General features: G+C 63.0%; 62 protein-coding genes (2 of these 62 only partly in view). 29 read left to right on the top strand and 33 right to left on the bottom strand.

Going from position 1 to position 54,176, the window contains the following annotated elements:
• The 3 genes in view from ACWA1U_RS05575 to ACWA1U_RS05585 are tightly spaced (at most 36 nt apart) and all read left to right on the top strand, a layout consistent with a single transcriptional unit that may run on beyond the window.
• Nucleotides 1-361, top strand: the end of a protein-coding gene (locus tag ACWA1U_RS05575) for an ROK family transcriptional regulator (RefSeq protein WP_463724349.1). Its footprint begins 851 nt before the window's first position; 361 of the gene's 1,212 nt are visible here — the last part of the coding sequence; its start codon lies off the left edge, out of view; it ends in the stop codon at nt 359-361.
• 36 nt (nt 362-397) lie between these two features.
• The gene (pyrE, locus tag ACWA1U_RS05580) at nt 398-961 is read left to right on the top strand and encodes an orotate phosphoribosyltransferase (RefSeq protein ID WP_463724350.1); all 564 of its coding nucleotides are present in this window, start codon (nt 398-400) and stop codon (nt 959-961) included.
• Nucleotides 962-970: 9 nt separating this feature from the next.
• Nucleotides 971-1,966: a thioesterase domain-containing protein gene (locus ACWA1U_RS05585; RefSeq protein WP_463724351.1), complete on the top strand. Its 996-nt coding sequence runs from the start codon at nt 971-973 to the stop codon at nt 1,964-1,966.
• A gap of 7 nt (nt 1,967-1,973) precedes the next feature.
• Here ACWA1U_RS05585 and ACWA1U_RS05590 read toward each other — a convergent pair whose 3' ends face one another.
• On the bottom strand, nt 1,974-2,690 hold the full coding sequence (locus ACWA1U_RS05590) for a tyrosine-protein phosphatase (RefSeq protein WP_463724352.1): 717 nt from the start codon (nt 2,688-2,690) through the stop codon (nt 1,974-1,976).
• Nucleotides 2,690-3,469 (bottom strand): HAD-IIA family hydrolase, encoded by a 780-nt coding sequence (locus ACWA1U_RS05595; RefSeq protein ID WP_463724353.1) that lies wholly within the window; start codon nt 3,467-3,469, stop codon nt 2,690-2,692. The genes ACWA1U_RS05590 and ACWA1U_RS05595 overlap by 1 nt, the downstream gene beginning before the upstream one ends.
• Before the next feature lie 85 nt (nt 3,470-3,554).
• Between ACWA1U_RS05595 and ACWA1U_RS05600 the strand changes: the two genes are divergently transcribed.
• A complete protein-coding gene (locus ACWA1U_RS05600) occupies nt 3,555-4,205 on the top strand; it encodes a TrmH family RNA methyltransferase (protein ID WP_463724354.1) in 651 nt (216 codons plus the stop codon).
• Here the strand turns inward: ACWA1U_RS05600 and ACWA1U_RS05605 are convergent.
• Entirely contained in the window at nt 4,198-4,713 is a 516-nt protein-coding gene (locus ACWA1U_RS05605) for a MarR family winged helix-turn-helix transcriptional regulator (RefSeq protein ID WP_463724355.1), read from the bottom strand. The genes ACWA1U_RS05600 and ACWA1U_RS05605 overlap by 8 nt on opposite strands.
• Nucleotides 4,714-4,857: 144 nt before the next feature.
• Between ACWA1U_RS05605 and ACWA1U_RS05610 the strand changes: the two genes are divergently transcribed.
• The 3 genes from ACWA1U_RS05610 to ACWA1U_RS05620 all read left to right on the top strand — a co-directional run bounded on the left by ACWA1U_RS05610 (nt 4,858) and on the right by ACWA1U_RS05620 (nt 6,671).
• A complete protein-coding gene (locus ACWA1U_RS05610; RefSeq protein WP_463724356.1) occupies nt 4,858-5,088 on the top strand; it encodes a hypothetical protein in 231 nt (76 codons plus the stop codon).
• A 141-nt stretch (nt 5,089-5,229) separates the two neighbouring features.
• On the top strand, nt 5,230-6,249 hold the full coding sequence (gene fbaA / locus ACWA1U_RS05615; protein WP_463724357.1) for a class II fructose-bisphosphate aldolase: 1,020 nt from the start codon (nt 5,230-5,232) through the stop codon (nt 6,247-6,249).
• Nucleotides 6,249-6,671 (top strand): DUF3151 domain-containing protein, encoded by a 423-nt coding sequence (locus tag ACWA1U_RS05620; RefSeq protein WP_463724358.1) that lies wholly within the window; start codon nt 6,249-6,251, stop codon nt 6,669-6,671. Before fbaA ends, ACWA1U_RS05620 begins: the two co-directional genes overlap by 1 nt.
• A 64-nt stretch (nt 6,672-6,735) precedes the next feature.
• Here the strand turns inward: ACWA1U_RS05620 and ACWA1U_RS05625 are convergent, their stop codons facing one another.
• The 3 genes from ACWA1U_RS05625 to ACWA1U_RS05635 form a co-directional block, all read right to left on the bottom strand.
• Nucleotides 6,736-7,365: a hypothetical protein gene (locus tag ACWA1U_RS05625; protein WP_463724359.1), complete on the bottom strand. Its 630-nt coding sequence runs from the start codon at nt 7,363-7,365 to the stop codon at nt 6,736-6,738.
• Nucleotides 7,366-7,401: 36 nt separating this feature from the next.
• Nucleotides 7,402-7,617, bottom strand: a complete 216-nt coding sequence (locus ACWA1U_RS05630) for a hypothetical protein (protein WP_463724360.1) — start codon at nt 7,615-7,617, stop codon at nt 7,402-7,404.
• Between the two features lie 143 nt (nt 7,618-7,760).
• Complete coding sequence (locus tag ACWA1U_RS05635; RefSeq protein WP_463724361.1) at nt 7,761-8,612, bottom strand: DUF72 domain-containing protein; 852 nt, start codon at nt 8,610-8,612, stop codon at nt 7,761-7,763.
• 225 nt (nt 8,613-8,837) lie between these two features.
• Between ACWA1U_RS05635 and ACWA1U_RS05640 the strand changes: the two genes are divergently transcribed.
• Nucleotides 8,838-10,127: an adenylosuccinate synthase gene (locus ACWA1U_RS05640; RefSeq protein WP_463724362.1), complete on the top strand. Its 1,290-nt coding sequence runs from the start codon at nt 8,838-8,840 to the stop codon at nt 10,125-10,127.
• A gap of 75 nt (nt 10,128-10,202) precedes the next feature.
• Here ACWA1U_RS05640 and ACWA1U_RS05645 read toward each other — a convergent pair whose 3' ends face one another.
• Complete coding sequence (locus ACWA1U_RS05645) at nt 10,203-10,940, bottom strand: SurA N-terminal domain-containing protein (protein ID WP_463724363.1); 738 nt, start codon at nt 10,938-10,940, stop codon at nt 10,203-10,205.
• A gap of 101 nt (nt 10,941-11,041) precedes the next feature.
• Between ACWA1U_RS05645 and ACWA1U_RS05650 the strand changes: the two genes are divergently transcribed.
• On the top strand, nt 11,042-12,157 hold the full coding sequence (locus ACWA1U_RS05650; protein WP_463724364.1) for an alanine racemase: 1,116 nt from the start codon (nt 11,042-11,044) through the stop codon (nt 12,155-12,157).
• 9 nt (nt 12,158-12,166) lie between these two features.
• On the opposite strand, the gene ACWA1U_RS05655 is transcribed toward ACWA1U_RS05650, so the two are convergent.
• The gene (locus tag ACWA1U_RS05655; RefSeq protein WP_463724365.1) at nt 12,167-12,661 is read right to left on the bottom strand and encodes a DUF427 domain-containing protein; all 495 of its coding nucleotides are present in this window, start codon (nt 12,659-12,661) and stop codon (nt 12,167-12,169) included.
• 73 nt (nt 12,662-12,734) lie between these two features.
• On the opposite strand from ACWA1U_RS05655, the gene ACWA1U_RS05660 reads away from it, so the two are divergent.
• Nucleotides 12,735-13,541, top strand: coding sequence for a carbon-nitrogen hydrolase family protein (locus tag ACWA1U_RS05660; protein WP_463724366.1), 807 nt, complete (start codon nt 12,735-12,737; stop codon nt 13,539-13,541).
• Between the two features lie 3 nt (nt 13,542-13,544).
• Here the strand turns inward: ACWA1U_RS05660 and ACWA1U_RS05665 are convergent, their stop codons facing one another.
• The 6 genes from ACWA1U_RS05665 to ACWA1U_RS05690 all read right to left on the bottom strand — a co-directional run bounded on the left by ACWA1U_RS05665 (nt 13,545) and on the right by ACWA1U_RS05690 (nt 18,152).
• A complete protein-coding gene (locus ACWA1U_RS05665) occupies nt 13,545-13,991 on the bottom strand; it encodes a MarR family winged helix-turn-helix transcriptional regulator (protein WP_463724367.1) in 447 nt (148 codons plus the stop codon).
• A gap of 115 nt (nt 13,992-14,106) precedes the next feature.
• On the bottom strand, nt 14,107-14,970 hold the full coding sequence (locus ACWA1U_RS05670; protein ID WP_463724368.1) for a prenyltransferase: 864 nt from the start codon (nt 14,968-14,970) through the stop codon (nt 14,107-14,109).
• Nucleotides 14,967-15,302, bottom strand: coding sequence for a lycopene cyclase domain-containing protein (locus ACWA1U_RS05675; RefSeq protein WP_463724369.1), 336 nt, complete (start codon nt 15,300-15,302; stop codon nt 14,967-14,969). Before ACWA1U_RS05675 ends, ACWA1U_RS05670 begins: the two co-directional genes overlap by 4 nt.
• Nucleotides 15,299-15,646, bottom strand: coding sequence for a lycopene cyclase domain-containing protein (locus tag ACWA1U_RS05680; RefSeq protein WP_463724370.1), 348 nt, complete (start codon nt 15,644-15,646; stop codon nt 15,299-15,301). The genes ACWA1U_RS05675 and ACWA1U_RS05680 overlap by 4 nt, the downstream gene beginning before the upstream one ends.
• Nucleotides 15,646-17,247 (bottom strand): phytoene desaturase family protein, encoded by a 1,602-nt coding sequence (crtI, locus tag ACWA1U_RS05685; protein ID WP_463724371.1) that lies wholly within the window; start codon nt 17,245-17,247, stop codon nt 15,646-15,648. The genes ACWA1U_RS05680 and crtI overlap by 1 nt, the downstream gene beginning before the upstream one ends.
• Nucleotides 17,244-18,152, bottom strand: coding sequence for a phytoene/squalene synthase family protein (locus ACWA1U_RS05690; protein WP_463724372.1), 909 nt, complete (start codon nt 18,150-18,152; stop codon nt 17,244-17,246). The genes crtI and ACWA1U_RS05690 overlap by 4 nt, the downstream gene beginning before the upstream one ends.
• 143 nt (nt 18,153-18,295) lie before the next feature.
• Here ACWA1U_RS05690 and idi point away from each other — a divergent pair, with 143 nt between their 5' ends.
• Complete coding sequence (gene idi / locus ACWA1U_RS05695; RefSeq protein ID WP_463724373.1) at nt 18,296-18,856, top strand: isopentenyl-diphosphate Delta-isomerase; 561 nt, start codon at nt 18,296-18,298, stop codon at nt 18,854-18,856.
• 21 nt (nt 18,857-18,877) lie between these two features.
• Here idi and ACWA1U_RS05700 read toward each other — a convergent pair whose 3' ends face one another.
• Complete coding sequence (locus ACWA1U_RS05700) at nt 18,878-19,615, bottom strand: glycosyltransferase family 2 protein (RefSeq protein WP_463724374.1); 738 nt, start codon at nt 19,613-19,615, stop codon at nt 18,878-18,880.
• Nucleotides 19,616-19,726: 111 nt separating this feature from the next.
• Between ACWA1U_RS05700 and ACWA1U_RS05705 the strand changes: the two genes are divergently transcribed.
• The 8 genes from ACWA1U_RS05705 to ACWA1U_RS05740 all read left to right on the top strand — a co-directional run bounded on the left by ACWA1U_RS05705 (nt 19,727) and on the right by ACWA1U_RS05740 (nt 26,627).
• The gene (locus ACWA1U_RS05705) at nt 19,727-20,650 is read left to right on the top strand and encodes an SIS domain-containing protein (RefSeq protein WP_463724375.1); all 924 of its coding nucleotides are present in this window, start codon (nt 19,727-19,729) and stop codon (nt 20,648-20,650) included.
• Nucleotides 20,651-20,658: 8 nt separating this feature from the next.
• Nucleotides 20,659-21,624, top strand: a complete 966-nt coding sequence (locus ACWA1U_RS05710; RefSeq protein ID WP_463724376.1) for an ROK family protein — start codon at nt 20,659-20,661, stop codon at nt 21,622-21,624.
• A complete protein-coding gene (locus ACWA1U_RS05715; protein ID WP_463724377.1) occupies nt 21,621-22,601 on the top strand; it encodes a 1-phosphofructokinase family hexose kinase in 981 nt (326 codons plus the stop codon). Before ACWA1U_RS05710 ends, ACWA1U_RS05715 begins: the two co-directional genes overlap by 4 nt.
• 36 nt (nt 22,602-22,637) lie before the next feature.
• On the top strand, nt 22,638-23,483 hold the full coding sequence (locus ACWA1U_RS05720; RefSeq protein WP_463724378.1) for a class II fructose-bisphosphate aldolase: 846 nt from the start codon (nt 22,638-22,640) through the stop codon (nt 23,481-23,483).
• 37 nt (nt 23,484-23,520) lie between these two features.
• Nucleotides 23,521-24,318, top strand: a complete 798-nt coding sequence (locus tag ACWA1U_RS05725) for a DeoR/GlpR family DNA-binding transcription regulator (protein ID WP_463724379.1) — start codon at nt 23,521-23,523, stop codon at nt 24,316-24,318.
• 145 nt (nt 24,319-24,463) lie between these two features.
• The gene (locus ACWA1U_RS05730; RefSeq protein WP_463724380.1) at nt 24,464-25,597 is read left to right on the top strand and encodes an L-talarate/galactarate dehydratase; all 1,134 of its coding nucleotides are present in this window, start codon (nt 24,464-24,466) and stop codon (nt 25,595-25,597) included.
• A 42-nt stretch (nt 25,598-25,639) separates the two neighbouring features.
• A complete protein-coding gene (locus ACWA1U_RS05735) occupies nt 25,640-26,341 on the top strand; it encodes a FadR/GntR family transcriptional regulator (protein WP_463724381.1) in 702 nt (233 codons plus the stop codon).
• Between the two features lie 10 nt (nt 26,342-26,351).
• Nucleotides 26,352-26,627, top strand: coding sequence for a glutaredoxin family protein (locus ACWA1U_RS05740; RefSeq protein WP_463724382.1), 276 nt, complete (start codon nt 26,352-26,354; stop codon nt 26,625-26,627).
• Here the strand turns inward: ACWA1U_RS05740 and ACWA1U_RS05745 are convergent, their stop codons facing one another.
• The 4 genes from ACWA1U_RS05745 to ACWA1U_RS05760 are packed head-to-tail and all read right to left on the bottom strand — an operon-like array spanning nt 26,628 to nt 30,183.
• Nucleotides 26,628-27,029: a universal stress protein gene (locus ACWA1U_RS05745; RefSeq protein WP_463724383.1), complete on the bottom strand. Its 402-nt coding sequence runs from the start codon at nt 27,027-27,029 to the stop codon at nt 26,628-26,630.
• A 9-nt stretch (nt 27,030-27,038) separates the two neighbouring features.
• Nucleotides 27,039-28,556, bottom strand: coding sequence for a tripartite tricarboxylate transporter permease (locus tag ACWA1U_RS05750; RefSeq protein WP_463724384.1), 1,518 nt, complete (start codon nt 28,554-28,556; stop codon nt 27,039-27,041).
• 16 nt (nt 28,557-28,572) lie between these two features.
• On the bottom strand, nt 28,573-29,145 hold the full coding sequence (locus ACWA1U_RS05755) for a tripartite tricarboxylate transporter TctB family protein (protein WP_463724385.1): 573 nt from the start codon (nt 29,143-29,145) through the stop codon (nt 28,573-28,575).
• 36 nt (nt 29,146-29,181) lie between these two features.
• On the bottom strand, nt 29,182-30,183 hold the full coding sequence (locus ACWA1U_RS05760) for a tripartite tricarboxylate transporter substrate binding protein (RefSeq protein ID WP_463724386.1): 1,002 nt from the start codon (nt 30,181-30,183) through the stop codon (nt 29,182-29,184).
• A 173-nt stretch (nt 30,184-30,356) separates the two neighbouring features.
• Here ACWA1U_RS05760 and ACWA1U_RS05765 point away from each other — a divergent pair, with 173 nt between their 5' ends.
• From ACWA1U_RS05765 to ACWA1U_RS05785, 5 genes are all read left to right on the top strand, one after another.
• Nucleotides 30,357-31,241 (top strand): LysR family transcriptional regulator, encoded by an 885-nt coding sequence (locus ACWA1U_RS05765; protein ID WP_463724387.1) that lies wholly within the window; start codon nt 30,357-30,359, stop codon nt 31,239-31,241.
• 123 nt (nt 31,242-31,364) lie between these two features.
• A complete protein-coding gene (gene kdgD, locus ACWA1U_RS05770; protein WP_463724388.1) occupies nt 31,365-32,309 on the top strand; it encodes a 5-dehydro-4-deoxyglucarate dehydratase in 945 nt (314 codons plus the stop codon).
• A gap of 34 nt (nt 32,310-32,343) precedes the next feature.
• The gene (locus tag ACWA1U_RS05775) at nt 32,344-33,963 is read left to right on the top strand and encodes an aldehyde dehydrogenase (NADP(+)) (protein WP_463724389.1); all 1,620 of its coding nucleotides are present in this window, start codon (nt 32,344-32,346) and stop codon (nt 33,961-33,963) included.
• On the top strand, nt 33,960-35,288 hold the full coding sequence (locus ACWA1U_RS05780; RefSeq protein WP_463724390.1) for an enolase C-terminal domain-like protein: 1,329 nt from the start codon (nt 33,960-33,962) through the stop codon (nt 35,286-35,288). The genes ACWA1U_RS05775 and ACWA1U_RS05780 overlap by 4 nt, the downstream gene beginning before the upstream one ends.
• A 31-nt stretch (nt 35,289-35,319) precedes the next feature.
• Nucleotides 35,320-36,270, top strand: a complete 951-nt coding sequence (locus tag ACWA1U_RS05785) for an AEC family transporter (RefSeq protein ID WP_463724391.1) — start codon at nt 35,320-35,322, stop codon at nt 36,268-36,270.
• A gap of 5 nt (nt 36,271-36,275) precedes the next feature.
• Here ACWA1U_RS05785 and ACWA1U_RS05790 read toward each other — a convergent pair whose 3' ends face one another.
• Both ACWA1U_RS05790 and ACWA1U_RS05795 read right to left on the bottom strand, forming a co-directional pair.
• Nucleotides 36,276-37,340: a GNAT family N-acetyltransferase gene (locus ACWA1U_RS05790; protein WP_463724392.1), complete on the bottom strand. Its 1,065-nt coding sequence runs from the start codon at nt 37,338-37,340 to the stop codon at nt 36,276-36,278.
• Between the two features lie 26 nt (nt 37,341-37,366).
• A complete protein-coding gene (locus ACWA1U_RS05795) occupies nt 37,367-38,029 on the bottom strand; it encodes an alpha/beta fold hydrolase (RefSeq protein WP_463724393.1) in 663 nt (220 codons plus the stop codon).
• 884 nt (nt 38,030-38,913) lie between these two features.
• On the opposite strand from ACWA1U_RS05795, the gene ACWA1U_RS05800 reads away from it, so the two are divergent.
• Entirely contained in the window at nt 38,914-39,984 is a 1,071-nt protein-coding gene (locus ACWA1U_RS05800; protein ID WP_463724954.1) for an IS30 family transposase, read from the top strand.
• A gap of 1,165 nt (nt 39,985-41,149) precedes the next feature.
• Here ACWA1U_RS05800 and ACWA1U_RS05805 read toward each other — a convergent pair.
• From ACWA1U_RS05805 to ACWA1U_RS05830, 6 genes are all read right to left on the bottom strand, one after another.
• On the bottom strand, nt 41,150-41,869 hold the full coding sequence (locus tag ACWA1U_RS05805) for a hypothetical protein (RefSeq protein WP_463724394.1): 720 nt from the start codon (nt 41,867-41,869) through the stop codon (nt 41,150-41,152).
• A gap of 172 nt (nt 41,870-42,041) precedes the next feature.
• Nucleotides 42,042-42,197 carry a hypothetical protein gene (locus ACWA1U_RS05810; RefSeq protein WP_463724395.1) on the bottom strand — a complete coding sequence of 52 codons (156 nt, stop codon included), beginning with the start codon at nt 42,195-42,197 and terminating at the stop codon, nt 42,042-42,044.
• A 92-nt stretch (nt 42,198-42,289) separates the two neighbouring features.
• Nucleotides 42,290-43,279, bottom strand: coding sequence for an ImmA/IrrE family metallo-endopeptidase (locus tag ACWA1U_RS05815; RefSeq protein ID WP_463724396.1), 990 nt, complete (start codon nt 43,277-43,279; stop codon nt 42,290-42,292).
• Between the two features lie 32 nt (nt 43,280-43,311).
• Nucleotides 43,312-43,974: a hypothetical protein gene (locus ACWA1U_RS05820; protein WP_463724397.1), complete on the bottom strand. Its 663-nt coding sequence runs from the start codon at nt 43,972-43,974 to the stop codon at nt 43,312-43,314.
• The gene (locus ACWA1U_RS05825) at nt 43,971-44,501 is read right to left on the bottom strand and encodes an RNA polymerase sigma factor (protein ID WP_463724398.1); all 531 of its coding nucleotides are present in this window, start codon (nt 44,499-44,501) and stop codon (nt 43,971-43,973) included. Before ACWA1U_RS05825 ends, ACWA1U_RS05820 begins: the two co-directional genes overlap by 4 nt.
• A gap of 627 nt (nt 44,502-45,128) precedes the next feature.
• Nucleotides 45,129-45,407: a hypothetical protein gene (locus tag ACWA1U_RS05830; protein WP_463724399.1), complete on the bottom strand. Its 279-nt coding sequence runs from the start codon at nt 45,405-45,407 to the stop codon at nt 45,129-45,131.
• A gap of 262 nt (nt 45,408-45,669) precedes the next feature.
• Here ACWA1U_RS05830 and ACWA1U_RS05835 point away from each other — a divergent pair, with 262 nt between their 5' ends.
• Complete coding sequence (locus tag ACWA1U_RS05835; protein ID WP_463724400.1) at nt 45,670-46,131, top strand: hypothetical protein; 462 nt, start codon at nt 45,670-45,672, stop codon at nt 46,129-46,131.
• Between the two features lie 126 nt (nt 46,132-46,257).
• Here the strand turns inward: ACWA1U_RS05835 and ACWA1U_RS05840 are convergent, their stop codons facing one another.
• From ACWA1U_RS05840 to ACWA1U_RS05855, 4 genes are all read right to left on the bottom strand, one after another.
• Nucleotides 46,258-46,470 carry a hypothetical protein gene (locus ACWA1U_RS05840; protein WP_463724401.1) on the bottom strand — a complete coding sequence of 71 codons (213 nt, stop codon included), beginning with the start codon at nt 46,468-46,470 and terminating at the stop codon, nt 46,258-46,260.
• Nucleotides 46,471-47,447: 977 nt separating this feature from the next.
• Complete coding sequence (locus tag ACWA1U_RS05845; protein ID WP_463724402.1) at nt 47,448-47,882, bottom strand: hypothetical protein; 435 nt, start codon at nt 47,880-47,882, stop codon at nt 47,448-47,450.
• A gap of 932 nt (nt 47,883-48,814) precedes the next feature.
• Nucleotides 48,815-49,018, bottom strand: a complete 204-nt coding sequence (locus ACWA1U_RS05850) for a hypothetical protein (protein ID WP_463724403.1) — start codon at nt 49,016-49,018, stop codon at nt 48,815-48,817.
• 29 nt (nt 49,019-49,047) lie between these two features.
• On the bottom strand, nt 49,048-49,653 hold the full coding sequence (locus ACWA1U_RS05855; protein ID WP_463724955.1) for an SGNH/GDSL hydrolase family protein: 606 nt from the start codon (nt 49,651-49,653) through the stop codon (nt 49,048-49,050).
• Nucleotides 49,654-49,742: 89 nt separating this feature from the next.
• Between ACWA1U_RS05855 and ACWA1U_RS05860 the strand changes: the two genes are divergently transcribed.
• Nucleotides 49,743-50,339 (top strand): hypothetical protein, encoded by a 597-nt coding sequence (locus ACWA1U_RS05860; RefSeq protein WP_463724404.1) that lies wholly within the window; start codon nt 49,743-49,745, stop codon nt 50,337-50,339.
• Nucleotides 50,340-50,413: 74 nt separating this feature from the next.
• Entirely contained in the window at nt 50,414-51,463 is a 1,050-nt protein-coding gene (locus tag ACWA1U_RS05865) for a LacI family DNA-binding transcriptional regulator (protein ID WP_463724405.1), read from the top strand.
• A 170-nt stretch (nt 51,464-51,633) separates the two neighbouring features.
• Here the strand turns inward: ACWA1U_RS05865 and ACWA1U_RS05870 are convergent, their stop codons facing one another.
• Both ACWA1U_RS05870 and ACWA1U_RS05875 read right to left on the bottom strand, forming a co-directional pair.
• Nucleotides 51,634-52,059 (bottom strand): MarR family winged helix-turn-helix transcriptional regulator, encoded by a 426-nt coding sequence (locus ACWA1U_RS05870; protein WP_463724406.1) that lies wholly within the window; start codon nt 52,057-52,059, stop codon nt 51,634-51,636.
• Between the two features lie 233 nt (nt 52,060-52,292).
• Complete coding sequence (locus tag ACWA1U_RS05875; RefSeq protein ID WP_463724407.1) at nt 52,293-53,918, bottom strand: xylulokinase; 1,626 nt, start codon at nt 53,916-53,918, stop codon at nt 52,293-52,295.
• Nucleotides 53,919-54,101: 183 nt separating this feature from the next.
• Between ACWA1U_RS05875 and ACWA1U_RS05880 the strand changes: the two genes are divergently transcribed.
• Nucleotides 54,102-54,176 carry the 5' portion of a GNAT family N-acetyltransferase gene (locus tag ACWA1U_RS05880; RefSeq protein WP_463724408.1) on the top strand. The gene runs 408 nt beyond the window's last position, so 75 of the gene's 483 nt are visible here — the first part of the coding sequence; its start codon is at nt 54,102-54,104; its stop codon lies beyond the right edge, outside the window.

Genomic DNA, 54,176 nt, shown 5'->3' on the forward strand with positions numbered 1-54,176 from the left:
CACCGGCGGCTCGCTCGTAACCAGCCGGGACGTCATCGACCTGGTGCGCTCCGGTGATCCCACCGCTATTGGAGTGATACGGCAGGCGGGAAGGGACATCGGCGATGTCCTGGCGACCTGCGTCAACCTCATCAACCCGTCTGTCGTGGTGATCGGCGGCTCCCTTGCCCAGGCGGGTGAACACCTGCTTGCCGGTATCCGTGAGGTGGTTTACCGCCGGTCGCTGCCGCTGGCAACCGAGCACCTGAGGATCGTGCCGTCCGTTGCCGGTGGGAATGCCGGCGTGATGGGCGCTGCGTCAATGGCCATCTCCCACGTCCTGTCGCCGGAAGCAATCGAGGCTGCGAGCGCCGCCGGCTAGTAAGCCTTCCGAGCGCCGCCCACTAAACTGGTTCGCATGACCGACATTGCCGCTGCCCGCTCCCGTCTCCGAGAACTCATCCAGGAACTGGCGGTGGTCCGGGGAAGGGTGACCCTCTCCAGCGGCAAGGAAGCGGATTACTACATCGATCTCCGCCGTATCACCCTGCACCACGAAGCTTCAGCGCTGGTGGGCCAGGTGATGCTTGCAATGCTCGACGACGCCGGCATAACCTTCCAGAGCGCGGGCGGCCTGACAATGGGAGCGGACCCGGTGGGCACCGCCGTCATGCACGCTGCGGCACGGGACAACAGGAACATTGACGCGTTCGTTGTCCGCAAAGCGCAGAAAACCTACGGCATGGGCCGCCAGGTGGAGGGCCCTGAGGTGACCGGACGCGACGTCGTCGTACTGGAAGACACTTCCACGACCGGCGGCTCGGCGCTGACGGCCGTAGAGGGCGTGCGCAACGCCGGCGGAAACGTCGTGGCCGTGGCTGTCATCGTGGACCGGGACACCGGATCGAAGGAACGTATTGAGGCTGAAGCTGGAGTGCCGTACCTGTTTGCCTTCAGCAAGGACGAGCTCGGCCTGGATTAACGACCAACGATGACCGATGAACCCGAGCGGTTACTCGAGTACGCGCATGCGCTCAAGGGCATGTCGCGCCGTCGGTTCATCACCGGATCCGCGTTCAGCCTCGCGCTTGCGACTGACCTTTTCGTCACCCGGCAGATTCAGGAAGCCCGCGAGGAGCACCAGATCATCCCGGTCGCGGATGAGTTCGCTGACCGGGCTTTCCCCAACGCCCGCTGGATCCTCTTCCCTGGCTACAAGACCAGCTGGGAAGAAGGCGTGTGGATCATGAACTCGCTTCGGCCGGTGCTGGGCCGGCGCGGGCGCCTCGCGGTCATGGGTTACTCGAACCGCGGCCTGGATGTCGCGACCATCGTTGCCCAGTTGCGCCGCTACGTGCGCACCCAGCAGATCGACACCTTGTATTTCTACGGGCACAGCTTCGGCGGAATGGTGGCCGTGGAAGTGGCTTCCCGCCTGCGCGAGGTGGACGTCGACGTCCGGTTCATCCTTCTGGATTCAAGCCCCCACGACCGCTTCGACGTCGTGGACCAGGCAATGTTCGACGGCGTCGTCTACCTTTACGAGGCCGGTTACCGGGTGCCGTCCGTGCTGCGGGGAACGTACGAGCTCGCGGAGCGGGTCGTGAACAAGGACGAGCGAACCTGGTCCCAGATCCTTGACCAGACACTCTCGCAACTGTCGCCGCTCGCACCGTCCAGCGTACTCATCCAGTCGCAGGCGTCCTACATCTTCCACTTCAACGTAGCCCGGTTCAACCTCGGCGACACCGAAATGGCGTTCATCGGGAACCCCAATGACGGCACCGTGAATTACGCCCTTGCCCGTCCCGGTTGGGCTTCTGCGTTTCCTGACAATGTGGTGTCCGCCGATCTGGTCACCGAGGGGGCCTTGCCTGCGCACGCCAGTCCGCAGTGGAACCCGTTGATCTACCAGGATGTTGTCCGGACTGTGCAGGAGGAATTCCTTCCCAGACCGATCGGCGGAGCGATCAAGAGCATGATGTGAAGCCGGGCTAGCCCTGCAGCACCGCCCGTAGATCCGAGAGATCAGCCTCGCTCATGCCAGCGCCGAGCAGGAAATCCTCGATCGAACCGAAGTCGCGTCGCATGCCCGCGAGGAAGGTGGCCATCGCAGCGGCGGGTGCGGTCATGATGACCGGCACGTCAGTCGGGAGATCATGCCGGGGCAGCACGCCCGCCCACAGCTCCGCGAGCGCCGGAAGAATCTGCGGCAGGGCACCGGTGGTGTGGGCGTAGTCTTCGATGATCAGTTCGTCTTCCACTCCCGCCACCAGGAGTACGACGGCGGTGATCACCCCCGTGCGGTCCTTACCTGCGGCGCAGTGCACCAGGGTTGTGCGGCCCTGGGCGATCGGCTGAAGGGCCGCGACAATTACGTCCGGTCGGGCGGAGAGCCAGCCGAGGTAGTAGTTGCCGAGGTCCTCGGGTGTCTGTAAGGCGAGGGTAACTGCCGCATCGGCGTCGTCAAGCGGCGCCACGACGACGTCGATCCCGGCGTCGTGGGCAACCTGCCACGGGACCATCCCGGCCTCGCGCTCGCTGCGAAGGTCAACGATGGTCTCGATGCCCTGCCGGTTCAGGAAGTCCATGGTGGCTTCGGCATCCCAGCCGAATGGTTGGCTGGAACGGTAGACCTTGCCGCGCAAGGGGGCGTTGGGGCTGCCTGCGGTGAGGTCGGCGATGTCCCGGAGATTGAGGATGCCGCTCATCAGACCTGCTCGATCAGATCCTGGACGGAGTCCAGGATCTGCGCGGGACGGAACGGGTAGGCATTGATGTCCTCCCGCTGCGTGATGCCGGTGAGCACAAGGACGGTGTGCAGGCCGGCTTCCATGCCGGCGATGATGTCGGTGTCCATGCGGTCGCCCACCATGGCGGTGGTTTCCGAGTGGGCATCGATCTGGTTCATCGCGGAACGGAACATCATGGGGTTCGGTTTGCCAACCACGTAGGGCGCTCGGTTCGTTGCGGCGGTGATGAGCGCAGCAATGGATCCCGTCGCCGGGAGCGGGCCTTCCTTGGACGGCCCGGTGGTGTCCGGGTTGGTGGAGATGAACCGCGCGCCGTCGAGGATGAGGCGGATTGCCTTGGTGATGGCCTCGAAGGAGTAGGTGCGGGTCTCGCCGAGCACAACGTAGTCGGGGTTCTGGTCGGTGAGGACAAACCCGGCCTCGTGGAGCGCCGTCGTAAGTCCTGCTTCTCCGATGACGTACGCGCGACCGCCAGGCATCTGGTCCCTCAGGAACTGCGCTGTGGCCAGGGCGGACGTCCACAGGTTCTCCTCCGGAACTTCCAGCCCGGATGACTTCAGGCGCGCAGCGAGGTCCCGCGGCGTGTAGATCGAATTGTTGGTAAGCACCAGGAACCGGCGGGAGGTGGCAACCCAGCGCTCAATCAGTTCCTTGGCCCCGGGGATGGCCTGGTTCTCATGCACCAGCACGCCGTCCATGTCAGTCAACCAGCACTCAATATGTTCGTTCTCGCGCATACGCTTCTTTCCGGCAGTGACGGTGTTTATTCACGGGTGTGAAGAGAGACGTCGAAGCCCAAGTCTTTCACCTTAGGCTTGGGGGGTGGAAAATACGGAGGAAACCCCGTTCGAGCGCAGCCAGGCGACGGTAGGCGTTGGGCCCTGGGAGGGTGCTTGGCCTGCTGGCGATCGCTGGGATCCGGACCTGCTCGCCAACGGTGACACCCGAAACGTCGTAGATCATTACCGGTACTGGAACCACGAAGCCATTGTGGCTGATCTTGACACCAAGCGCCACGAGTTCCATGTGGCGATCGAGAACTGGCAGCATGACCTCAACATCGGCTCGGTAGTCCGCACAGCCAATGCTTTCCTCGCACGCGAGGTCCACATCATAGGACGACGGCGGTGGAACAGGCGCGGCGCAATGGTCACTGACCGCTACCAGCACGTTCGCCACCACCCCACCGTTGAGGAATTCGTGGCGTGGGCGCATGCGGAGGGTCTCGCCGTCGTCGGAATCGACAACTTCCCGGACTCGGTCCCGCTGGAGACCTACGACCTGCCGCGCAAATGCGTGCTCGTGTTCGGACAGGAGGGCCCGGGCCTGACGCCGGAAGTTCACGAAGCAGCGGAAGCTACGCTGTCGATTGCGCAGTTTGGGTCCACACGATCAATGAACGCGTCAGCGGCAGCGGCGATCGCAATGCATGGGTGGGTTCGCCGCCATGTGTTTGACCAGGTGGTCAGCTGACGCTCGTGGGCACCCGGGTGTCGATCGTGTCGACTGCCTGACGCATCCTCGAAAGGAATCCGACGACGACGGCGGCATCCTCTTCGGAGAGGGAGTCCGCCACTTCCTTCATGCGCTTGTGCATATCGCCGAGGGTGGCTCGCACCTCGGAGTCCGAGTTGGGGGTTGCCTCGAGGACAAGCGCCCGCCGGTCGCGCGGATGCGGTTTGCGGATGACGTGGCCGGATTTCGTGAGGCGATCGATCAGGGTGGTGGTTGAGGCTGAGGAGATGCCAAGTCGAAGGGAGAGTTCCTTGGGGCTGACGTCGCGTCCCGCCTTCTGCGCCTCCAACAAATAGCGCAGTGCGAGGAGGTCAGTTTCACCCATTCCCATTGATGACCGAGTTCGACGGCGCATTGCGGCTTCTGCGGCGCGGTAATCCCGTAGGGCGTTGAGCACGCTGGTAGCCCCGGTCTGGTCTGCGTACCAGTACCCGGACACTGCGTGTTCACCAGTTCGGAGGCTCATGAGTTTAGATTCTAACATTTTGCTAGAAATGCTTGCATGATCTGTTTCGTGTAGGTAGCTTTCCTTTTGATATGCATGTTTGACTATTAGACAGTCTAGTGATTTTACCCGTGGTTGTTCGCATCTACTTAGTGAGGCACAGGGATGACTTTGACAGCATACGAACCGGTTCTGCAGGAAACCCGTCGCACGGAGCTGACGATGGTTTGGGCGGCTTCATCCGAGATCGAGAACCTGCAGTGGCAACTTGATCGGGCACAGATGGAACTGAAGGGCGCCATCCGCGCAGCGTTTCACAACGGCGCCGAGGTCGGTGAAATCGCTCCTGCGGCCGATCTGGACGCCGACGAAGTGCAGGCCCTGCTCCAGTCCTGACATTGCAAGGGTACGAATTCCTTCATGGTTTCCCCGTGTTTTACCGGCGTCGCTAGGATGGACGTGAGCGGGGCCAGCGGAGTGCCAGCTTTTCGCCGCCAGGGCCCCTCGTTACGGATGCATTCAACATGAGGAGTCGCCATGCCCATCGCCACACCGGAGATTTACAGTGAAATGATTGACCGCGCGAAGGCAGGCGGCTTCGCCTACCCCGCGGTCAACGTCACTTCCTCGCAGACCCTGAACGCGGCCATGCGCGGCTTCGCCGAAGCAGGTTCCGACGGCATCATCCAGGTGTCCACCGGCGGCGGCGCGTACTGGTCCGGCGCCTCGGTGAAGGACATGGTGGCCGGCTCCCTCGGCTTCGCCGCCTTCGCCCGTGAGGTCGCGAAGAACTACGACGTCAACATCGCCCTCCACACTGACCATTGCCCCAAGGACAAGCTGGACGGTTTCGTCCTCCCCCTCCTGGCAGCGTCCGAGGAAGCCGTGAAGCGTGGAGAAGATCCGCTGTTCCAGTCGCACATGTGGGATGGCTCGGCTGAGACACTCGAAGAGAACCTCCGGATCGCCAGGGAACTCCTGCCCCGGGCGGCTGCCGCGAAGATCATCCTCGAAGTTGAGATCGGTACCGTCGGCGGCGAGGAAGACGGCGTGGAGAACGCCATCAACGACAAGCTGTACACCACTGTCGAAGATGCCATGGCCACCATCGACGCACTCGGTGCCGGTGAGAACGGCCGCTACCTGACCGCTCTGACCTTCGGTAACGTCCACGGCGTCTACAAGCCTGGCGGCGTGAAGCTCCGTCCGGAGATCCTCAAGGACATCCAGCAGCAGGTCGGCGCGAAGATCGGCAAGGACAACCCGTTCGACCTCGTGTTCCACGGCGGATCGGGCTCCTCCGAGCAGGAAATTTCCGACGCCGTCTCCTACGGTGTCATCAAGATGAACATCGATACCGATACCCAGTACGCGTTCACCCGCCCAGTGGTTGACCACATGCTCAAGAACTACGACGGCGTACTGAAGATCGACGGTGAGGTTGGCAACAAGAAGACCTATGATCCGCGCGTCTGGGGCGCATCGGCTGAGGCCGGCCTCGCAGCTCGCCTCGTCGAGGCAGCGCAGTCACTCGGTTCAGCCGGCAAGAAGCTCTGATGTCGGACGAATTCCGCAAGAACCTCCTGGGCCCGGAGCCAACACTCCTTCCCGAGGAGCCTGAAGTTGTTTCGCGTCTGGCCGCTGGGGACGAGGCGGTTGACCTGGCAGCCAAGCACCCGACGTCGTCGTTGGTTTGGGCTGTCCTCGCTGATGAAGCGTACGCCGAGGGCCGCACCATCGAGTCCTACGCCTACGCACGCACCGGCTACCACCGCGGGTTGGATTCGCTCCGCCGCAACGGGTGGCGCGGAGCTGGGCCGGTGCCGTACTCACATGAACCGAACCGCGGTTTCCTGCGGGCGCTGAACGCGCTGGGCCGTGCAGCGGCGTCGATCGGTGAGATCGAAGAGGCTGAGCGGATCGCGAAGCTCCTCCGCGAGTCCGATCCCGAAGCCAGCGAGAAGTTGAGCGGCTCCTAGAGGGGCTGACGAAGAAGGCCACCCTCCCTTCGGAGCGGGTGGCCTTCTTCGTGTTGAACACGTCCTAAGAGGTCGGCACAACTTCTGCAACGGGAACGACGACGGTAGTCACGTCCACAATCTGCGGCTTCTTCGGCGTGGAGCTGAACCCGAACCGCACGCGCGGACGTACAGACGTCAGCTCACCGAGGGAGTCGCCTGCCCATGATGCAATGGCCGACGTGATGGACCGGGCACCTGTCGCGCCGTAGAACTGTTGGCGTCCGTCCTTCGTTGTCCCGACGGTGCGCACACCGGGCATGAGGATTTTCGCGAACGGGTTGATCAGCGCGAGCCAGCGCGGGTGGGTTGCGACGGCCGTCGGGATGAGTCTGAGCAAACGCCCGACGCCGGTGCTCTCGCCCACCTCCGCGCTCACGCTGAGCGGGCCTGCCTCAAGAGTCAGTGACTGCTCATCCATTCCGACCGTCAGCGGCACCACCCGCACTACGTCGAACGTATACGCCCCTGAAACGTAGTCGGCGATGGCCTGCGAGGGCGCCAGCAGGGTGCGCGTGCCTTCGGCGCTCTGCACCATCACGTCCGTGAAGGCGCCGAACGGCGACGACGACCACATGCCGATCACTATGCGGACCCCGGAAGTGGTTCCCAGGCCTGCGATGTGTCCAACAAACCGTTCAGTTTCGGCGCTCATGGGTTCCATTATGTACGGCTTGCCGCGGCTCGCGGGTCAGCTGCCGTCCTGGTCGTCTTCTTCGTTGACGGGCCCGTCGTCGGCGGCTGTGTCTGTTGCCGCGCCGGACGGCGTTGCCCCGCCCTCACCGCTCCAGTCACTCGAATCGCTGGCGTCGTTGGCGGGGTCGGACTGTACATCGGGATCGGTGGCGGGCTTGCCCGGCCGGTCTTCGTTGACTTCCTGTGGTTCGTCCGAAGTGCTCTGGCTCATGGTGTCCTCCTTGGTTGATGATCGGCGTACCTCGTTCGTACGCCGGTTCGGGTGCGCGCGTCAAGGAGGGGTCTTGGGAAACCGCCCGTTGAGTGCGCAGATAACCACCGAATACCGCGGGAATTCGGTGGTTATCTGCACACTCAACGGGGGTTCAGGCGCTCCGCCAGAGCGATTGCGTTGAACGGGGCGTGCACCTTGACGTCATTGTCGAAGTAGACGTACACGTCGCGGCCCCGTCCGTCCGGGCACGTCTTACCGGAGAGCCAGCCCTGCGCCAGTGAAGCCCACTGATCCAGCTCCGGATCGGAGTAGCCGCTCGTGTAGAGCTCGGTGCTGCCGTGCAACCGGACATAAACGACGCCGCCCGTCACCTCCCGGAACTGCGGCCACTTTTCCGCGGAGTCCGCAACGACCAGACCGACGTCGTGGCGCCTCAGGAGCTCAATGCTTTGCTGATCGCCGAAACTCTCATGCCGCGGTTCGAGCACATGGTGGATGGGTCGGTCCTCCTCGGTGGTGAGCCAGTTGCGGTCTGTGAGGCGTTCGTCGTGATGCTTCGCGAGGGAGGCTGCCGTCGTCGTCGTCGTTGGTAGTAGCGAGAGGAAACTCTGGAGCAGGTCAGCGTCGAACTTTCGGGTGGCCGGGAGCTGCCAGAGGATCGGGCCCAGCTTCGGGCCGAGCGCAAGAACGCCCGAAGCAAAGAAGTTGGCCAGCGCGGTTTCGGCATTGCGCAGGCCAAGCATGTGGGTAATGAAGCGCGGGCCCTTGACGGAGAACCGGAACCCGTCCGGTGTGGTGTCCCGCCACTGAACGAAGCTGTCCGGTCGCTGCAGCGAGTAGAAGGTGCCATTGATTTCGATCGTGCTGAGCTGGCGGGACGCGTATTCGAGCTCGAGCCGCTGCGGCAGGCCAACGGGGTAGAAGTGTTTCCGCCAGAGCGCATACCGCCAGCCCGAGATGCCGATGCGTGCTCTCGTCGCGGGAGGACTCATGAACTGACGGTACTACTAGCCGACAGGTCCACGCGCTAAAGGAACGACGGCGGATGTCACGTTCACGGGGCCGTCACGAGATGTCCGCTAAACTCGGGTGGTAAGAGCCCCGGACTTCTTACTGTTTTTACTTGGTTGAAGCCTTGGGGCGTTCTCATGCACGGCGGCACCTTGTGCGTCACCTAGGCGCTCTGGGATGCGGTCACCCAAATGGGGGAGGATCCCATGCCAGCAATTGTGATTGTCGGAGCCCAGTGGGGCGATGAAGGTAAAGGCAAGGCCACTGACCTGCTCGGCGGGCGAGTGGACTACGTTGTGAAGCCGAACGGCGGCAACAACGCGGGGCACACCGTCGTCGTCAATGGTGAGAAGTACGAGCTCAAGCTCCTTCCCGCCGGCATCCTCAGCCCAAACGCCGTTCCAATCATCGGCAACGGCTGTGTCATCAACCTCGAGGCCCTGTTTGAGGAGATCGACGGTCTCGAAGCCCGCGGCGCAGACACCTCCAAGCTTCGCGTCTCCGCGAACGCGCACCTCGTAGCGCCCTACCACCAGGTCCTTGACAAGGTGACCGAACGCTTCCTCGGCAAGCGCGCCATCGGAACCACCGGACGCGGGATCGGGCCCGCCTACATGGACAAGGTGGCCCGGCTCGGCATCCGCGTACAGGATGTCTTTGACGAATCCATCCTCCGCCAGAAGGTCGAGGGGTCCCTCAAGCAGAAGAACGAACTGCTGGTCAAGGTCTACAACCGCCGGGACGTGCAGGTCGAGGAAATCATTGAGTACTTCCTCTCCTTCGCCGACCGACTGCGCCCGCTGGTCATCGACAGCACCTACGTGCTCAACGAAGCACTCGACGCCGGCAAGGTTGTCCTCATGGAGGGCGGGCAGGCCACGTTCCTCGACGTCGACCATGGCACCTACCCCTTCGTGACGTCGTCGAACCCTACCGCCGGCGGCGCGTCAGTAGGCTCGGGCATTGGCCCCACACGGATCAGCCGGGCGGTGGGCATCATCAAGGCCTACACCACGCGTGTTGGCGCTGGTCCCTTCCCCACCGAGCTCTTCGACGAGATGGGCCTGTACCTGCAGAAGACGGGCGGCGAGTACGGCGTGAACACCGGCCGTCCGCGGCGCTGCGGCTGGTACGACGCCGTGCTGGCGCGCCACGCTGCCCGCGTGAACGGTTTCACGGACTACTTCGTGACCAAGCTAGATGTCCTCACCGGCATCGAGCGGATCCCCGTGTGTGTTGCGTATGACGTCGACGGCGTCCGCCACGACGAAATGCCCATGACACAGACCGAGTTCCACCACGCGAAACCCATCTTCGAGTACTTCGAGGGCTGGACCGAGGACATCACCGGGGCCCGGGCAATCGGCGACCTCCCCGAGAACGCGCAGAACTACGTCCGGGCGCTTGAGAAACTGTCCGGCACCCGCTTCTCGGCGATCGGCGTTGGCCCTGACCGCGACCAGACGATCGTGATCAACGACCTCATCGCGGGCTGACCCAGCCGTATCCACTCAGCAGAAATGGCTGGTTTTCCGCGGAAAACCAGCCATTTCCACTGAGTCGATCAGGGTCTAGAGGTTCGTCTCGACGTCGCCGCTCTCACGCAGTTTCGTGAAGAGGGCAACAGCCACCTCATTCTTCTTCGTCTCGATGGCCTGCTGCTCGATCTGGGCGCGCACCTCTTCAAACGGAGGCACCTCCGCACCCTCTCCGGCGGCAGCCTTACCCTCTTCGTAGATCTTCTTCAGCTCCTCCTCGGTAGGCTTCGCATCAGCGCCCTCCTCGGCCAGCAGTGCATCAAGCTGGACCTGCTGCTTGATCTGCTTCTCGGCCTCCTCCTGCGGGATGCCGCGTTCCTCCAGCGAAGCGAACAGCTCCTCAGCCGTCTCCACCTGATTGTTCGTGATGAGCTCTTCGGTAGCGGCAGCGACGGCTTCCTCACTGGCGGTGATCTTCCGCTTCTCTGCTTCCTGGAGAAGGAGCTTGGTTCCGATCATGTTGTCCAGCGTTTCCGTCTTCAGCTGTTCCTGGTCCACTTCCTGACCTGACATCTGTGACTGCATGGACATGGTTTCGAAAGCACGCTCGTAAGCGGCGGTGAACTCGTCCTTCGGAATCTCCAGACCGTTCACGACGGCGACGACGTCGGGGATGCCTTCGAGATCGGGTGTCGGCGCTTCGGCCGGGGCGCTTGAGGCGCTCTCGCTTGCAGACGGCTCGGCTTCGGTTTCGGCTTCACCGCCGGCACAACCCGTTGCGAACGCGAGCGACCCGGCCATAAACAGGCTCAGCAGCCACTTCTTCTTCATGATTACTCCTACTGATTGATGATCGCCTGCGACCATATCAGCCCAGGATGAAGGTCCGCTCCGCGTCCGCTGTACGGTCGCTGGACGGTAGTATTCCGCAGATGGCGACTCTCAGCGGTGACCTTCAACTGCAAAGCCTTCCACAACTCCTGCTCGATGTAGAGGCCGTTGAAGGCAACATTGCGCTGAAAGAAGCGTGGGCAAGCGATCATTCCATGGTCCTTGCCCCCCACATCAAGACGACCATGACGCGCGAAATAGTGCAGCGCCAGCTACCCGGAGCGTGGGGAGCGACGGTCGCGACGACGGCGCAGGCAGCTCTCGCAGTTCAGTGGGGTGCGCGCCGCGTGTTGATTGCCAACGAAGTCGTCTTCCCTCCACAGGTCAGGCAGCTTCGGAGCCTCCTCGAAACGCACGCCCCCGGTGTCGAGCTCTACTGCCTCGTGGACTCCGCAGCCGGAATCGCGGCGCTGGCCGAGGGGTTTGCCGGATCCACGGGCCGGTTGAACGTGCTGATCGACGTTGGCGTGCCCGGCGGGCGGACGGGCATCCGCGGCGCTGGAGAAGCACCAAGTCTGGCGGAAAGCATCAGGCAGCACCGGGAACTTCGCCTGGCGGGAATCAGCGCCTATGAAGGTATCGCCCCGAACACGCGGACAGCCGGGAACCTTGAGCAAGTGGACGCGCACTGCAGGACCGCCCGGGACATCTTCGAGCAGCTTCCGGGCGGGTTCGACATCGGGCAACCCATCTTCACTGTTGGCGGTTCAGCCTTCCAGGACCGTGCCGCCCTGTACCTTCCTGACGGAGCGCTCAACGTGCTCAGGTCAGGCTGCTACGTGGTCCACGATCACGGTACGTACGCGGACGTCTCGCCCCTACCCGGCCTGCGCCCGGCGGCGGTGGTGCGCGCCGCCGTCGTCTCCGTTCCGGAGCCGGGCCGGGCCATCCTCGGCGCGGGCAAGCGCGAGCTGGCGTACGACGCCGGTCTGCCCACCCTGGTTGCCCACCACCGCGGCAGCGCCGTCCAGCCCGGGCCTGACGGCGTCATCTCGCGATTATTCGATCACCACGCGATCGTGGACGGTGCGGACACCCTGGAAGTCGGGGACTCGGTTGATCTCGGGATTTCCCACCCATGTTCGGTGTTCGATCGGTGGCGAACCGTGCTCGCCGTGCACGGCAACACCACGGAGCTGTGGCACCCCCAGTTCTAGCCCGCGGCCTTACCAGCCCCAGGTGCCGGCCGCGCCCTTGAACGGACCCACCACACGGGACGTGATCCAGCCGCCGTAGAAGTCGCCGGGTTGGGCGGTTACTTCCTCGCCGTCGACCAGGCACCGGTCCATCCTGCCCGGATACACGGCGACTGCGCCCGCCAGGGTTTCGAACCCGGCAGTCGGGCTCGGGTAGGTCCAGGCGGCCCGTTCCGCACGCGTGTTGCCTGCAACGACGTCGAAATAGTGCGCCTCACCCTTGAACTCGCACCAGCTGACACCCGGAACAGGGCGCAGTACGCCTACGGCGAAATCCTTCTGCGGAACATAGAACACCGGCGGGTGACTCGTCTCCAGCACGCGGAATGCCTGCTGCGATTCGGCGATCAGCTGGCCCGCGAATTCAATGGTGACCGTCCCCGGGTAAACCTCAAGGCGGGGTGGCCGGGGATAGTCCCACACGGACTCCTGGCCTGGTCCCGGCTGCACTCTGTCGATGCCCATACCGCCACGCTACTCTTCGGTAGGCTTGTCTTCAGCCCGGTCCTTCCCGAACTCCCACACGCAAAGGCTCACGATGAAGATCAGCGTCGGACAATTCACCCCCGTCGGCGACGTATCCGCGAACCTCGAAATCATGCGCGGCCTCGCCCGGGAAGCAAGCGCGGACGGCTCGAAACTCATCGTTTTCCCGGAAGAGTCGATGTTCTCCATCGGTCAGGTGGAGGGCGGGCTGGTGGCCGCCGTGGAGGCGGGCTGGACCAGCTTCGTCCAGCAGCTCTCGTTCCTGGCAGCGGAACTGGGGATCGCCGTCGTCGCCGGTGGCTACGAATCAAGCGGCGAGGAACGCCCGTACAACACGCTCGTGATGATCGACGGGACCGGGCGGATTGTCGACACCTACCGCAAGCTGCACCTCTATGACGCTTTCAGCTACCAGGAGTCCAAGCGCATCAAACCGGGCGACGGCGGCGTGAAAGTGGTGCAGGTCGGGGAACTCACTGTGGGCCTCATGACCTGCTACGACCTTCGCTTCCCCGAACTCGCGCGCGCGCTCGCCGACCGCGGGGCGGACGTCGTGCTGGTTCCTGCCGCCTGGTTCAAGGGCGAGCATAAAATCGATCACTGGGAGACGTTGCTGAAGGCCCGCGCCATCGAGAACACCGTCTGGATTGCTGCGGCCGGAACCTCCAGCGGACACACTATCGGCCACTCAGCGATCCTGGATCCTATGGGCGTCCCGCAGGTCTTCCTCAACGACGAGGAGCGGGGCGTGGTGACGGCCGAGGTTACCCGCCGGCGCATCGAGGACGTACGTCAATTCCTCCCGGTACTCCAGAACCGCCGGTTTGCGCGCAACGAGGAAATTGTCGAATCACACTGACCGCTAGCGGCTGATCTTCTCCCGCTGCGCATTCCCCGCGAAGGCATCCGGGCGGATCGAGAGAATGATGTGCTCAAGCCCTGTCCGCATGCCCTGATCCGCCAGCCCAGCCGCGCGATCAATGCGGGCTGACCCTGCATCAATGGTTTCGACGGTCGAACGGCCCAGTTCGGTCACCTCAACCAGCAGTATCCGGCGGTCCTTCTCGGCGCGCACGCGGCGGACGAGCCCCAGGGTCTCAATCCGGTCGAGCGTCCGCCCGGCAGTTTGGGGCTGGATGTGCAGGCGCTGGGCAAGGTCGACCTGGCTCAGCGCACCGTCATTGATGAGCACGCGAACCATGATGAACCCTGCGTGGCTGAGGCCGCTGGCGCGCAGGCGCTCGTTGTCCGCCTTCTCACGCAGGCGCGCGGCAGTGTTCAGCAGGCGGGCGGTTGACCAGTCATCCATGTTCATTGAAGCCTCTACGTCTGGTGTTGAGTGACAAGACTATCGACTGCTACCGCGCTGCAACCGTCGTCTTTGGCGTGGTTTCACTCAAGAAAACCTCAATTGATTGAACCGGTTAGCGGATTGCCGCGTGCCAGATCAAAAGCATGGTCACGAAAAACCCCGTTGCGTAGTTCAACCAAAGGAAGCGTTTCCAGCCGCGGTTGGCGGTTTCGGCGTCGTCCTCCTCCAGGGATGCGAACTGCACGATGTTCGCCACGTAAGGCAGCGCCAGGAACGAGGCCAGCGGGCCCGGCCACGGCGTAAACAGCATGAGCGCACCACCCAAAAGGTAAGCGCCAATGGCAAAGCGGACTGTTGCGCGGGCCCCGATCACCGTAGCAATTGAAGCGATACCGCCGGCGCGGTCCGCTGTGACGTCCTGGACGGCGCCGAATGCCTGGCTCGCGATACCCCAGAGGAAGAAGGCGGCCAACAGCGCCCATAACGACGGCGTGAACTCGGCTCCGGCGAGCACCAGGGCGTACAGCGCAGGGCTGACGAAGTGCGTGCTTGAAGTGATGGAATCCAGGAACGGCCGCTCCTTGAAGCGCAGACCGGGCGCACTGTAGGCGATCACCGCAAATATGCTCACCGCGAGCACCAGCCAGGACAGCGGCCCGCCCAGCAGCACCAGGGCCACGAGGAAGGGCACGTTGGCGGCGATCGCGGCCCGGAGGGTGATTGCGTGCAGGGTTCGGTCCAGTACCGCGCCTTCGACGCCGCCCTTGCGGGGGTTCCGGAGGTCCGACTCGTAGTCGAACACGTCATTGATCCCGTACATCGCCAGGTTGTAGGGGATGAGGAAGTACAGCGTCCCCATTACCCAGGCCAGGTCGACGGTGCCCGCGGTCAGCAGGTAGGCAGCAGCGAACGGGAACGCCGTGTTGACCCAGGACAACGGACGCGAGGACACCAGGAGCGCTTGCAGGGTTTTCATGGGCGGCGTTCCTTCCGGCGGCCCCGGTCGCGGGCACCCAGCAGGATCCACAGGGCAGGCAGCAGCAGCACTGCGGCCACTGGGTAGGCGAAGTCCTCCAGCGGCGCCAGGCCGATGAAGACGCCCGAAATCAGTTCCGGCGCGTACGTGAAGAGGCCAGCGGCGATCATCACGCTGTCGAACACCGCTGTCAGGACGAGCACGACGACGGCGGCACAGGTGCCCGCAGCCAGCGTCACCCTTCGTGCAGCCCCCCGCAGCCGGACGAACGCCCAGATTCCGACGGCCAGCGCGGGAAGGAGGAAGAAGCTGTTCAGCGTCCAGTAGGTCACGCCTGTTCCTCCGCATTCGTGCCTGTGGTGTGCCGTGCCGCAAACACCCGCCGGAACATGAGGAAGAGATTCATCACCAGGTAGCTCAGGAAGGTGAGGAAAACCAGCTCCTCAACCGGCAGCTCCGGGGCCAGGTGCACGCCGAGCATCAGGTCCGTCTGCCCCCGGTAGAAAATGCCGAGGCCTATCCCGGCGAGGTCCCAGGCGAGGAAGAACAACACCCCGGCCGCCAGCACCAGCGCTGCACGGCCGGCGTCGTGCCAGAAGAAGAGCCTGAGCCGCGCATCGAGAAGGACCATGCAGCCCAGCGAAACGAGAAGGAACAGCAGGTAGGCCGCTGACACTACGCCAGCTCCTGCACCGCGGCCGGGCGCAGCGGCGCGGGCAGCGGGCCGGTGCTCGTGTCTGCCCGCAAGCGCTTGATGACCAGTTCCGCGCTGATCAGGCACATGGGGATACCGATCCCCGGAATGGTCGATCCGCCCGCATAGTAGAGGCCCTGAACCTTCCGGCTGGCATTGCCTGCACGGAAAAAGGCGCTTTGCCTGAGGATGTGGGCTGGCCCGAGCGAGGTGCCCCGCCACGAGTTGTAGTCGTTCTCGAAGTCGGCTGGTCCGTAGCTTCGGCGTACCACGATGCGCTCAGCCAGGTCCGGGATCCCGGCCCACTCGCTGATCTGCTCGATGATGAGGTCGGCTACCCGCTCCATCCGGTCCCCACCGCTCCCGCCTAGGCTCGGATCAGCGGGGATCGGCACCAGCACGAAGACGTTCTCGTGACCCTCCGGCGCCACGCCAGGGTCAGTGGCGCTCGGTTTGCACACGTACAGGGACGCGGGGGAGGGGATGAACGCGGTCCGGCCGAAAATGGCCCGGAAATTCTCCTCCCAGTCCTTGGTGAAAAGCAGTGTGTGGTGGCGCAGCTCGGGAAGTTCACCCTTGACACCCAGGTAGAGCAGCAGCGCGCTCGGCCCTGCGGTGGCGCGGCGCCAGTAGCCTTCAGGGTAGGTCTGCAGGTTCCGCGGGAGCAGTTGCGTTTCGGTGTGATGCAGGTCCGCAGCGGAGACCACGACGTCGGCAGCCACCGTCACTTCGGTGCCGTGGGCTTGCCGGTAGCGGACTCCGCGGACGGCCGCCCGTTTCCGCCCGGAGGATGCGGGTGCGGTCTCGATCGAGAGCACCTCGCAGCCGGTTGAGATGGTCACGCCCGCCTTCCGTGCGAGTTCCTCGACCGCCGCGATCAACCGCGAGAATCCACCCATCGGGTAGAGAACACCGTCGTCGAGGTCGAGGTGGCTCATCAGGTGGTACATGCTGGGCGCTGCGAAGGGACTGGTGCCGAGGAAAACCGCAGGGTATTCGAGGACCTGCTGCAACCGGGGGTCGCTGACGTACCGGCGGGCGTAGGAGTGGAGCGGCTCCAGCAGGAGCCGCGCGAGGCGGGGTGCCCGGCGGAGGACGTCCGGAGTGAGGAGGGGGAGGAAGGACTCGAAGGTCGGGTAGAGGAACCGGCACATTGCCATCTCGTAGGTGTCTGCGGCGGAGTCGAGATACTCCTCCAACCGCGCTCCGGCGCCCGGTTCCAGGCGCTCGAACAGCTCGACCACCCGCGCCCGTTCGGCCGGGACGTCCACGGGTTCCTCGAAGCCCTCCGACAGGATCCGGTAGCCGGGATCCAGCTTCACCAGGTCCAGGTGCTCAGCCGCCGAGGTTCCAAGCAGCGCGAAGAAGTGGTCGATCACCTCGGGCATCAGGTACCAGGAAGGCCCGGCGTCGAAATGGAAACCGCCCTCACCGAAGGAGCCGGCCCGCCCGCCCACGGTGTCCTGCTTCTCCAGCAGCGTGACGCTGTGGCCTTCCACTGCAAGCAGTGCGGAGGTCGCCAGTCCGCTGATCCCGCCACCGACGACGACGACGTCCCGGCCTGCCGCCGTCGGGCGCCTCATGCTGCGCGCGCCTTTGCTCGCGTGTCTTCCGACATCCCGCGCCTACCGGCCAGGACGGCCACCGCAATTCGCAGCTTCACGGCATTCGGGACGCTGATTCGCGCGCGCATCAGGTCTGCCGCGGGGGTTTCGCGGATGCGCCGGGAGAGTTCGGCGAAGAGCTCCTGCGCGAGCGCCACCGCCCGGCGGCTGGAGGGCGGCAGCCCGCGCAGAACCCTGCGGGATTCGTTGAGGTCGTGGTCGATGTCGTCGAGGAGGCGTTGCTTGTGCGCCTCGTTGAAGTTGAGGGGAGAGACATCGGGGAAGTAGCTGCGGCCCAGCTTGGTGAAGTCCTCGGCGATGTCACGCAGGAAGTTGATCTTCTGGAACGCGGCGCCGAGGTGGCGTGCTCCTGCGGCCAGCTTCTGTTCCTCCTCCGGGCTGGTGCCTTTGCCATGCAGGAAGCACTTGAGGCACATCAACCCCACAACCTCAGCGGATCCGTAAACGTACTCGGTGAAGGATTCGGGAGTGTGCTCAGTGCTGTCGAGGTCTGCGCGCATGGATGCGAAGAACGGTCGCGTCAGGTCGGTGCCGATGCCCGTGCGCCGCGCGGTATCCGCGAAGGCATGGACCACCAGGTTGGCGCTGTAGCCCGAGCCCATGGCGCGCTCCGTCTCGCTTTCCAGGCCGTCGAGCCGGCGGCGGATCTCGGCGTCGTCGAGGCCCGCAGCGGAGGCAACGCCGTCAACAATTTCATCCGCCACCCGCACCAGCGCGTAGACCGATTCAACCTGCCGGCGGACGGCGGGCTCGAACAGCCTGGAAGCCATGCCGAACGATGTTGAGTAGGACCGCAGCACAACGGCCGAGGACTTCATCGCCGCCCCGGTGTAGTCAGCGAGGGCGTTCCGCTCGCGGCTCACGCGTGCACGGCTTCTGGGCGGGCACGGTACTGGGAGAAGAAGGACGCCAGGACCTCATCGACCAGCTGACTGCCGTCCGTGCCAGCCAGCGCGATCTCCTTATCCATAGCTAAAGTAAACACGGGCAATCATCCGGAAGGGAAATGGAACTCATGGCCGAATTGGTCGTTCTCGCAGCTGTCGATGGCACCCCGATCGGCACCCAGGAGAAGGCGACAGTGCATTCCGGGGAGACGCCGTTGCACCTTGCATTTTCCGCACACGTCTACGACGAGGTCGGGCGCATTCTCGTCACCCGCCGGGCAATCTCCAAGAAAACCTGGCCCGGCGTATGGACAAACTCGTTCTGCGGGCACCCTGGGCCGGATGAGCCCACTGAAGAGGCGGTGGTACGCAGGGCTCAACGCGAACTTGGTTTGTCGATTGACCTGTTGGACCTGCGGGTTCCTGACTTCCGGTACCGGGCCGTGGATGCGGGCGGGATCGTTGAGCACGAAATCTGCCCCGTCTACACAGCACGGGCAACCTCCGCGGTGGCTGCGCGCTACGACGAGGTAGAGGAGTGGAAGTGGGTGGACCCAATAGAACTGACCACCGCCGTCGCGGCGGCGCCCTGGGCGTTCAGCCCGTGGCTCACCCTCCAGCTGCCGCTGCTGTATCCGGAGCGGTTCGCGGCTGCTTCCCCGAACACACTTAGAGATTAACGACGGCGCTCACTGCAGTAGTTAACCGTTAATACGGTTAACTACTGCTGACCGCCAGCGCTCCCACGGCGGCACGCGCCGCCAGTGCAGCCCGATGGTGTGGAACGCGCGGCGGAAGCGGCGACGGGCGTCAGCACCGCCGCGCAGGGCACGGGCTGAGATGCCGACGGTGAGGGAGCGGTCGTACGCCGTGCGGTGGGAGGGCTCGAGTGCAAAGCCGAGGTCGACGTCGTCGTGCACTTCCCGGTCGAAGCGGTGGACCCGCCCGCGGACCTCCAGCCAGACGTCCCGCCGGAACGCGAGGTTCGAACCGAACGGAGGCCAGTGCGCCATCGCCGCGCCCATCGTCACGAAGTACGCCTGCATGTAAGCGACAGCCGCGATTCGGGCGCGGACTGCACCGGTGTCGTGGAAGACGCCGGGTCCGGTCAGCACGGCGAGGTCCGGTTCCGCGCTGAACCGCTCACTGATCCGCTGCAGCCAGTCCTCAGGTGGGATGGTGTCCGCGTCGCAGCGGACAATGACATCGCCGCGCGCGGTGTCGTACCCCGTTGAGGCAGCCGCGGCGATCCCGGGAGCGGCTTCCGGCACAACGGTGGCACCGAACCGGACAGCGACCCGGGCGCTGTCATCGGTGGAATTGTTGTCCACGACGATGATTTGCAGGGGTTGGACCGTCTGCTGGCCGAGCGCGGCCAGGCACCGGGCGAGGGGGCCGGCGTCGTCCTTGCAGGGAATCACTACGGACAGGGACGGCATGTGCCGATCCTAGCGTCGGCACCAACTTGCATACTCCTGTAGACTGAAAGTGATTGATACGTCAGACTAAAGACCACTTTCAATCATTACCAGATTTCTTCAGGAGAGTACATGACCCAGCAGCTTGCTCCAGTTCCTCAAGCCCAGCCCGGCGCCCATATGGAAAGCGAGCTGATGTCCCAGCCAGAGGTCTGGAAGGTCGCCGCCCCGCAAGCACGTGACGAGCAGTTGCTGCCCGCCGACGGCGCCCGGGTTGCCGTAGTCGGCTGCGGAACGTCCTGGTTCATGGCTCAGGCCTACGCCACTTCGCGTGAGGCCGCCGGCAAGGGCATCACCGATGCCTTCGCAGCGTCCGAGGCTCCTGACCTTGCTGCACGCGGCTATGACGCCATCGTTGCGATCACCCGCTCCGGCACCACCACCGAGGTGCTGCACCTGTTGCGCAAGTACAAGGGCCAGATCGCCAGTGTCGCAATGATCGGTGACACCACCTCCCCGATCGTGGGCCTCGCAGATCTGGTGATCGAACTTCCATACGCCGATGAGTTGTCGGTAGTACAGACCCGCTTCGCAACTTCAGCACTGGTTTACCTGCTCTCCTCACTCGGCGCGGATGTCAGCGGAGCCATCACCGATGCCCGCAGCGCGCTCGCAGAGGAAACCAGCTCCGAGCTGCTGAACGCCGAGCAGTTCACCTTTCTCGGGACCGGTTGGGCCATTGGCCTGGCACACGAGGCCGGCCTGAAGATGCGTGAAGCTGTGCAGGGATGGACCGAGTCCTACCCCGCCATGGAGTACCGCCACGGCCCCATCTCCATTGCCGCACCGGGCCGCGTTGTCTGGCTTTTCGGTGACGCCGTTGAGGGGCTCGCGGCAGACGTCGCAGCCACCGGAGCCCAGTTCGTCCACTCCACCAGGCACCCCCTTGCGGAGCTTGCACTGGTGCACAAGGTAACGCTGGACCGTGCCCTTGCACGCGGACTCAATCCTGATCTGCCCCGCAACCTCACCCGTTCGGTTATTCTGGACGCCTGACCGTCCCGATGACCGCAGGAGAACTCACCATCCCAGTTGATGACCCCGTCCTCGGGTCTGAGGATGTCATTCTCGCCATTGACGTTGGTGGCACTGACACGAAGTCAGCGCTAATGGATTCATCAGCAACGCTTGTCGACATCAAACGTCGGCCCACACCCCTCAGGGCGGAAGGCTCCGGCGACGCCGTGGTTGAAAGCGTCAGCACCACGCTTGATGAGTACCGCCTGGCCTGGCCCGATAAGAACATCCGTGCGGTCGGGCTCATAGCGCCCGGGCTCGTGGACGAGCACAACGGTGTGGGTCTCTTCTCCGCAAATCTCGGCTGGCGCAATTACCCTTTCGCTGACAACGTCGGAGCGGCTACGGGCCTTCCGGTGACTTTCGGGCACGACGTCGGTGCGGCAGGCGTCGCCGAAGTTCGGCTTGGCGCGGCACGGGACCTCGACGACGTCGTCGTCTTGATCATTGGCACCGGCATTGCCGGCGCGGTGTTCTGCGGTGGCCAGCGTGTCCTGGGCGGAGGTTTCGCCGGCGAGCTTGGCCACGCAGAGGTGCCGGGCGGTGAGCCCTGCCTGTGTGGCGCGCACGGCTGCCTGGAGACGCTCGGTTCGGCTGGCGCCATTGCACGCCGTTACGCGACACTGTCCGGGCGGGCCGTCAGCGGTGCCCGCGAGGTGCTGCAGCTACAGGCGTCCGGTGATCCGCAGGCAGACAAGGTGGTCACCGATGCCGTTGATGCCCTTGCCTTCAGCATCTGCCAACTCTCAGCCGTGCTCGGCACGGAAGCGGTGGTGATCGGCGGCGGGTTGGCCCAGGCCGGCGAGCAGCTGTTCGGGCCACTGAACGCCGAGGTGGACAAGCGGTTGTCCTTCCATCGCCGCCCCCGCTTGCTGGCTGCGAGCATGGGCCAGGACGCAGGCCTGATCGGCGCCGGTCTCCAGGCCCGGGATCTCCTTGGAGCCCGTCGATGACCATCCCGGGTATGGGCTTCACAGAGACGCTTCGCGGCCCTGTGGTTACGGTCACGCCCAATCCTGCTGTGGACCTGACCTACCTGGTGAACGGAATCAGTGCAGGGCACTCCCACCGCGTCAGCCGTCCGCTGAGCCGCGCAGGCGGCAAAGGCCTCAACGTTTCACGGGTCATCCATCAGGTTGGACTACCGTCCCTTGCGATTACGACGGCGGGTGGAACTTCCGGCGCGGAGTTCGAGGAAGAGTTGGCCGCCAGCGGCGTCCCGCATCGGCTGATCCGCACGGTGGCACCGACCCGGCGTTCCATGGCCTTCTTCGACCAGGCCGACGGTGAGACCAGTATTTTTAATGAAGAGGGCGCGCCGCTGGCGGAGGCCGAGTGGGCCAACCTTCGCGCCGCCGTCGAGCACGTTCTGCCAACTGCCGGTTGCATTGTCGGATCCGGCAGCCTTCCGGAGGGCGCTCCTGAGGACTTCTATCCGTCCCTGGTAGCGCTGGCGGCGTCGCTTGCGGTCCCGTGCCTGATTGACACTTCAGGCAGTGCGCTGCTGGACGCGGCCAGCGCCGGCGTTGACGCACTCAAACCGAACAACCACGAACTCCTCGAGGCAACAGGCGCGGACAACATCGACGTTGCGGCGGGAATGCTCCTGGACCGCGGCGCGAAACGGTTGTTCGTCAGCTGCGGTGCCGACGGCCTGCGCCTCTACCGGGCAGAAAACCGGTCCTCGGTCTGGAACGCGCGGCTCCCTGAGCGCCTTGCCGGCAATCCTACGGGAGCAGGAGACGCTGCGGTTGCGGCCATTTCGGTGATGCTTGCCGCGCGGATCACCGACCCAACCACCCTGCTGAGGAACGCGACCGCATGGTCTGCCGCGGCTGTCCTCATGCCGACCGCAGGCGAAATCCACCCAAGTTACCCACAGCTTGCCGATCAGGTGGAGCTGACTGAGCTCTCCCTGACCGACGGCTAGCACCCCGTCGACTGAGCGAAACCTGGAGCACGCGAGATGACACTGACACCCACGGCTGCCCTGATGCAGGCAGCAAGCGCTAACGGCACCGGAATCGGAGCTTTCAACGTCCTGCACCTTGAGACTGCGGAAGCCATCGTTGCCGGCGCGGAAGCCGCTGGCCTGCCCGTGATCCTGCAGGTGTCGGAGAACTGCGTGAAGTACCACGGCGGGCTGGAACCGGTCGGGCTGGCGACTCTCGCTGTTGCTCGCGCAGCAAAGGTGCCCGTTGGCGTGCACCTGGACCACGCCGAGGATCCTGAGCTGGCAATTGCGGCCGTGGACCTCGGATTCGGTTCCATCATGTACGACGGCGCCCACCTGGACTTCGCGGAGAACGTCGCCACGACCGCACGGGTTGCAGAATACGCCCGCGGGCGTTCGGTGTACGTCGAGGCCGAGCTCGGCAAGGTCGGCGGCAAGGATGGCGCACACGCGCCCGGCGTCCGGACCGATCCGGGCGAAGCGTCGGATTTTGTGTCGGCGACGGGCGTGGACGCCCTGGCCGTCGCCGTCGGCTCCTCCCACGCAATGACCGAACGCAGCGCAGAGCTGGACCTCGAGCTGATCAGGAACCTTCGAGCGGCGCTGCCGGTCCCGCTGGTGCTCCACGGTTCGTCCGGCGTGCCCGATGCGAGCATCGCCGCGGCAATACAGGCAGGCATGACCAAGATCAACGTTTCCACGCACTTGAACGGCTTCTTTACGCGGGCGGTGCGCGAAGCGCTAACAAACGACCCGGGCATGGTTGACTCTAGGAAGTACCTAGGCGCGGGGCGTCTTGCTATGGTGCCCGAGGTGTCGCGCCTGCTTACACTGTTTGCTGAACCATCGGCGCGCTAACTGCTTGACCAGTGTTACAACGGAAGGGTCCTCGAGGATGAAGAGAGCGGAGCGGCTCAGCGCTATCCTCGACCTGCTGGCGGAGTCCAGCCAGGTTGAGGTCGAGGACATTGTTGAGAAGCTTGAGGTATCCCCGGCTACAGCCCGGCGGGACCTGGACAGCCTCGCCTCCCAGCGGCTCCTGACCCGCACACGCGGTGGTGCCACCATCGAGACGGTGGCTTATGATCTCCCGGTCCGCTACAACAAGGACAACCAGACCGAGCACAAGCGAGCCATTGCGCACGCAGCCAGTGAGCTGATTCCGCGCGGCTCCGTCATCGGACTGTGCGGAGGTACCACCAGCACAGCCATCGCGTCGGTACTGAGCACGCGCCGTGACCTCATGGAGCCTTCGCTCAAGCCCACGCTGACCGTCGTCACCAACGCCATCAACATCGCAGCCCAGCTCGCGGTCCGTCCGAACATCAAGATCATGGTGACCGGCGGGATAGTCAACCCGAGGTCCTACGAGCTGGTGGGTCCCTACACCGACATCATCCTGCAGAATGTTGCGCTCGATTTCGCCTTCGTTGGGGTCAACGGGCTTGACCCGGAGGTAGGCCCGACCGTCAGCGACGAAGGCGAGGCTGCGGTCAATGCGCTGGTGGCCCGGCGCGCGTCGGCCGCCTATGTGATTGCGGATTCATCCAAGATCGGCGTGCGGTCCTTCGCAACGATGAACGGCTACGTTTTCAGCAACCTCATCACTGACTCGGGAATCACCCAGGACCAGATCAACGCGTTCGAGGAACAGGGCACGCACGTGATCGTCGCACCGCCCGTTGAGGACTAAGTCCAGTGCTCATAACCCCGGCCTGTTGGCCGGGGTTTTGTATATAGGCTCTTCGACCGAACGGTAGTGAGACGGCACTTGTCGGATAACTAACCAACTTGTACGATAGGTTGTGACCGGCTCATCCAATCCGAAGGCACCCCCAATGACCTACACACCCGACGCGATCCGCCACGTCAAACTGTCTACCGCAACACTTCCGCTGAAGACGGCCATTTCCGATGCGAAAGTCTTCACCGGCCGTCAGAAACCCATGACCGAAGTGGTTTTCCTGTTCGCCGAAATCCTCACCGAGCAGGGCCACAGTGGGCTGGGGTTCTCCTACTCGAAGCGAGCCGGAGGTCCGGCGCAGTATGCGCACGCCCGGGAAGTAGCCGAGGGGATGATCCGTGAGGATCCTAGCGACATCGCAAAGCTGTATAACAAGTTGCTCTGGGCCGGCGCCTCAGTGGGGCGTTCCGGCGTCGCGACGCAGGCGCTCGCCGCCCTCGACATCGCCCTCTACGACCTGAAGTCAAAGCGTGCCGGCCTGCCGCTCGCCAAGTTCCTGGGCGCGTACCGCGACTCCGTGCGGACCTATAACACTTCCGGCGGCTTCCTCAACGCCTCGATCAGTGAAGTGAAGGAGCGGGCCACGCAGTCGCTGGCAGAGGGCATCGGCGGCATCAAGATCAAGGTGGGGCTCCCGGATTCCGCCGAAGACCTGCGCCGGGTTGCTGCGGTTCGCGAGCACATCGGCCCGGACGTACCGCTGATGGTCGATGCCAACCAGCAGTGGGACCGCGCCACTGCACTGCGGATGGGACGCAAGCTGGAACAGTTCGACCTTGTGTGGATCGAAGAGCCGCTGGACGCCTACGACGCCGAAGGCCACGCCGCACTCGCAGCCGCACTGGATACCCCGATCGCCACAGGCGAGATGCTGGCCTCCGTCGCCGAGCATGAGCGCCTGATTGCCGCCCGCGCGTGCGACATCATCCAGCCGGACGCCCCACGGGTCGGCGGAATCACCCAATTCCTCCGGCTGGCAACGCTCGCGGACCAGGCCGGGCTGGACCTGGCGCCGCATTTCGCCATGGAAATCCACCTGCACCTCGCTGCCGCTTACCCGCGTGAACCGTGGGTGGAGCACTTCGACTGGCTGGATCCGCTGTTCAACGAGCGGCTGGAAACCCGCGACGGCCGCATGCTTGTCCCTGACCGGCCGGGACTGGGGTTCACGTTCAGTGACCAGGCGCGCGCGTGGACCACGGACTCAGTGGAGTTCGGCACCCGCTAGGGTGTGCTCCAGTTTGGGCAGCGCCGTGCCAGCATTGAAGCCATGAAGCAAACGCTCGCAGTCTCGCTGGTCGACAGCCTCCGACGCCGCATTGTGGACGGCGCCATTCCGTCCGGGGAGAAGCTGCCGAGCGAGAGTGCATTGATCAGCGAATTCGGTGTCAGCCGGACCGTGGTGCGGGAGGCCGTATCCCGGCTCCAGGCTGAGGGCCTGGTGTACACGCGGCGGGGGAGTGGCAGCTTTGCCCTCACCCCGCCGTCGGCCGACGAAGAGTCTGGCAGCGGTATGCGCCGGCCGCGCACCCTTGAGGAGCGCCGGGCCCTGCTCGCGTTCCGCATCGGGGTGGAGGGTGAGGCGGCGGCGCTCGCGGCAGCCAATGCCACACCCGTCATGATTGCGGCGGTGGATCATGCCCTCGCCGCGTTCGACGCCGCCGGCAATCACGCGGCCACGGCCGTCTCCTGCGACTTCGCATTTCATAAGGCGGTGGCGGAAGCCAGTGGGAACTTCTACTTCGTGGATGTGCTGCGGTCACTCGGTCCCGCGATGATCGCGATGCCTCCGCAGCGCCTCGAACCGGCCGACGACGACGGCGGCCCGCCGGAGCGCCTGCAGCGCGTCGCCTTCGAGCATCTCGCGGTGCGGAACGCGATTGCTGCCGGTGATCCGCTGACTGCGGCAGCCGCGATGCGCCTGCACCTGGCCAACTCGCGCGCCAGGCTGGATGGGGAAGCACGCGCCTAGGATTAGGGCTATGACAGCAGTTGAAAGTAACCCCAAACGCATCCGCATGTACGGCGCCGACTGGTGCCGCGACTGCATCCGCACCAAACGGCAGCTGAATGAGCTGGGCATCGAGTTCGAGTACATCGACCTGGTGGCCACCCCTGATGCGGCCGAGGACGCCCGGTCCATCTCCGGCAGGACCAACATCCCGGTGGTGGTCTATCCCGACGGTGCGCATCACGTCGAGCCGACCAACGCCGACGTTGAGGCTAAACTTCGCGAGCTGAACCTGCTCGCGGGCTGATCAGTCCCGCTCGGGCGGTTTCACCGCAAGGACCGGACGGTCTGCCTGCAGCAGGATCCGCTGCGCGTGGGAACCCATGATGAACTTGCCCACCTGGGTGCGCTGGCGCAGGCCGATGACTATCAGCGATACATCATGCTCGACGGCGAGCTCCAGAATTTCCTCCGTGAGGTCATCCCTGTGGGAGGGGCGAAGCACGCGGGAGGTGATGCCGGCGTCGTCGGCTGTGGCCTTCACCCGGGCGAGGTCCTCCTCGCTGGCGACGGACTTGTCCACCCGGGAACCCTCGCGCACGGAGTTGACGATCAACAGGTCTTCCTGCCGCAGCTTTGCCTCGGCGATCGCGGCGGAAACTGCCGCCTCGCCGACGGGGGTTGGAACGTAACCGACCAAGATGCTCACAATGTTCTCCTAGGAATCTGCGTTGACGCGGGTGGGTGACTGGTTACGGCGCTTGTCGAGACCGGCCTTGACCATGGGCCCTACGGCCACGAGAACAAAGAGGACCAGTAGGACTCCGGAGATGGGACGGGTGAAGAATCCGGAGACGTCACCTCCGAGTACCAGCAGGGAACGCCGGAGGTTGTCTTCGAGCAGGGCACCCAGGACGAAGGCGAGCACCAGCGGGCCGGGTTCGAAGCCGAACTTCTTCATGAGGTAGCCGAGCGCCCCGAAGAGGACGACGAGCAGTACATCAAACATCGAATTGCGGATGGTGTAGGCACCCAGGATGGTGATCAGGGCTGTAATGGGAGCAAGGATTGCGGCGCGCACCCGCAGGATCTTCACGAACAGGCCCACCAGCGGAATCGAGAGAATCAGCAGCAGGATGTTGCCGATGTACATGGAGTTCACCACGCCCCAGAACAGGTCAGGGTCTTCCGAGATGAGCTGCGGGCCGGGCGTGATGCCGTGGATCAGCAGCGCACCGAAGATGATCGCCATGGTGGCGTTGGCTGGAATACCAAGGGTAAGAAGCGGGATGAAGGAGCTCGTTGCAGCGGCATTGTTGGCGGTTTCAGGGCCGGCAACACCCTCGACCGCGCCTTTGCCGAATCGGGAAGGATCCTTGGCGCGCTTCTTCTCGACGGCGTAGGAGACCATCGAGGAGATCGTCGCGCCACCGCCCGGCAGAATTCCGAGGAAGAAGCCAAGCACCGAGCCGCGGCCGATCGCACCGGAGGACTTGCGCAGGTCCGCCCTGGAGGGCCACACATTGGCAACCTTCGCCGGCGCACTGGCGGCGCGGTGACGCTCCTCGAGGTTGTAGAGGATCTCGCCAAGGCCGAATAGGCCCATGGCGATGGGGACGAAGTCGATGCCGTCCGCGAGGCTCAGGTTACCGAAAGTGAAGCGTTCTGCGCCGGTGAAGACGTCCCGTCCCACGGTGGCCAGCAACAGGCCCACCGCCGCGGCGATCAGCGCCTTGATCTTGCTGCCGCCGCTGATGGTCGCGACCAGGAGGATTCCCACGAGGGCCAGCGCGGTGTACTCGGGCGGGCCGAAGTCGAGGGCAAAACTCGCAACGAGTGGGGCGAGGAACGTGAGGCCGATGATGGCGACGGTCCCGCCGATGAAGGAGCCGATCGCTGCGATACCCAACGCTGTTCCCGCTTTGCCCTGTTTGGCCAGGACGTAGCCATCGAACACGGTGACCACTGAACTCGCCTCACCGGGAAGCCGGAGGAGGACCGAGGTGATGGTTCCTCCGTACTGGGCGCCGTAGAAGATGCCAGCGAGCATGATGATTGCCGTGACGGGTTCAATCCCGTAGGTCAATGGGAGAAGAATGGCGATGGTTGCTGCCGGGCCGAGGCCTGGAAGCACGCCGATGAGCATGCCGATCACCACACCCATCAGGCAGTACAGAAGGTTCTGTGGGTCCAGAACGACGCCGAAGCCGTTGATGACCGGAGTGAAGAAGTCCATGACGGGTCCTTAGGTCCTAGAACAGGTGGGGTATCGAGGTACCCAGGCCGAGGATGAAGATTGCGTAGAAGGCAGCGGTGACCAGCAACGAGTAGATCGTTGCAGCCCGCCAGCTCTCACCACCGAGGAACTTCATCCAGACAAAGCACAGCAGGAGCGAGGGAATCTCGAACCCGATGATGGGCATGAGCCACACCATCGCGAGCAGGGTTATGAACCCGAAGGCCGCCATGCGGGAGAGCGGTGAAAACTTCTCACCGTCCGCCCCGCCCCGCCGGCCGACGAACAGTTGCGCGGCGGCCAGGACCGTGATGGCCAGACTGATGACGAATGGCCAGGTTCCCGGACGGGGTTCGCCGGGAGTGCCCAGACCGAGACCAACAGCGATGACCATGCCGGTGATGCCCACCCCCGCTGCCACCAGGGAGGCGGCGAGGTTGGCGATCGGTCCGGAGGGTGGCGGCGAATCCGCAGCCCACTCGGCAGCTAGGTCTTCCGGCGTCAGGTCCGGTACGTCGAGGACTTCCCCGACGCCGTCGGCGCCTGCTTCGGCTTCGTAGTCGCGCTTCCGGTTCATGGCGGTGCTCATTTCAGCTGATGGTCTCGGCCTGGGAGGGGCGGGATGCTACTCGCCGGACAGTGAGATGTCGTATTCCTCGACCAGGGCCTTGTACTGCTCGGCGAGGGCATTCCATTCTTCAACAACTTCTTCCCCGGAGACTTCCCACGGAGCAAGGATGTTCTCCTCGTTGAAGGTCTGGTAAGCCTCTGAGCCCTGGACGGTCTCAACCGACTCGATCAGGCGCGCCTTCGCTTCCTCGGAGAGTCCCTTGGGTGCCGCAAGGGCGCGGTACTGGGAAACAGGAACCTCGTAGCCTTCTTCGACGGCGGTCGGAACATCGGGAAGGAATTCGCTGCGCTCGCTGGAGAAGGTGACGATGGGGGTGACTGTTCCAGCTTCGATCTGGGGGAGCGCTTCACCGAGCTGGATCGTTGCGACGTCCACCTGGTTACCCATGACGGCGGTCAGGGCTGGCGAACCGGAGTCGAAGGGAACAGCACTTCCGTCGATCTCGGCCTGGGCGAACAGGACCGCCTGGGCCAGCTGTGAGCCCGTACCCACGCCGGTGGTGCCGAAGTTCAGGTCGCCGGTGCTCTCCTGGAGGTCCGCGAGAGTTTCGAAGCCCGATTCAGGGCTGGCCACCAGTACGTAGTCGTCCTGGGACAGGCCGGCGATGACGTCCAGGTTGTCCAGGGACACAGCCTCGTCTTCTCCGACAGCGAGCGGGGTGATGGTGATCAGCGACGCGTTGAGCAGGATGAGGTTCTGGCCGTCAGGCTCCATGCCAGCGACCTCCTTCGTTGCCAACGCGCCGTTGGCGCCGGCCTTGTTGACCACCGGTACGGCCACTCCGAGGTCATCTGCCATGCCTTCGGCTGCGGCCCGGGCGATCCTGTCAGTCGAACCGCCGGCGTCCTGGCCAACAGTGATCGTGATGGGACCGCTTGGGAACTCCTCGCCAGCCTCGCTTCCACCGCTGACGTTTCCGCCGCAGGCTGAAAGGGCCAGAACGCTGGCGGCTGCGGTGGCGGTGATTGCGGTGCGACGAATAAATGATGCTTTCACGTCTTGTACTCCTCATTTGAGAACGGCGTTGTTCGACAACTTTCAACAACTGGGGAACCGGGACTGCAATGAAATGTGATTGCACTCACTTCGGGTCCGGAAACCCAGCTTAGGGACGGGCTATGATGCATGTCCAAGCCAAAATATGCATGGAGTGATACCCGGAGGGCATAATGTTCACGCTGGACCAGGCACGCAGTTTTGTTGTCGTTGCGGAGGAGCTGCACTTCGGACGTGCGGCGGAACGGCTCAATATGACCCAGCCACCCCTCAGCCGCCAGATCCAGAAGCTTGAGAGGAGCGTCGGCGTCGAACTCCTGGAGCGGGATAACCGCAAGGTTTCCCTGACGGCTGCCGGAAGTGCTTTTCTCGGCGAGGCCCGCAAGCTGGTTGTTGCGGCGGAACGTGCGCCGCTCACTGCGCGGCGCATCGCGGCGGGCAAGTCCGGACAGCTGCGCATCGGGTTCACCGCTGCGTCCGGCTTCAGCCTCTTGGGACCGCTGCTGACGGAGATCGCACTCGAACTGCCCGACGTCGACGTCGAGCTTCAGGAGCTCGTCAGCGGTGAGCAGGTGGCAGCTATTTCCGACGGCGACCTGGACCTTGGTCTCGCGCGCCCCGCTTTCGACGAGGACCTCTTCGAATCACATCTGCTGTTCACTGAGGACTTGTTGCTGGCGGTGCCCTCCGGTCACGCCCTGGACCGGCTCAACCGTCCCCTCACCGTTGCCGAGCTCAAGGGTGTTCCGTTGATCATGCACTCGCCTACGAAAGCCCGGTATTTCTACGATCTTGTGGTTCGGAACATCCCTGTTGAACACGGCAATGTTGTTCATACGGTGAGCCAGATCCTCACCATGGTGGCGCTTGTGGCTGCCGGGAGGGGTGTCGCGTTCGTTCCCGAGTCGGCGAGCGCGCTGGGCGTGGAAGGCGTCTCATACCTGCGGCTCAAGGACATTGAACCGGACGCCGTCGAGCTGTATGCGATCTGGAGCCGCGAGATGCGCAACCCAGCCCTCGGGCGGCTGCTGGAGGTTATCCGCACGAAGGACCACTAGGTCAATGCCGATCGGGTATCAAACCATTCAAAATAAGCCTTAGACAGGTATCGCACTTCCTTCCTAGTCTTGAAGCAGCCCATTGACGCCGCTTGCCGGCACACTGCCGAAGGAAGATATACCGTGGCCCAGTACGCACCGCAGGAACTCGCCGAGAAGCTCAAAAACGGACTGCTGTCCTTCCCTGTCACCGCCTTCGCTCCGGATCTGACCGTGGATGAAGATACCTACCGCAAGCACCTCGCCTGGCAGGCCAGCTTCGACGTCGCCGGCCTGTTCGCCGCAGGCGGCACGGGCGAGGGGTTCAGCCTTACCCCGGCCGAGGCATCACGGGTGATCCGCATGGCGGTCGAGGAAGTGGGCGGCAAGGTGCCCGTCCTGGCCTCGGCGGGAGGCTCCACCGCCCAGGCCGTACAGAACGCGCAGGACGCCGAAACGGCCGGCGCTGAAGGGCTTCTCCTCCTGCCGCCCTACCTCACTGAGTGCGACCAGGACGGGCTCTTCACGCACGTCAGCACCATCTGCTCCTCCACCTCAGTCGGTGTGATCGTGTACAACCGTGGCAACGCCATCTATTCAGCGGAAACGGTCGCCAGGCTGGCAGACCGGCACCCGAACTTCATCGGGTTCAAGGACGCAATCGGCGACATTGAGCACCTGACCAAGGTCTACGTGAAGAACGGCGACCGGCTCTTCTACCTCGGTGGCCTGCCCACCGCCGAGACGTTCGCGCTTCCGCTGCTGCAGCTTGGCATGAGCACCTATTCTTCAGCTCTCTACAACTTCGCACCGGAATTCGCGCTCGAGTTCTACCGGGATGTCCGCAACCAGGACCACGCTGCCGTCACCGAAAAGCTGGATCGGTTTGTACTCCCGTACATCGCCATCCGTGACCGGGTGAAAGGCTATGGCGTTTCGATCGTCAAGGGCGGCCTGAAAGTCATCGGCCGCGATGTCGGAGCAGTCCGGCCGCCGCTGCAGGACCTCACCGACTCTGACCTCGCAGACCTGGGCGCACTTATCGACGCAGCAGGCATCCGCCCCGCGGACGCCGTCCTTACCGCCTGACCCATTCGGCCACCGTCTTCTCAAAGGAGTTCCAATGCCAACGCAAACCAGCCTCCAGGGCCACTCGATCATCGCCGGTGAAAGCACTCCCGGCAGCGGCAAGACCGTCAACGGCTTCAACCCGGCGACCAACGAAACCCTCGAACCCGCCTACTCCCTCATCGACGTGGAGCAGGTCAAGATCGCCACCGCAGCGGCGGCAGAAGCATTCCCTTCGTTCAGCAGCCTCGATCCAGCAGACCACGCAGCGTTCCTTGAGCGCATCGCGGACAAGATACAGGCCGCAGGGGGAGACATCGTTCCACGGGCCATGGCCGAAACCGGGCTGCCTGAAGCACGCCTCAAGGGCGAACTCGCCCGCACCACCGGCCAGCTGCGCCTGTTCGCGTCCGTGGTCCGCCAGGGCGACCACCATGGGGTCCGCATGGACCCCGCCCTCCCCGACCGCGAGCCTATGCCGCGGGCCGACATCCGTCAGCGGAAGGTCGCCATCGGTCCGGTTGCCGTGTTCGGCGCAAGCAACTTCCCACTCGCCTTCTCCACCGCGGGCGGCGACACAGCGTCCGCGCTCGCGGCTGGATGTCCGGTTGTCTTCAAGGCGCATAACGCGCACCCCGGCACCAGCGAGATCGTTGGGCGGGCCATCACCGAAGCAGTGCACGACGCCGGCCTGCATCCGGGCGTCTTCTCCCTGATCTACGGTCCCGGTGCAAGTATCGGGCAGGCCCTGGTTTCGGATCCGGCCATTAAGGCCGTCGGGTTCACCGGTTCGCGGTCGGGTGGTACAGCCCTTATGGCCACCGCCGCCTCCCGTCCCGAGCCCATTCCGGTGTACGCCGAGATGAGCTCCATCAACCCGGTGCTCTTCTTTGCGGGTGCGCTGCAGGGCGACCTGGACGGACTCGCCAAGGCGTACGTCGCCTCAGTGACTGGTTCCAGCGGCCAGTTGTGCACTTCGCCCGGCCTGGTCTTCGTTCCCGCGGGCGACGACGGCGACAAGTTCCTCTCCGCCGTCGACGCGGCGCTGGCGCCCGCTTCTGGGCAGACCATGCTCACCCGCGGCATCGCCCAATCCTGGAACGACGGCGTACAGTCGCTCGGTTCCCAGACCGGCGTCGAACTCGTAGCCCGGGGAACCGAGGGCAACACCGAGAACGCGCCCGCACCGGTTGTCTACGGCACGTCCGCACCCACCTTCCTGGACAACCCAGTGCTGCACGAGGAGATCTTCGGAGCCGCCTCGCTGGTTGTCCGTTACGCGTCGCCTGACGAACTGGTGGCAGCCGTACGCCGGTTGGAAGGCCAGCTGACCGCAACCCTGCACCTCACCGAATCCGATTACGAGACAGCACGCCCGGTGTTGCCCGTCCTTGAGCAGAAGGTCGGCCGCATCCTCGCCAATGGGTGGCCCACCGGCGTCGAAGTTGGTCACGCCATGGTCCACGGTGGACCCTTCCCCGCGACCTCGGACACGCGGACGACGTCGGTGGGAACCCTCGCGATCGAGCGTTTCCTCCGGCCCGTGGCCTACCAGAACCTTCCTGAGGCCCTGCTTCCGGCGCCCATCAGGCAGGAGAACCCCTGGAAGCTCAACCGTCGCGTTGACGGCAGCATTGAAATCGCGGACCGGAGCCAGCCGGGGGAGAGCCAGTGACCGCACAGCCGACAATCGCCGTCGTCGAGGTAGTCCCCGTTGCGGGGCACGACTCGATGCTGCTGAACCTCTCCGGTGCGCACGGGCCGTTCTTCACCCGCAACGTGGTGATCGTGACTGATTCAGACGGACGCACCGGGCTCGGTGAAGTGCCTGGAGGAGACGCAATCCGGGCCACCATCGAGGAAGCCGGAAAGCTCCTTGCAGGCCAACCGGTGGCCAGGTTCCGCTCGCTGCTGCGCTCTGTCGCTGCCACCTTCGCCGACCGGGACGCCGGCGGCCGCGGACTCCAGACGTTCGACCTGCGCACCACCGTGCATGCGGTGACGGCACTGGAATCGGCGTTGCTGGACCTGCACGGCCAGTTCCTGGGCGTGCCCGTTGCCGAACTGCTGGGGGACGGACAGCAGCGCGATGCCGTGCCGATGCTGGGCTACCTCTTCTACATCGGCAACCCTGACTCCACGGGCCTGCCGTACGTCCGTGAGCCGGATTCGGCCGACGCGTGGGAACGCGTCCGGCGTGAAGAGGCGATGTCACCCGAGGCCATCGTCCGCCTGGCTGAAGCTGCGCAGGCCCGCTACGGGTTCGCCGACTTCAAACTCAAGGGCGGCGTCCTTGCGGGGGATGACGAGGTCGACGCCGTCGTCGCGCTCAAGGAACGGTTTCCGGATGCGCGCATCACGCTCGACCCGAACGGGGGGTGGCTCCTTGAGGACGCTATCCGCTTGGGTAAGCGGATGCAGGGCGTGGTCGCTTACGCCGAAGACCCGTGTGGCGCCGAGGGCCGGTTTTCCGGGCGTGAGGTCATGGCCGAGTTCCGCCGTGCCACCGGGCTGCAGACCGCAACCAACATGATCGCCACCGACTGGCGGGAGATGTCCCACACCGTCCGGGTCAACGCCGTCGATATTCCGCTGGCCGATCCGCACTTCTGGACCATGGCAGGCTCAGTCCGCGTGGCCCAGCTGTGCCATGAGTTCGGGTTGACCTGGGGCTCGCACTCGAACAACCACTTCGATATTTCCCTCGCCATGTTCACACACGTGGGCGCTGCCGCACCGGGTGACATTACGGCGCTAGACACCCACTGGATCTGGCAGGATGGGCAAGGGCTGACCCGCGAGCCGCTGCAGATCCGCGGCGGTGAGATCCGGGTGCCAACCGCCCCGGGGCTTGGGGTGGAACTGGACCGGGCGCGGCTGGATCAGGCGCACGCACTCTATCTTGAGCACGGTCTTGGCGCGCGCGATGACGCCATGGCCATGCAGTACCTGGTCCCGGACTGGACCTTCGACCCGAAGCGGCCCTGCCTGGTCCGCTAGTTCAAACTGACGCTTTACGGGAGGAGGGCCGGTGGAGGGGGTACTCCTCGGGTTCAGCCTCGTGCTGTTGCTGGTTGGCGTCGGAGTAGGTGCGTCGATTTTCCTGCCGACGCGCGTGCCTGCCATGCAGGAGGGGCTCACGCCGCTGGTTTACTACATCACCAACCCGGCGCTGATGTTCATCCTGCTCGCTGACACCGACCTCACGCAGGTTGTGGGCCTTTACACGCCCATCGCGCTGGTGGTTGCCGCCATAACAGCCGGGATCTACGTGCTGTTGAGCCGGTTCATGCTCAAACGGCCGGGGCCGCAGACGGCGGTTGGCGCAATGGCGTCCAGCTACGTCAACGCCGGAAACATCGGCATCCCGATCGCGCTGTACGCGGTGGGAACCTCGACTCCCGTGGTGTCGGTGCTGGTTGCGCAGCTGCTGATCATAGCCCCGGTCTTCCTCACTATTTTCGCGTGGTTCGGCAGGAGAACGACGACGACGGCGGGCGGCAACGCCTCCCCACCCTTGGCGCGGACAGTGCTGCGCTCGATCGCGAATCCTGTCACTACAGGGACCGCGGTCGGCGCCCTGTTCGCTGCGACGCCGCTCACCCTCCCACAGTTCCTCTGGACTCCCATTGAGATGCTCGGCCAGGCGTCCATTCCCCTATTACTGGTGGTTTTTGGAATGAGCCTGCGCGGGCAGAAGCCCCTTGCGCAGCGTTCCCTCCGCGCCGACGTCGTTCTGGGGACATTCGTGAAACTGGCGCTGATGCCGGTAATCGCGTGGCTCGTGGCGTATTACCTGTTCCGGGTCGAGGGAACCGCGCTGCTCGGTGTTGTGGCCATGGCTGCGCTGCCGACAGCGCAGAATGTGTTCCTGTTCTCCGCGCAGTTCGGCCTGAGGGTCACGCTGGTCCGCGACCTCATCCTGGTCAGTTCCTTGCTCTCGCTGCCCGTGGTGCTGTTGGTCGCGCTGCTCCTCGGCTGAGTGCGCTACAGCGTCTTCCGCCACGCGCCCTCGTAGCCGACGGCGCGGAATCCCAGACTCTCGTTGACGCCCAGCATGGGCCGGTTCTCCTCCGCGTTGAAGGTATAGACAAGGTCCGTGTCAGACCTCAGTTGTGCGAGGTTTGCGGCCTTGAGGAGCATTCCAAGCCTCCTGCCGCGGTGCGCCGACGCGACGAGCGTGTCCTCCTGGGCCGCAGGGCCGCCGTCGTCGGCTTGTGAAAGCTCGGTGAAACCAGCGAGTCGGCCGGTGGGCAAATGCAACGCCACAGCCGTCAGTAGTGCCCGGTCGCTTTCGGCCTGATCGCGGTCGCGCTGGAGGATACGCTGTGCCGACCAGATGTCTTCCCGTGCCTGCATTCCCGCGGTGGGGTCATCAAGGCTCATCTGGGTCTTGAGCCACGCCAGATCCTCGATCCAGCCAGGCGGAGTGGCCCCTTTCCACTGCAGGACCTCGTACTCGGGCCCGGCCTGCTGCCTGGCCTCGTGGATCAGCGCGTCGAGGTTGGCCGAAGGCACCGGAACGTCGAGGAAACTGACCCGTTTGACCTGCTCCAGGGTGTAGCCGTGGCTCGTGAGGAAACGGACGCCAGGATCGGCTGTGGGTAAGGCACCAAACCCGGTGGGCGCCGTCATCGTTGGCCCCTCCTGCGTGGAATGGAGAACGTAGCTTTGGATGGTTGGGCGCCTGGACTCTCGGGCGAGTGCTTCCAGCCGTTCAAGGAGGGCAGTTCCGATCCCTCGCTGCCGGTGATATTCAGCAACTTCCACGTTAAGGTCGCTGACGGAGGATCCCTCGACGGCGGCCCAGGACAGAATCGAGCGGGCCGCAATATCGCCGCCCACCCTTGCCACGAAAAGCCTGCGCGGCTTGTAGGGGTTGCGGAATCCGGGCAAGAGCCCGGCCGCGGTGTGGGAGAGCGCATCGCTGCCGAGAATGCCCGTCTCCACCCGGTTTCGGACCGGGACCATTTCCTCGAATGCTGCTGCGTCCGAGTCAGCCGGCGTGATCGCCGAGGGGATGGTCAGTTCATGGATCGTGAAACCGGTCATGCTTCAACCTAGCTTCTGGTTGGTTTTTACCAATCACTACTGATCTTCTGGGCGAAGGCGTCCAGCGCCGCGGCCACTGCTTTCGGATGACTGATCGGAGCATAGTGCCCACCGGGAATCTCGACCGGCTCGATGCCTAACCGGTCACGGATCTGGCGTCTCATAAACTCTGGCGGGAAGAACTGGTCCTGCATGCACACGATCCCCAAAGTAGGCACATCCGGGTGCCGCTCACCCGGCCACGGGAGCGACAGCCAAGCGCCCTGTTGATCCCGGCTACGTTCACGGGCCTGGTGCTTGAGCGGCTCGGGTACGAGGTTGTAGAAGGCCACCTCTTCGTCTTCGCTGATCGTCTCGTTGCTATGGCCCGTGTTCGCCCACCAGTCACCGAAGTTTTCGCCCGGCAGCGGAATCATGCCCGCGAGGTACACGAGGCCTTTCGCATTCGACCGCTCGGCGGCCAGCGGTGCAGTGAATCCACCCAGCGAATGACCGACGACGACGACGTCGGCAGCGCCGCCTGCCGCGGCCGCGACTGTGTCCACGTAGTCGGTCAGGCCGGCGTCGTCGTTCTCTGTTGGAAGGTCGACGGCGCTGGCGCGGTGACCGTTCTCTTCGAGGAGGGGTGTGACTAGGTGCCAGTCCCACGCCGTGGAACCACCGCCGTGGATGAGTACGAAGGTTGCCATTGCCTACCCCGCCTAGGTTGTAAGGGCGAATCTGCCCGCACCTCGACACTACGCAGATTCTGTCGAAATAGCAGGAAGTCCGGGCGGTCAGATCGAGCTGACGGACGAGGTAGCGACACGGCTGCGAATTCTCGTCCGCGCACACCTAATCCTCGGTTAGTCAGGTTGCAGTTGGCGCACCCCGGATTCTGTTGGTCGAAGCAACACCCGATTAGGGAGTTCCTTCGATGTATCAGCAGTTCGATTCGCCTACGGGTGTCAGGTTTCTTGCCTTCATAAGGGAAGGTAGGAGTCTCAGAGAATCAGTACGGATGACCGGGATTGGCAAGGAGACCGCATGCCGGTGGTTGCGTGATGAATACCTCCGGCTCCGCAGTGAGAACCTGGATCACGTCGCAGCGCAGACACAGCTCGGTTTCATCTCCAGTAACGCTCTGAAGTGGAATGAGCGGTTTCTGAGTGGCGCCAGGCGACACCACTTCCAGGTGGATCTGGCGATTGAGGAAGCATTCTGGTCCTCTTACTCGTGCGGGGCGAGTGTTAGCGCTGCTTCAGTCTCCGCAGGGGTGAAACACACGACCGGGTACCGGTGGGTCCACCGCCGCTTCGACGAACTGCGTGGTCATTCTCCCTTGGCGCAGGTCATGAAGGATCTCCGCTTGTCGCCGGGCACGTCGATCAAGTGGGAGATTCAGCGAAGGAACGACCTGGAGGCGGAAAAGACGCGTTCGCAACGGGTTAATCGAGACGCGATCCGCTCGGCCAGAGTCATTGCCGAGAAGGTGGCAGCACCCATGACCCCAGCGCAGAAACGGCGCGCCCTGCGGGAGACACGATATTGGGAGTTGGTCGGCTCCGGTGCTTCCGACGCCGCGGCCTGCAGGATGTTGGGCGTGAGCAGGGTCATCGGAACACGGCTTCGAAACCAAAGAGCGCAACAACCCAGAATCAGCAGTAAGCTTCCCTCGGGCAGGTACCTGTGTCTGCGAGAAAGACTTCAGATGGCGGACCTACTCCGCCTGGGATGCTCCCTGCGCACCATCGGCCGCGAGCTGGGACGACACGCATCAACGATCAAACGTGAACTCGATCGGCACCGCGACAGTAAGGGCCGCTACCTACCCCGCGTCGCCGATCACGATGCTCGCCGGCAGCGGCGCCGGCCACGACAGCGCAAGCTGCGGACCAACCCGCGACTGCGCTCCCTGGTGCAGACCAAACTGACCAACCGCTGGTCGCCCGAGCAGATCTGCGGATGGCTGGCCCAATGCTTTCCCACCGAGCCGGGCCTGCGCCTGTGTCCGGAGACCATCTATCAGGCCCTGCTGTTCCACGACGAGGGCGGGCTCAGAACAGACGGGAAACCCCGGCTGCGCACGGGACGAAAAATCCGCAAACTCCGGTGGCGCACCGGCCCAGGTCACGGAGCAGTAGTGAAGAACATGACCATGATCAGCGACAGACCAGCGTCCGTCGAGACCCGAACCGAGGCCGGCCACTGGGAAGGCGACCTCATCGTCGGGCCCGGATCAGTGTCCGCGATGGTGACGCTGCGAGAACGGAAAACCCACTACGGGATCATCGTCAACCTCCCGCACGGACACACTGCGGCCCTGACCAACCAGGCCATCATCACCGCCATCTCGGCCCTACCCGCTCATCTGAAGCGGACGCTGACCTGGGACCAAGGCGTGGAAATGGCTCGACATCAGGAACTGGCAGCCGCCACCGGGCTGCGGATCTACTTCGCTGAACGCTCCAGCCCTTGGCAACGCGGAGCCAATGAAAACTTCAACGGACTTGTCCGGCAGTACTTCCCGAAGGGCACGGACCTCTCCATCCACACCAACGACCACGTCAGATACGTTAGCGACGAGCTGAACCCGCGACCACGTAAACGCCTCGGCTACCGCACCCCAGCGGCGGCTTTCAGCGCCGAGGACGAACAGTTGTAAGTCGTAGTCAAGACCCTCCACGACACTCGTAATCCCACCTTGGCCCGCCTCCACTACAGTGAGGTTGCACTACCAGCCAAAAACCGACGCGAGGAACCATCAGTGAATCGACCTGTAGTCCTCAAGATTCTGGCCCTCCTCATCCTGCACGTGCTGATCTGGGGAACCGTTGGCTTTTTCAGTGGGGGGTGGGAGACCGCCCGGAACTACGGCTTGATTGCTGGGCCAATTCTCGCTGCCTTTAATGCCATCCCGGTGATCCTAAAAGCGCGGAAGAGCAGCATTGGGTCCGATGCACCAGCCAGTCCTTCTCGAGACTCTCGATAAGCACAGCCACAGAGCAACCGGGCTCGGTAAAACGTCCAGCGTTGCGTCGACCGCTGAATCCACCCACCCTCATCGTGCATATCATCGTGCGGGTGTTGCGTGCGTGGTCCTGCCCAGCAGTCACTTCGCACTGCTGGAATGACTAGCAGCGCACGGTGGGGGACCGGCATACGGGCACGGCCGAACCTACACGTAAGCTCGGAAGTTGTGAGGATCAAACCCAAATTAGTGAAACCACTCATCTTCCTTGGGGTGCCAGTCGTTACCGGAGTCATCACATTGGTGAGCGGTAGTCTCCAACCGATCAGTACCGCGACTGGTCTGTATCTGATCCCCACAATGGTTACTCTGATTGGTCGAAAGCTTAACGTCGAGCTGCCCGTCAGCGCGTCAGCGGTCAACGAGGGAACGCTAGCGAAGTGGTGGAACAACCGCCGAAGGTGGGGATTTTACGCCTCATTCTCGGTGCTCATCATGATCGGTCTTGCCTTCGTTCGGTCAGCTATAACCGACACTTGGGGTGGCGGTGACGTTCTACTAGCAATCATGTGCCTGATTCCACTATTCATAATTCTCCGAAAGCCGCCACCAATAATAAAGGGTTTCGGAGTGAAGAATGAGTCTGAAGTCGACAGCGATTAAACTGCAGGCCGCGGCGACGCCAGCGTCCACATGTACCGATCTTTTAGGGATGCTTTAGCGGACACTTCCATCCCGAGATGCTTTCATAATGACCATCGACAATAAGGTTCGTCGCGGCCGAGGAGACCAAAGGAGAAGCCACGCCCTGAGATCAGGGCGCGGCTTCTCTTCTGTGACGGTACCCTCTCGCGCTTTCCTAGCTGCTGTAGGTGTAGGTGAAGGTGATTTTCGGATCGGCCTGGAAGGCCCATCCATAGGCAGTTTGCGCACCAACATGTACAGGTACTTCGCTGCCCGCCACTGGATTCATGACCGGCTGGTTGGGCAGAGCTTCGACGACTGGAGTATCGATGGTGGCGTTGAAGTCCAGCGGGAAGATGACGGTCGCGCCGAGCCGGACGTTGCTCACCGGCGCGAGGCTGAGCTGCGGCGCGTACATCACGAACCGGTACTTGCGCGGATCGCCGTCCTGCGGGAGGAGCTTCTGGCTGGCATGGATCCGCAGCACTTGCCGGCCGGCGGGGATCTTCAGATCCGCTACCTTGTAGCCGTTGGCGAGCTCCTCGAGCTGCTTCTTCTCGTTGACGTTTGAATCCAGGGTGATGCCAGCTTTAGCCAGAACTGGACGAATGATCTCCGCATCCTTCTTCGGGATGCGGTTGAACGGAGCGGGATCCTTGAAGTGGTCCTTGGTTCCGGAGACCACCCGGACGAAGGCGGAGGTTCCTGCTTCAGTATCAGCGGCGAGGACGAGGCGGTATGTCGCCTCCGTCGGGGATTCCACCGTCGCCGTGATCGTCATGTTCGCGACGTCGTAGGACTCTGCGTTGAATCCCTTGACCGGGGCGATCGACTCGATGTCGATATTCATGCCCTGGTTGTGTACCTGAAGGTCAATGGTTATTGGAGTAGTCATGGATTGTCCTATCCGGCCGCATCGAGGACGGGGCCTGTCGTGGATCTGGTGATTGATGATGAGACTTCAGCACGAGCTGTTGAGCACTCGTCCTATGGGTGATGGGTATGTGTGGAAGCAACGGAGAGACCGGGTGGTGGGTGGCACTCCTGAGGACACCGCCCACCAGCGGTCACTTCTCGTTTCGGACGCCCTTGTGCTGTTTTGGACTGCCGTTCATGATGCGGCCGGTTGAAGTGTCCCGCTTGAACCAGCTCTTCCCCGACTTGAACTCGCTGCGACCCTTCACCGCTCCGACGCGGTGCCCGCGTCCTGTGTTTGAAGCCATTCCACTCACCTCCTGTCCGGGAGCGTCAACCCGTTATCGGCGCTCTCACCTAGTAGTCGAGATAGGAGGCCGGAGAGTTAGCGGGTTTTGGATCAGTCCCGGCACTCTTCGCACAGCCCGCCCACGAGGAGATGGGGCTGGAACTGCATGAAGCATGAGCCTGCGCAAAGCTGCTCCCTGGCTGCCACGCGCTGGCAGTGGCAGCGCCCGCACTGAGGACAGAAAGGTCGACCGCAATTGCTGCAGGGGAAACCCCTCACTGCGCGGTCCGCTCCACAGCACCGAATCAGCGTCGACGGGCGGCGGTCGAAATCGCGGGCTGGATCAAGATGGAGCTGCTCGGCTCCCCACAGGTCGATGCCGGAGAACACTGCGACGATCTGTCTTCGTAAAGGAAGAGCGTCGACGTAAAACGACTCCTGGGCTCCCCACCGGTTCCTCCAATAAGTCTTTTGCCTCAGCCCTTCTTGCGACCGCACATCCAATGTTGTTAGCGGGTGCCCGGGAGGAATGGGTTCGCCAGGCCACGGGAATACTTTCGGCCAGCCACGATCAAGATCGGGCTTTATGCTCGCTGATACCACTGACTTGCTTTCGCTGTTCAGGATCACTACTGCGCCTAGATTGGGCAGACGGTCAGCCAGTGCGATCGCGCAAGCCGGCAGGCTTGCGTTGCTTAGGTCGAACAGACGCAGCACGTGTTCGGCACGTACAGGTTCTCCCTGCATTGCGGCACTCACGAGCTCATGGGATAGCAACAGTTTCTGAGCGATACGATCGCACACGGTCTCGAGGAGACGGGCGGGATCGTCCTGGTCAGCGATCCAGTCGTACAAGCCTTCCGCTTGTCCGATCAGCCAGTGTCCAAGCTCGTGTGCGAGTGTGAAATTTTCCCGCCTGCTGTTTGGGGTTGGCGCATAGAGAATGACCCCGTCGTCGAGGAAGGAAACGCCGTCACAGGATCCTCCTTCTTCCCGGCTCGCCACGAGGCTCTCTACGGGGCTGACCTTCAGATGAAGATCGGCTACCAGTACCTCTTGGGGAGCGGCGGCGAAGCGCTGCCGGGCTTGCGGCTTCAGCATGCGCAACGCTTCTTCGACGCATCGATCAAGATTCATTGGGAATCTGGTCTTCCCTCCAATGCCTCCACCAGCGCTTCGAGGGAAGCCAGCATCTGCTCCGTGTCAGGGTGTTGACCACGATGCACGGTAGCCAGTGCCCGCGAGTACAAGGCCGAAGCCGCCAGTCCGGATGGCAAGTTCTGCAGTTCAGCCCACTTGGCTGCGAGCTCTTTGAACCTCGGGTTGCGCCATAACTCGCCTGCCTCCTCTACTTCACCAGCCAGGTCGATCGTGATTTGAGCGGCCGATGCTCCTATTTCCTCTGCGATCGCCGCTATCAGCGCCGGAGCGACATCGACGGCTGACGTGGTCTCCCACCGGAAGACATCCGGCGCTTTCACCTCCCACCCTCGGGCATGTAATCGATCGGCGAGTTGCCCGACCTTCAGGCCGGCACGTTTGCGCAGGCGGACCAGCGCCTTGGGGTTCAACGCGCTGTGACGATCAGGAACCAGCCCCAACATCGCCGCCACCGGGTCTTCCTCAAGCGGGGGTGCGCCGTGGCTTGTATCCCACAACGACTCCGCTACATCGAGAAGGGACTCCAGTTCTCTGCGTTCGTGGTCGGTTAGCTGACTCGCGCCTATATCCGGCAGCTTCCTCGTAGGGGAATCGAGGTACGCGGCAAGTATTTCGTCGTACTGTCCTTCGCTCATTTCACTACCTCCTCTCGGCTGATCGTTTCCCGTAGTAGTTCCAGTACCTGCTTGGCCATCTGACTGATCCGGCCGGGAGATACACCGAGCTCCGCGGCGATCTCTTGTCGCGGTCGTTCCTTCCCGATGTATTCCCAGGCGACTGTTTGAAGCCGCGGGTCCAAGCTGGCTACACTCGCCCGGACACGGTGTGCGCGGCTTTGAGCATCAACCAGGTCCGCAACGTCCTCCCCCAGATCGTGGTCGTCGGGCAGGTCATGCTCGGGGCCGAGTTCCGGCCCAGCATGCTTGACTGCGGCCGAGCGCAGCTTGTCGATGGCCCTGTTCTGGGTGGCTCGGACAAGGAAGGCTTCCCACTTCTCGACACCAGTGGGGCGGTTCTGCAGGATCGATGTGATGACCGCGCTGACGACATCATCAGCCTCAGACTCCAACCCCGCATCGCGAAGCACTCGTCGAGCGACCCTGTGCATCGCATCCTTGTGCGTCGAGTACAACGCCCCAATGTCTGGCTCAAGCTGTGTCATCTACTACCCATCGTGTCTGCGCTCTACTGCTCAAGAAGTAGAAAAACTTCGCTCCCACCGACTCGCGTAATCCAGCTTCACGTACCGCCACCCTATTAGGTAGTCGAGAGACGACCACGAAAAGTTAGCGAATAGCACGAAGTCTCCTCAATCACGGCCGGGACTTGCATCATGTCCAGGAGCCACAGCCGTCCCAGTGAGGGATCCCTCACCGTGCACGTGGCTGAGAATTAGCTTCACCCATTCTCGCGTCCAGGGAGTGGGGCCCCGCCGAGGAATGCCTCGTAGGCCTCTCGTGTGTCCTCTTCCACGGTGGGTTTTTGGGAACTGTAGCGGCCATCACTTTGATCACGTTTGGGACCGGATAGCCAGTACTCGTCACCAGATTCGACGTCATAGAAGTTTGAGTCGAAATTCGCACGAGCGGTTCCGGTCACTCGGTGCAGTGTGCGCCCTTGGAAGTAAGCGGTGCGCCAGGTCTTACTGAATCGCAATCGGGAAATCCAGGATGGCCCTCTGTCTGTGTTGTAGCCCGTCTTCAGTTGGACGTACATGATGCGTTCATTCATCCACTTAGGGTAATGACGCCGGCGCCCCACAGGCAGGCCTTCGAGTATCCGGCCTGCACTAATTCGTCAGTGATGCATACCCATCAGTCCACAAGTCTTCACCGAGCATCGCAACGTCGATGAGGAAGCACTCGGGTTCGTCCTTGAACCCCGGCTGGGTCCGGGCTCGATCGATGCGCGATTGAGCTGCGTCCTGAGTTGCGTAGACACCGAGCATCTTCGCGTCGTCCCCAGATTGTTCATCGAGCAGGATCTGGCCATCGTCGCCGAAGTGCTTAGTTGGAGAACCGTCGAGCCACTTTGCGTGATGGATGTGCCACACCATGTATACGTTCATGAAAGCAGTGTCTCAGCCCGCAATCGTCGACGAACGCCAGCGTCCCAGACAGGGATCCCCAAAAGGACGGAATGGCGGGCGGGCGGCACCTTTTCTCAGTTTCGTTATTCTGGTCAGCTTTGAATGCGTTACTGCGTGCCTCCAGCAACGGCCGATGCTACGAGGGGTGCCAATCGGTCTAGCGCTGAATCTCGCACAGTAGGCATAGGCTGACGGACAGGGAACGTGAGTGTGCACTGCTCGTCGGTCGAAGGAGCCGGTCGTGGAACGTTGGGGAGTCCTCGCGCGGAGGATGAACACGCTAATCGTTGTGAGCCTACTCGGGGTGTTGGCGGTCCAGGCTGTGATGGTGTCGCGGAATATCGCTCAATACGAGGCTCAGGGCCTCGGGGGGAGTAATGACTTAGGCCAGCGGGGGTTGCTGGTTGGCATTGTGGTGGTGCTCGTTGCATTGGGACTGGCAGCGCTCTCGAACTCGGGTCTTGCCAGGATCCGCGCCTCAGGGTTTGTGTTGCACTCGCTGCTCTGGCTTGTTCTGCTCTTGGTCGTCAGCGTACTCCCGCTTCCGGAACCTTTATGGGTCCTCGGGGTGGCTCTGTGTTTCGCCGGTGTCGGTTACGGCATCTTGCTAGCTGCGGCTGCTGTTCGTTTGTCCCGAATCGAACGTCGCAGGGCAAAAGGCCTGAGGAATGCTGGTGGAGCCTCAGACAAGCTAGCGATGTAACGACTTCTTAGCTGCAAGCAATGAGACGGTTTGGTGGCTTCTGCTTATGGGGATTCCTGATCGAACAGTTCATGCTTGAGCTCTTTGTCTTCAGCGACTGCGGCGGAAAAAGCTGGCGAGGGCGGCTTAAGCATCATCCAGGGCGCGGTCGTACGCGGCAGCATCGAAGGTGATGGGTGGTGCGTTGGTGATCAGAGCATCTTCGGTGATGCCGTCGGACTCATCAATCCACCCAAACCTCTGCCACGTCACTGTGCTCTGGCCCCGACTGACCTGCACGCCGAGGACTCCGTCCGATACATCGAAACATTCCCCGCAATAGAACAGCTCAGCGGTCATGGGTCTACCTCCGGGACTTAACCCACGAAGCTGTCCTAGCTGTATCAGAGCTTCCCGAATCGATGATCGAGAGAGGCGAGTGACTAGGGGCGGTACGGGTACGTCAAAGTCATACTCCGGTTGTTCCCAGTCACGCCACCACAATCGCAAAGGCCGGCCATCAATGAGGATGTCTAACCGCTTGCCCTCTCGACGTCTTGAGCGGCGGGATCTATGGCTGAACTCCGAAGCGACAAAGTCAGGATCCTGCGGACGGAACGTCAGGACGTTCAAGGAGCTCATCACTGCATCCTAAGCGGAGGGCGTACGCCGAAAACGGCGTCCGTATGCCGATCCTCCAGCGGGCAGACGCCGTTGCGCATGGCGTGCATCTCGCAGCGCGTAACCAGCAAGCGCCTGTGCGTGGAGGCCCCTTGAAGCTGACCTGAGACCTACCGTCTCTGTCGCGTCAAGCCTTGAACGATGAGCAATGCAAGGACTCCGCAAAGACCGACGAGGAATAGACCGGGACCTAGCTCAGCCAGGTTCTCGAGTACGGTGCTGCCGCTGTTGGATCCGACGCCAGAAACGATCCCGGTAACCGCCTCAACTGTGACGACGCTGCTGGGAAATTCCGGCGTTTCCCGGAAGAGTCCGAGTAACCAGAGTGCCCCCAGCCCAGTCGATAGTGAGGCAATAATCCATGCTCCAACGAAGAAGGAATTACGGCCGTGATCGGTCTGAGCCAATGAAAATTTCTCCTCAGGGCCCTGCGAATCAGGGCTTCCTGATGCGGCACCCACTTCGTGGATCTGCACAAGTTCGGATCGCTTATCTCCATGGTTCCCCATGCATCGACCGTACCTGACACACCCACGACCAAGAGCAGTCTCGATAGAGGATCCTCCTACGCTCCGGAAACTACTTCCTCTCGCTGAATAGGCAGAATGGCGATCGTGGCCTTTGAAGGGAAAGAGGCGGGCTGCGCTAACTGTTCGCTACGACAACCGGCTTCTACCCCCGAAGTTATGGCCCAACCGCCACCTCATTCCATCCCAATCGATGATGAGCTTACGAACAAGACCGCGCCCCAACAGGCTTCGCCGCTCACTGATCAGACCTCCGCCCTCGAGGTACACCAACATTGCAAGACAAAGCTCCCGCAATGCATTCTCCCGGTGATCCTCGGCGTCATCCTCATCGTCCTCTTCATCGAAGACCATCATCTGCACGTTCAGTTCGGGAACGTAGCCAATCATGAACGACCCACCGTCGGCTCCGATGATGACCGATCGTCCCTTACTTGTGCAGCTCTTCACTAGTGAGCCATAGGGCCACACCTCGTGGTCGGCATTCACGTCGGCCGTCACGAGATGCGCATCGAAGATGTCAGGAACGACGCGTTCGAGCATGGCTCTCAGATCGATGGTCATGATGATAGTTTCGCAAACCGACTCCACATTGAGGCGCGTCACCGTTCACTCGACACCGAGCTCTGCTGTCTCCTTCTAGGATCCTGCAGTGGGACAAATCAGAGAAGGATTCGAGCGGCCACAGTAACAAGTAGGACGAAGAAAGCGATCGCTCCCACGTAGATCCAACGTGCTCTCGACCCGGTTGGACGTGGCTTTTGGCTCTCAACAGACTCGGTCACACCAACGAAATCTGCCACTCGCCGAGGACCTCACCCGCACCCAGACCCTGCTCAACCTCCGGCCCCGCCAAACCCTCCACTGGGCCAAACCCTATGACAAACTCAACGAACTAATCACCGGTGTTGCGCTAACAACCTGAGACCACCAGGTCGCTCATACTGAGTACTGCGGGATGAAAGGGGAACGCGGTGGGAGTTCCGCGGGAAGTTGTAACGGGGAAACTGGTGTGAGGGCCAAGCCTGTTGTGCCAGGAGTTGGGCTGTTGGCGTGCTTGATACTGACCGGGTGCACGACGGCTGCGGCGCCGGCGCCGCCTGAGGGGCATGTTTTCTTCACCGTTGTGGTCACGAAAATAGGAGGCTCTGGAGCTGTCGATGGTTGCAAGGTGAACGTGGAGCCACTATTCGGGGAGCCCACGACCGTGACCCCCGCGCAAGGAATATCCGACGCAACAGGCAGGCTACAACTCGTCCAGCCTCATGGCTGGTACGAGATTTCAGCCCGGTGTCCCGGGGAAAAGCCTTCTGACACCGTGTTGGCTGATCTCAGCGGACCTGACCTCACCTACGCAGAACACGAAGTGCCGAACAGACCCAAATGACGGCGCGGGCAGAAATTCCGACGATCGGAGAGAGTCTTCGTCGTGCGGTGAGGGATCCCTATGGTGCGTTGAATGGGGACCGTGCGGAGTACTCGAACTGCAAGCTGGGTTAGTGGGAGGACCGGTTGCTATGCCGGCGCAACAAGGCGGGTATCGCTACAGCAACGACGATGCCCGCACTCACCACCAACCAGCTCGCGAAGGATCCCATCGAATCGCGTGCGAAGGTCCCAACAGCGATCAAGGTTATACCGACGAGAACTGCGACAACTGTAAGAACAATTTGCTTCGAGTTTCGGAGTTGAACAGGCATTCTCGAATTTTTAATCTCGTTGGGTTCCACTAGGGGAACCCCCACTGGGGCGCTCCAGCTCGTTGGACGTATGGCGACAGAGCGGCTGTCATAGTGGCGGCTAAGACGGCGTGTCCTTGATCGTTGGGGTGAAGCTGGCCCTCTTCGGGATATAGATATGGCCGGTAGTTCTCTCCAAAACCACCTCGTTGCCCCTTGATAAAGGGCAAACCTGCCTGCTCAGCACATTCACCGTGTAGGTCAAAAAGTCGCCGGCCCTTCGGCGGTTCCTGGATCGTGGACGGCCAGTACGGCTCGAGGACGAGCACCTGGGACTCCGGTAAGGCATCCCGCAACGTGATCATGTCCTGCATCATTACCTTGCGAAGTTCATTCTCCCGATCGGGGATGCACTCATAATCGTTCTGCCCTAAAGCAATAAGGGATATCTGAGGCTGCGCGTCGATGACCATCTGCAACGGATGCTGTGGGAACGCGTCGGTATCGCGCCTACGGACGAAGCCCAAGCCGTCCACCGAGAAGTTGTGCTCCTCTAGGTTGAGATTGGCACAGGTGATGCTTGTCCAACGGTTGCTGCGGTTCGAGATGCCTCGCCAACCCGTGGCGATACTGTCTCCGTAGATCCCCATTTTCATAGTCACGTCAACACCGTAGCAAGGTCCCCGAACTACCGAGGCGAACGAACGATGAGGGATCCTCTTGCGCCCATCAGTAGTCTGACTGGATGGAGGACATTCCAAGGACGCCGCATGGTCGATGGGAAAAGATTGGCTTTTGGCTGCTGGTATTTCCCGTCCTCCCGGCGCTCATCCTCACAGACATCTTTGAAGCCCTCGGGATCCCCTTCTGGGGAAGCATCTTCATCGTCTTGGTGCTGTTAGCTACCGGAGCCTATCTAATCTCTCTCCCGATAAGAGCCGAGCGATCCCGTCGGCTCGCAAGTGATCTGGAGAACGGCATCTTCGACTGCGCCTTTCGTTTCCCTGGTTCTGCTCCTGGGTCGCTCCGTGATTTATGGGAGTACGGAGCCGGGCAGTTAGACAGCGCCACGTTCCGCTTCCAGACCCGCACGGGTGATGAACAAGACTCTCCTTCCGGCCGCGTCAAGACCTTTCCGAACGCTGCCATCGCTTCGGAAGTTGAACCCCCTGCCCGCAATCTGCAGGGCTGGACGCGCAACTGGAAATACCTGCACCTCCAAACCGACAAGGGCCTTATCCAATTGGCTGCATCGGAACCGGCCTGCACCTTCATCGAAGCGAAGCTCACTGCTAAGCGCAGAGCGACCAATGTGATCGATAGTGACAGGGACGCCAGCTGATCTGGGCCACAGGCACCCGCAACAATTGTGGACGCTCGACGCTGGTCTTTGACCTGATCGAGTAGGTTTTGAGTGTGACCGCTAACAGCGAGCCGACGACGACGTCGTCCTCTCCCTCCCTTCAACGCAACCGCTCGGCGAACATCCGGGACGTAGCGAAGGTGGCTGGGGTGTCGCACCAGACGGTGTCGCGGGTCATCAACGGCCACCCGAGCCTGCGGGACACCACTCGTCAGCGCGTGCTTGACGCGATGGAAGCCCTGCAGTTCCGGCCCAACCGGGCGGCGCGTTCGCTGGTGACAAGCCGTTCGGGAATCATTGGCGTGCTGGTGACGCACGGCGCGTATTACGGCCCGGCGTCGACCCGGGCGGCCATCGAGTCCGCAGCCGCGAGTGCCGGGTACCTGGTGGACACAGCCACGCTGACCTCGCTCGACGAGGACGCCTTCAGGGATGCGCTGAACCGTCTGGAGGATCACGCGGTCGAGGGGCTGGTGATCCTCGCCCCACAGGAGACGACCCTCAAACAGCTCGCCCATTTCTCGATCAGCCTGCCGATGGTGACAGTCCATTCGACATCGCAGGCCGACGATCACCGCCTTTCCGTGGACCAGGTCGCCGGCGCGCGGCTTGCCACCCGCCACCTGCTCGAACTGGGGCACAGGGACATCGCCCATATCGCCGGACCGGACGGCTGGGTGGAATCGAAGGAGAGGATCCGCGGCTTCTCCACCGAGATGGCCGATTGGGGACTGGTGCCGTCCAGGATTTTTACGGGCGACTGGACGTCCGACAGCGGCTTCCGGATGGGCCAGGAACTCGTGGACGATGGCCTACCGAGCGCGGTATTTTCCTCGAATGACCAGATGGCGCTCGGTGCTATGCATGCATTCCGTGCGGCTGGACTGAGTGTGCCCGATGACGTGAGCGTCGTGGGCTTCGACGACGTACCCGATGCCGCGCATTTCGCTCCACCTCTCACCACCGTGCGGCAGGATTTCCCGGAGCTGGGGCGGCGGTGTGTCGCGCATCTGCTGACTCAGCTGGGCGTGCCGGTGCGGGACGCGCCGCGAACCGTGGTGCCGGAGCTCATCGTGAGGGCGTCAACCGCGGGGCTCACGTAGAAGTAGACAGGCGCTCCCAAAGGTACGGCAGAGCGAAGTCGACTTAGCTTCTGCGGGCAGGTTGAGATTTTCCCCTGACAACCGACGTGACGAGGCTTTCCGATCCTGAACTGAGAATGCTGTACGAGAAAAGCATTCAGACGCCTTGATCGACCTCACATTTCTTCGTCTTAGGCTGGAGCGTTTTCCAGACGGGTGATGATGGCGATCAGTTCTCTTCGCAGAATCTGGTCGGAAAGCCCGGCCGCTCCTGCGGGGGTGGTGGTCAGCTGGTCGATGCGCCGCAACACCGAGTGGCCGTGCCGTGAAATTCGGGTGCGTATCGAACGCCCGTCCATTGTGTCGCGGACTCGTGAGATCAGTCCCTTAAGTTCAAGCTTTTCGAGGACCTTCCCCATGGTTTGGTCCTGGACGTGAAGCAGGGCGGCAAGGTGGGTTTGGCTGATCGGGCCACTGTCAGACAGTGCCCTTAGTGTGATTGCACCTGTTTGGGTGACGTTCAAGTCCTTCAGGCGCAGGTTCAGGTGATGTTCATTCAGTCGGGCTGCGGTATGCAATAAGCGACTGGTCGTCCAATGTGCTGTATTCACGTGCACCTACTTCGGCGTGCAACCGGGAAACGTTTGATGTCCGTGCTCTTGGAAACACACTGGGGAACCGGAATAGCCTCAGGTAGACACTCAATATAAGTAAGCTTACCTTCTGTTGCGGTGGCCATGGGTCAAAGTAGTGACGCCAGGTCACCACAACACGGTGATGCTGGAAGACACCTTAGAGCCTCCTGAGGAACGCGAAACGCCGCGCAACAGCTCCCGCAGCCTCTTCACGCTCATTCCCCTGGGAGGGCATTCACCGCGGCGCGTTCAACCTCAAGGCCCTCGTGGTAGCGGTCGAGGTAGGTTGCGAAGCCAGCGACGTCGGCGCCGTCGGGTTCCGTTGTTTCGAACTCCGCGCTGCCAAACACGTTGTTGCGCAGGTAAGCGTCCAGACCAAGCCCATCGCCGGCGTCGTTAGCCGACGCATATGACGCCAACACGGCCATGCCCCATGGGCCGCCTTCGGAGGCCGTTGCCGCCACGGAGACGGGTGCCGCGAGAGCGCCCGCGAGGAAGCGCTGCGCCACGCCTGCTGTGCGGAACATCCCTCCGTGCGCAAACATCTGGTCCAGCTCGACGCCCTCAGCAGCGAGGACGCGCATCCCCAGGGCGAGGGTGCCGAACACCCCGTAAAGCTGGGCGCGCATGAAGTTGGCAAGGGTGAATTCACTGTCCGGCGTCCTGACGAACAGCGGCCTGCCTTCGGTCAATTCCGCAATGGGTTCTCCGGCAAGGTGGTTGTAGGCGAGCAGGCCGCCAGCATCGGGTGCGCCGTCGAGGGCCTCGCGGAAGAGCACATTGAAGACATCATCCGGGTTCAGGGGAGCGCCGGAGGCGGACACGGACCCGGAGGCAGCCGCGAAGCGGGAGAAGAGCCCTACCCAGGCGGCAAGTTCGCTTGCGCCATTGTTGCAGTGCACCATGGCCACCGGATCGCCGGACGGAGTGGTCACCAGATCCAGTTCGTGGTGTACCCGCTCGAGCGGACGTTCAAGGACCACCATCGCGAAGATACTCGTGCCGGCGCTGATATTGCCGGTTCGGGGCGCGACCGAGCAGGTTGCCACCATGCCGGTGCCGGCGTCGCCCTCCGGCGGGCACAGCAGCGCTCCGGGCTTGAGCTTGCCCGTGGGGTCAAGGAGGGATGCCCCCTCTGGGGTCAGCACGCCTGCCGCCTCTCCGGCCACCAGTACCTCCGGCAGAAGTTCGGACAGCTTCACGCCAGGCGCCGTTTCAGCAACCAGATTGTCATAGCGGGACAGCAGCTCGGCGTCGTAATCCCTGGTCTTGGGGTCGATGGGGAACATCCCGGAAGCGTCGCCCACGCCGAGGACCTTCAGCCCGGTCAGCTCACGGTGCACATAGCCGGCGAGCGTCGTGATGGAGCGGACCTGTGGCACGTGCGGCTCGCGGTCAAGTACGGCCTGGTGCAGGTGCGCGACTGACCACCGCAGCGGAATATTGACCCCGAAGAGCTCGGTGAGTTCGGCCGCAGCCAGTCCGGTGTTGGTGTTGCGCCAGGTGCGGAAGGGAACGAGGAGTTCGCCGTCGTCGTCGAAGGCCAGATAACCATGCATCATTGCTGAGACACCGATCGCGCCCAAGTTCTCAAGGCGGACGCCGTAACGGCGTTCGACGTCGGCACACAGGTCCGCGTACGCGGCCTGTATCCCCTTCCAGACGTCCGCCAGCGAGTAGGTCCACAGGCGGCCGACGAGCTTGTTCTCCCAATCCTGGCTGCCTACAGCCAGGACCGTTGAAGGATCCTCACCGATGAGGCAGGCCTTGATGCGTGTCGATCCGAGTTCAATTCCGAGGCAGGCACGGCCGCCAGCAATAACGTCCCTGGGGTTGGTCATGAACGGGTCTCCTTCGATCAGAAGTCATGGCCGCTAGAGAAGGCCAGGCATTCCGCTCAGCATAACGTGTGAACGGTCACATCCGGTAGCGCCGGGAGCCAAGCCGCGGCACATCCGGGACATCCCGACGAAACATCCGCTGGCTAGGATGCTGAGCATTCCACGGCCCAGACCAGGAGTCGCATGATCACCATCCAGCCTGACAGCCCTACGCGGCCCGATGTCCGCACCCTGCTTGACCAGCACCTCGCCGATATG

The organism is Arthrobacter sp. TRD_SC_6 (assembly GCF_055361185.1).

Excerpts from the sequence above, each read along its gene's own strand:
- pyrE (WP_463724350.1), top strand. The coding sequence starts at position 398 with ATGACCGACATTGCCGCTGCCCGCTCCCGTCTCCGAGAACTCATCCAG.
- ACWA1U_RS05585 (WP_463724351.1), top strand. The coding sequence starts at position 971 with ATGACCGATGAACCCGAGCGGTTACTCGAGTACGCGCATGCGCTCAAG.
- ACWA1U_RS05590 (WP_463724352.1), bottom strand. The coding sequence starts at position 2,690 with ATGAGCGGCATCCTCAATCTCCGGGACATCGCCGACCTCACCGCAGGC.
- ACWA1U_RS05595 (WP_463724353.1), bottom strand. The coding sequence starts at position 3,469 with ATGCGCGAGAACGAACATATTGAGTGCTGGTTGACTGACATGGACGGC.
- ACWA1U_RS05605 (WP_463724355.1), bottom strand. The coding sequence starts at position 4,713 with ATGAGCCTCCGAACTGGTGAACACGCAGTGTCCGGGTACTGGTACGCA.
- ACWA1U_RS05610 (WP_463724356.1), top strand. The coding sequence starts at position 4,858 with ATGACTTTGACAGCATACGAACCGGTTCTGCAGGAAACCCGTCGCACG.
- fbaA (WP_463724357.1), top strand. The coding sequence starts at position 5,230 with ATGCCCATCGCCACACCGGAGATTTACAGTGAAATGATTGACCGCGCG.
- ACWA1U_RS05620 (WP_463724358.1), top strand. The coding sequence starts at position 6,249 with ATGTCGGACGAATTCCGCAAGAACCTCCTGGGCCCGGAGCCAACACTC.
- ACWA1U_RS05625 (WP_463724359.1), bottom strand. The coding sequence starts at position 7,365 with ATGAGCGCCGAAACTGAACGGTTTGTTGGACACATCGCAGGCCTGGGA.
- ACWA1U_RS05630 (WP_463724360.1), bottom strand. The coding sequence starts at position 7,617 with ATGAGCCAGAGCACTTCGGACGAACCACAGGAAGTCAACGAAGACCGG.
- ACWA1U_RS05635 (WP_463724361.1), bottom strand. The coding sequence starts at position 8,612 with ATGAGTCCTCCCGCGACGAGAGCACGCATCGGCATCTCGGGCTGGCGG.
- ACWA1U_RS05640 (WP_463724362.1), top strand. The coding sequence starts at position 8,838 with ATGCCAGCAATTGTGATTGTCGGAGCCCAGTGGGGCGATGAAGGTAAA.
- ACWA1U_RS05645 (WP_463724363.1), bottom strand. The coding sequence starts at position 10,940 with ATGAAGAAGAAGTGGCTGCTGAGCCTGTTTATGGCCGGGTCGCTCGCG.
- ACWA1U_RS05650 (WP_463724364.1), top strand. The coding sequence starts at position 11,042 with ATGGCGACTCTCAGCGGTGACCTTCAACTGCAAAGCCTTCCACAACTC.
- ACWA1U_RS05655 (WP_463724365.1), bottom strand. The coding sequence starts at position 12,661 with ATGGGCATCGACAGAGTGCAGCCGGGACCAGGCCAGGAGTCCGTGTGG.
- ACWA1U_RS05660 (WP_463724366.1), top strand. The coding sequence starts at position 12,735 with ATGAAGATCAGCGTCGGACAATTCACCCCCGTCGGCGACGTATCCGCG.
- ACWA1U_RS05665 (WP_463724367.1), bottom strand. The coding sequence starts at position 13,991 with ATGGATGACTGGTCAACCGCCCGCCTGCTGAACACTGCCGCGCGCCTG.
- ACWA1U_RS05670 (WP_463724368.1), bottom strand. The coding sequence starts at position 14,970 with ATGAAAACCCTGCAAGCGCTCCTGGTGTCCTCGCGTCCGTTGTCCTGG.
- crtI (WP_463724371.1), bottom strand. The coding sequence starts at position 17,247 with ATGAGGCGCCCGACGGCGGCAGGCCGGGACGTCGTCGTCGTCGGTGGC.
- idi (WP_463724373.1), top strand. The coding sequence starts at position 18,296 with ATGGAACTCATGGCCGAATTGGTCGTTCTCGCAGCTGTCGATGGCACC.
- ACWA1U_RS05700 (WP_463724374.1), bottom strand. The coding sequence starts at position 19,615 with ATGCCGTCCCTGTCCGTAGTGATTCCCTGCAAGGACGACGCCGGCCCC.
- ACWA1U_RS05705 (WP_463724375.1), top strand. The coding sequence starts at position 19,727 with ATGACCCAGCAGCTTGCTCCAGTTCCTCAAGCCCAGCCCGGCGCCCAT.
- ACWA1U_RS05710 (WP_463724376.1), top strand. The coding sequence starts at position 20,659 with ATGACCGCAGGAGAACTCACCATCCCAGTTGATGACCCCGTCCTCGGG.
- ACWA1U_RS05715 (WP_463724377.1), top strand. The coding sequence starts at position 21,621 with ATGACCATCCCGGGTATGGGCTTCACAGAGACGCTTCGCGGCCCTGTG.
- ACWA1U_RS05720 (WP_463724378.1), top strand. The coding sequence starts at position 22,638 with ATGACACTGACACCCACGGCTGCCCTGATGCAGGCAGCAAGCGCTAAC.
- ACWA1U_RS05725 (WP_463724379.1), top strand. The coding sequence starts at position 23,521 with ATGAAGAGAGCGGAGCGGCTCAGCGCTATCCTCGACCTGCTGGCGGAG.
- ACWA1U_RS05730 (WP_463724380.1), top strand. The coding sequence starts at position 24,464 with ATGACCTACACACCCGACGCGATCCGCCACGTCAAACTGTCTACCGCA.
- ACWA1U_RS05735 (WP_463724381.1), top strand. The coding sequence starts at position 25,640 with ATGAAGCAAACGCTCGCAGTCTCGCTGGTCGACAGCCTCCGACGCCGC.
- ACWA1U_RS05740 (WP_463724382.1), top strand. The coding sequence starts at position 26,352 with ATGACAGCAGTTGAAAGTAACCCCAAACGCATCCGCATGTACGGCGCC.
- ACWA1U_RS05750 (WP_463724384.1), bottom strand. The coding sequence starts at position 28,556 with ATGGACTTCTTCACTCCGGTCATCAACGGCTTCGGCGTCGTTCTGGAC.
- ACWA1U_RS05755 (WP_463724385.1), bottom strand. The coding sequence starts at position 29,145 with ATGAGCACCGCCATGAACCGGAAGCGCGACTACGAAGCCGAAGCAGGC.
- ACWA1U_RS05765 (WP_463724387.1), top strand. The coding sequence starts at position 30,357 with ATGTTCACGCTGGACCAGGCACGCAGTTTTGTTGTCGTTGCGGAGGAG.
- ACWA1U_RS05775 (WP_463724389.1), top strand. The coding sequence starts at position 32,344 with ATGCCAACGCAAACCAGCCTCCAGGGCCACTCGATCATCGCCGGTGAA.
- ACWA1U_RS05790 (WP_463724392.1), bottom strand. The coding sequence starts at position 37,340 with ATGACCGGTTTCACGATCCATGAACTGACCATCCCCTCGGCGATCACG.
- ACWA1U_RS05795 (WP_463724393.1), bottom strand. The coding sequence starts at position 38,029 with ATGGCAACCTTCGTACTCATCCACGGCGGTGGTTCCACGGCGTGGGAC.
- ACWA1U_RS05800 (WP_463724954.1), top strand. The coding sequence starts at position 38,914 with ATGTTGGGCGTGAGCAGGGTCATCGGAACACGGCTTCGAAACCAAAGA.
- ACWA1U_RS05805 (WP_463724394.1), bottom strand. The coding sequence starts at position 41,869 with ATGACTACTCCAATAACCATTGACCTTCAGGTACACAACCAGGGCATG.
- ACWA1U_RS05810 (WP_463724395.1), bottom strand. The coding sequence starts at position 42,197 with ATGGCTTCAAACACAGGACGCGGGCACCGCGTCGGAGCGGTGAAGGGT.
- ACWA1U_RS05815 (WP_463724396.1), bottom strand. The coding sequence starts at position 43,279 with ATGCTGAAGCCGCAAGCCCGGCAGCGCTTCGCCGCCGCTCCCCAAGAG.
- ACWA1U_RS05820 (WP_463724397.1), bottom strand. The coding sequence starts at position 43,974 with ATGAGCGAAGGACAGTACGACGAAATACTTGCCGCGTACCTCGATTCC.
- ACWA1U_RS05825 (WP_463724398.1), bottom strand. The coding sequence starts at position 44,501 with ATGACACAGCTTGAGCCAGACATTGGGGCGTTGTACTCGACGCACAAG.
- ACWA1U_RS05830 (WP_463724399.1), bottom strand. The coding sequence starts at position 45,407 with ATGAACGTATACATGGTGTGGCACATCCATCACGCAAAGTGGCTCGAC.
- ACWA1U_RS05840 (WP_463724401.1), bottom strand. The coding sequence starts at position 46,470 with ATGACCGCTGAGCTGTTCTATTGCGGGGAATGTTTCGATGTATCGGAC.
- ACWA1U_RS05845 (WP_463724402.1), bottom strand. The coding sequence starts at position 47,882 with ATGACCATCGATCTGAGAGCCATGCTCGAACGCGTCGTTCCTGACATC.
- ACWA1U_RS05850 (WP_463724403.1), bottom strand. The coding sequence starts at position 49,018 with ATGCCTGTTCAACTCCGAAACTCGAAGCAAATTGTTCTTACAGTTGTC.
- ACWA1U_RS05855 (WP_463724955.1), bottom strand. The coding sequence starts at position 49,653 with ATGAAAATGGGGATCTACGGAGACAGTATCGCCACGGGTTGGCGAGGC.
- ACWA1U_RS05860 (WP_463724404.1), top strand. The coding sequence starts at position 49,743 with ATGGAGGACATTCCAAGGACGCCGCATGGTCGATGGGAAAAGATTGGC.
- ACWA1U_RS05875 (WP_463724407.1), bottom strand. The coding sequence starts at position 53,918 with ATGACCAACCCCAGGGACGTTATTGCTGGCGGCCGTGCCTGCCTCGGA.